Genomic DNA, 55265 nt, shown 5'->3' with positions numbered 1-55265 from the left:
CCCCCCGCCGATGACGCTGGTGGCGCTCTGCATCGCGCTCGCCTTCTGCTTCACCGGCGGGCTGCTCGCGATCGCGGCACAGATCACCGCGGCCGCGCTGATGATGGGCTATGCGCTGACCGGCTTTGCGGTGCTGCATACGCTCACGCTGACGCTGAAGAGCCGCACATTCTGGCTCGGCTCAACCTACGCCGTCGTGGTCGTGTTCGGATGGCCCGTGATCGCGATGGTGATCCTCGGACTTGCGGATGCCGTGTTCGGCTTCCGCGAACGCTTCCTGCGCAGCCGGCAACCGCCGCCGCTGCCGACCCCTTGAGTTCAACCCCGAAACCGAAACCGTACAGAGCACTTCAAAAGGAGAACGAATATGGAAGTCATTTTGCTGGAACGCGTCAACAAGCTCGGCCAGATGGGCGAAGTCGTGAAGGTTCGCGACGGCTATGCCCGCAATTTCCTGCTCAAGCGCGGCAAGGCGTTGCGCGCCACCGCCGACAACCGTGCCAAGTATGACGGCATGAAGGCCGAGCTCGAGGCCCGCAACCTCCAGAGCAAGGGCGAGGCGTCAAAGGTCGCCGAGAAGATCGCGGGCAAGAACATCATCGTGATCCGCCAGGCCTCGGAAGCCGGCCAGCTGTTCGGCTCGGTCAACGTGCGTGACATCGTCGTGGCGTTCGAAGCCGACGGCATCTCGCTGGCCCGCCCGCAGGTCCAGCTCGACGCGCCGATCAAGACCATCGGCAAGCGCTCCATCACCGTTGCCGTCCACCCCGAGGTCGAGGTCGAGATCACCGTCACGGTTGCACGCAGCCAGGACGAGGCCGAGCGCATCAACCGCGGCGAGGACATCTCGACCCGCAACGAGGACCGCGACGCGGCCGCCGAGGCGATCGCCGCCGCCGGCGAGTTCTTCGATCCGGAAGCCGAGCACGACGAAGCCGAGCCCGCACCGGCCGCGGAAGAGAAGTAAGCCTCGCATTCCTACGCGAAGCGAAGCCCGGTCGCCTCAGGCGGCCGGGCTTTTCGTTTTGACGGCGACGTCCTCGCTCAACATCGCGATCGAGGCCAGCGCCGTCGCCGTGTGCTTCTCGACACCGTCGCTGACGCAGAACACGTCGGCCGCGACCACCGACACCTGGCGGCCCGGCTTGATCACCCGGGCACGACAGATCAGCTTCTCACCGACCGCGGGCGACAACAGGTTGAGCTTGTATTCCGCCGTCAGCGCCGGCTGGCCGCGCGAGGTCGCGGCTGCGATCGTCGTGGCGTTGTCGACCAGGAAGGCGGTGACCCCGCCGTGGAAGAAGCCGTGCTGCTGCAGCAGCTCCGGCCGGCGATCCACAGCGATCGTGCAGGTGCCGCGCGACAATTCCGAGAGCTCGGCGCCGACCAGGTTCATGAAGCCTTGTCGGCCGACATTGGCGTGGATGCGTTCGGCCACAGTGGCGAATTCGGGATCTGCTGCGGCGCTCATGAGGCCTCTCCTTATGTCTTGTTGATGCGTTCGGGCGGCCTCAGCGCACGGCCGGCACAGGCGATCAACGTGTCGGCCTCGACGCGCGGATCGGCGCGGTCGCGTCCCGACAGGAAGGCGCGGCAGAAAATCTGCGCCGGCCCGATGAGCTGGCTGACGAACATCACCGGCGTCATCGGCAAGAGCTCACCGCTTGCAACGAGCGGCGCGCGCCAGCGCTCGATACCGTCGGCGAGCCGCGCATTTTGCGCGCGCTGGGCGTCGCGAACGTCCTCGCCCCACTCGCTCCGCGAAATCTCGAACAGGTAGCGCGCCTCGCGCCGGCTGGTCACGACCCAGTCGAGATGGGCCCGGATCAGCCGATCGATGCCCTGCTCCGCATCGGGCACGGGATCGAGCGCCGCCAGCACCGCGGCGTGATAGTGCCGCAAGACCTCCAGGAACAGCGCACCGGCGAGCTCCTTCTTCGAGCCGAAGGCGTGAAAGAAGCTGCCATTGGAGGCGCGGGCCCGGGTGCGGATCGCGGCCACCGTCGCGGCCTCGAATCCGACGCGGTCGAACACGATCAGCCCGGCTGCCAACAGGTCGTTCCGCACGCTCGCCGTCATGGACGCCTCCTAGAGTATTACTCTAGAGCAATACTCTAGACGCGGTCAATGCAATGCGGAGGCCGCGATGAAACGCGGCCTCCGCATGTCGATCAAAAATGTCGCTGGCTTAGCGCGAGATCGGCGGCGTTGGCGGACCGGACTGCTCGGCCGGCGCGGCGGGCGGGGCTGCAGCGGTCGCGGGTGGCGCCGGCTGCTGCGGCTTGGCCGCCGGCTCGGAGCTGGCCGCAGGCGCGGCCGGCTTGGGAGCCGCCTCTTCCGCCGGCTTGGGTGCGGCTGGCTCGGCAGGCTTCGCAGCCGGCGCTACCGCCGGGACTGGATCGGGCCGCAGCGCCGGAGCTTCGCTGCGGGGCTCGGCCTTGGCGCTGTCAGGCTTGGTCTCAACAGGCTTCTCGGACGCCTTGCCGCTGTCGGGCTTGGCCTCGTCGCGACCGGGCTCGACCTTGGCCGCGTCGGGCTTGGACTCAGGCTTGGATTCGGGCTTGGGCTCGCTCTTCTTCTCGTCAGTGGCTGGCGCGGCAGCGTCGACCTTTGGCGCCTCCTCGGTGCCGGGCTTGGCGCGGCGCTTGCCCTTGCGTCCCTCGGGCGCAGCCTGTCCCTCGGGCTTCGTGCCCTCCTCGACCGGCCGTGCGGCACGCTTCTGGCGCGCACCTTCCGCTGCGGGAGCAGCGGCCTCGCCGTCCGGCCTGGCCGCGTCCTGGGCGCGCGGGCGGCGGCCCTGATGCTCGGGATTGGTGCTCGCGTCCTTCTCCCTCGCGCCGTCCTTCTTGCCGTCCTTGGCCTGGTAGCGCGTGTCGGTGGCGCCGTTGGAGACGAGATAGGAGGCGAGGATGCCCGCCATGTCCGAGCTTGTGGTGTAGTGCTGGCGCAGGAAGCCCGGCAGCGAGCCCGGCGCGACGGACTTCAGAAGTCCGCGCGGGCTCTTGTGGCACGCATTGCAGGTCTGCGCGAAAAGCTGGGACGGGGTTTTGCCGGCCTCGAGGTTGGTCACCTGCGCAAAAACGGTATCGGCCGCGCCGAAGCCGATCAGAAGCAATACCGTCGCGAGGCTGAGCGCTCGGCTCGACATTCCCATCATCTCCATTGAATTCCGAGAGTTGCAGCCAGCGTGCGGCGCGGCAGCGGTCACCTTTTATCCGATTGAGCCACGAATGGAAGCAGGCACCACGCGCAAGGATGTGATTAAGCGGTTTGCGAATATCGGCTGTGAACTCAGCGCATTAGCGCAGCCGATCCTGCCTCCCTAAATTTGGATGCAAGCGCATAGGAACCGCCGCGTCACCTGGGCGTCAGAAGTGAAGGCCGGGTTAGTCGCATCCCTTCGGGTTCGCTCGAGAGGAAGGTGTCGATGGACCTCTTGTTGCGTAGATTTCTGTCTCAATTCATCCGCCGCGGCACGATGACGGTGACCGGCTCGAGCGGATCGAAGTTCACCGTTGGAGACGGCACTGGCGAACCGGTCGCGGTGCGCTTCGTCACCGCGGAGGCGGAGCGGAAGATTCTCGTCAATCCCGAGCTCGGGCTTGGCGAGGCCTATATGGACCGCGAGTTCATCGTCGAGCGCGGCACCATAGCTGATGCCCTCGCGATCCTGCTCGATCAACCCGACCTATTGCCGCAGTGGGCAAAACCCTGGTGGCGCCTGCGCTATCTGACGCGGCATCTGAAGCAGTTCAATCCGCGCTCGCGCTCCCGCCACAACGTCGCGCATCACTATGATCTCGATGCCCGGCTCTATTCGCTCTTCCTGGACGCCGACAAGCAATATAGCTGCGCCTATTTCGAGACGCAGGACGCGACGCTCGACGACGCGCAGATCGCCAAGAAACGGCACATCGCCGCAAAGCTGCTGGTCAGGCCCGGCCAGCGCGTCCTCGACATCGGCTCCGGCTGGGGCGGGCTCGGGCTCTACCTCGCCGAGATCGCCGCCGCCGACGTCACCGGCGTGACGCTGTCGAGCGAGCAGCTGCAGCTCGCCAACGCGCGCGCGGCCGAAAAGCGCCTGACCGGATCGGCCAGATTCCTGCTCCAGGACTATCGCGACATCGAGGGCCCGTTCGACCGTATCGTCTCCGTTGGCATGCTCGAGCACGTCGGCGCCCGCTTCTACGACACCTACTTCCAACGCTGCGCCGAGCTGTTGGGCGAGAACGGCATCATGCTGCTGCACGCGATCGGCCGTTCGCAGGGCCCGGACTCGACCAATCCCTGGATCGCCAAATACATCTTCCCCGGCGGCTACATCCCGGCGCTGTCGGAGGTGCTGCCGGCGATCGAGCGCGCCGGCCTCCTGGTCTGCGATATCGAGATCCTGCGCCTGCATTACGCGGAAACGCTGAAGGCCTGGCGGGAACGTTTCATGGCACGGCGCGAGGAGGCCGTGCAGCTCTACGACGAGCGCTTCGCGCTGATGTGGGAATTCTATCTGGCGGCCTGCGAGATGACGTTCCGCAAGCAAGCCATGATGAACTTCCAGATCCAGCTCACCCGGCGCCAGGGCGTGGTGCCGATCACCCGCGACTACATGCCGCGTGAAGAAGCCCGGCTGCGAGCTCGCGAACGCGCGAGCAAGCCCAGACTGAAATTGGCTGGTGAATAGGTCCTAGTCTGGTGAATAGATCCTAGTGACGCAGGGTCGACATCTGGGAGGAGCGGAAACTGGCCGTTAACGCCAGCTGCGCCCTCAGCGCGACCAGGATTTCCGGGGCGACAGGCTGGCGACGTATTTCGGGCCGTTCCGCGTGCTCCATGGCCGCAATCAGCCCCGAGAGCCAAAGCCGGCTACCCGCCTCGCTCCGCCAAATCTGGTGCTGCCGTTCTGGCCGCATCGCCTGCCTCGTTCCCTGTTGACGGATCGCGGGAGACAATTCCCTCCCCCGCCTGCCTGTTCCCGTCTTACCCCCGAAAGATTCCGGGGAGATGTGATCCAATTCACATAAGTCTGGTCGGGCCTGGCTTAGACCGTCGCCATGAGCAAAGAGACCCAAACCTCATTCGACGTGCAGGACGACCTCCGCACCGATTACGCCCTGATCGTTACCGGCGTCGGGGCGGCTCTGGTGGCGCTGGTCTACCTCCTGCTGGCCTGAAGGCGAGCCCAAAGCCGCCAGCGTGCGTCATTTCGCGCGCTTCTGGATTCGTCTGCGCGCCAATCCATTAGGTTCATGCCATAAGGTACATGGTTGCAGGATTTTTCCATGGCGCCGTCGCGGCCACTTCCTGGCCGGGCGAGTTCCGCAAAAATCCGTCAAGCGCGACGCGTGCTGCGAGCGCTAATCATCCACCATTTTAACTGAGCGGTTGATAGCGGTCAGCTTTCGCTTCCGCTTTGCACCGAGGCGGCGCTTTATCCCGGCCCCGCATCCGCCCAAGAAAATTGCTAAGCACGTCCGACCATGGCCCTGACTGATTCGAACGTCCTCAAACTCGCACCCGAGCCCGGCACTCCCGCCTACCGGAGCGCGCCGCATAATATCGAAGCGGAACAGAGCCTTCTGGGCGCGATCCTGGTCAACAATGATGCGTTCTACCGTGTCTCCGACTTCCTCGAGCCGAAGCATTATTTCGAGCCGCTGCACCAGACCATCTACGAGACCGCCGGCAGCCTGATCCGGATGGGCAAGATCGCCACGCCCGTGACGCTGAAGACGTTCCTGCCCGCCGACACCGACGTCGGCGGTATGACCATCGGGCAATATCTGGCGCGCCTCGCCGCCGAAGCGACCACCATCATCAACGCCCAGGACTACGGCCGCACCATCTATGACCTGGCGCTGCGTCGCGACCTCATCGGCATCGGCGAGGACATGGTCAATGTCGCCTATGACGCTCCGGTCGATTTCGCGCCGCGGGCGCAGATCGAGGACGCAGAGCGCCGCCTCTACGAACTCGCCGAGTCCGGCCGCTATGACGGCGGATTCCAGAAATTCTCGCAGGCGCTGGCGGTCGCGGTCGATCTCGCTGCAAAGGCGTTCCAGCGCGACGGCAAGCTGTCGGGCATCTCGACGGGCATGCGGGACCTCGACACCAAGATGGGTGGCCTGCAGCACTCCGACCTCATCATCGTCGCGGGCCGTCCCGGCATGGGCAAGACCTCGCTGGCCACCAACATCGCCTACAATGTCGCGCAAGCCTATGTTCCGGAACTCCAGGCCGACGGCACCACGAAGGCCGCCAATGGCGGCGTCATCGGCTTCTTCTCCTGCGAAATGTCGTCCGACCAGCTCGCCACGCGTATCGTGGCCGAGCGCACCGGCGTTCCCTCCTCCCACATCCGCCGCGGTGGCATCTCGGAAGCCGATTTCGAAAAGATCCGGGAGGTCTCGATCGAGCTGCAATCGCTGCCTTTCTATGTCGACGCGACCGGCGGCCTGTCGATCGCGCAGCTGATGGCCCGCGCCCGCCGGCTGAAGCGGCAGAAGGGCCTCGATCTGCTCGTGATCGACTACATCCAGCTGCTGTCGGGCTCGGGCAAGCGGAGCGATAATCGCGTGCAGGAAATCACGGAGATCACGACCAGCCTGAAGGCGCTCGCCAAGGAGCTCAACGTTCCGATCATCGCGCTGTCCCAGCTCTCACGCCAGGTCGAATCCCGCGACGACAAACGGCCGCAGCTCTCCGACTTGCGTGAATCCGGATCAATCGAGCAGGACGCCGACGTCGTGCTGTTCGTGTATCGCGAGGAATATTACCTCGCCATGAAGGAACCGCGCCCGGGCACGCCTGAACACGAGAAGTGGCAGCTCGACATGAGTCTTGCGCACGGCAAGGCCGAGGTCATCATCGGCAAGCAGCGCCACGGCCCGACAGGCACCGTTGACTTGGCCTTCGAGGCCTCGATCACGCGGTTCGGCGACCTCGCGCCTGACAGTCAGTTGCCGGCTCGCAGCGGCAACGACTACTGAGTTCCTTGAACAGGACCGGCCTCTTGCGTAAAACGACGCCATGACAATGGCGTCCGACCCGAAAACCATCTCACAATCCGGCCTTCTCTCCGCGGAGGCCAACCAGGCTGCCGCGCTCGCTGCCTATGGCGGCGTGCTGACCGTCGATCTCGACGCCATCATTGCCAATTGGCGCAAGCTCGAGAAGACGGCGGTGCCGGCTGAGTGTTCGGCGGTGATCAAGGCCGACGCCTATGGCTGCGGCGCCGCCGAGGTCGCGCGTGCGCTGAGCAAGGCCGGCTGCAAGACCTTTTTCGTCGCCACCATCGAGGAAGCGCGCAAGGTGCGCGCAGCCGTGCCGGAGCCCACGATCTACGTGCTCGGCGGCTATTTCCAGAATACCGGCGAGCACTACGCCAAGATCAATTGCCGTCCTGTCATCGGCGACCTCAACGAGCTCGCCGAGTGGGACGTGTTCTGCCGCCGCACCGGCTGGACCGGGGGCACGGCCGTTCACATCGACACCGGCATGAACCGGCTCGGCCTGACGTTATCGGAAGCGCAGGCCATCATCCCCCGCATCAATGCCGGCGATCACGGCATCACGCTGGTGATGAGCCATCTGGTCTCGGCCGAGCAGCTCAACAGCCCCGTGAACGCCAAGCAGCTCGCGGCCTTCCGCGGCATCGCCAGCGAATTCTCCGGCGTGCCGGCGGCGCTCGCCAATTCCTCCGGCATCTTCCTCGGCGCGCCCTTCCAGTTCGATATGGTGCGGCCGGGCGCTGCGCTCTACGGCGTCAACCCGACGCCGGAGGCCGACAATCCGATGCAGCCGGTGGTCGACCTCAAGGCGCGCATCGTGCAGATCCGCACTATCGAGCGCGGCGAGACCGTCGGCTATGGCGGCACCTGGACCGCGCGGCGGCCGACAAAGCTCGCGATCATCGCGGTCGGTTATGCCGACGGCTATTTCCGCGCCGCCAGCTCCAATGACGGCACCCGCGGCGCCGAGGTCATCGTCGCCGGCAAGCGCTGCCCCGTCGCCGGCCGCGTCTCCATGGATCTCATCGCGATCGACATCACCGATCTGCCGCCGAATGCAGCGCGGCGCGGCCACCTGGTGACGCTGCTCGGCGAGGGCATCACCGTCGACGAGCTCGCGCATCATTTCGGCACCATCGGCTACGAGGTGCTGACCAGCCTCGGCCACCGCTACGCCCGACTCTACAAAGGCGGCAATGTAGAGGAACCGCTGGTGAAGCCGGAGCCAGCGCAGGCCGCCGAGCAACCGCCCTCCCCGCCGCCAATCGAGCAGCCGGCAGCCCCGCCGCCGCTGCCGGGCTGAACTCTCGTGCCCCGGATGCGGCGCAGTGCGCTGCTGAGCCGGGGCCCATCTCTCTACAGCGCACCGTGTCGCTGTCTGGGTCCCGGCTCGCGCTACGCGCGTCCGGGACACGGAAGGGATCGCTTACTTCTTCTTCCTGTTGTCCAGCGCCGCCTTGCAGGTCGCGCTGAGCTGATCGCGCTTGTCGGTGAGGCAGGCGACGACGCGCCCTCCACCCGGCGCGATGCCGGCGCAGAATTTATCATAGTCTGCCTTGCACGCACCGCGCGGGTCGGACGATTGTGCCGACGCGGCCCCGGAGAACGCGAGGGCGACGACGATGGCGGCAAAGTTCAACTTGGACATTTTATCTCCGGGTACGGAAGGCAGGAGCCGGTAGCTCTACATGAAGATCGCGACATTCAACATCAACAACGTCAACCGCCGCCTGCCCAATCTGTTGGCATGGCTGCGCGCGGCAAAGCCCGATGTCGTCGCGCTTCAGGAATTGAAGGCAAGTGATGGCGAATTTCCGGCGGCCGCGATCGAAAAGGCCGGCTATGGCGCGGTGTGGCGCGGACAGAAGACCTGGAACGGTGTCGCGATCCTCGCCCGCAATGCAGAGCCCATTCTGACCCGCGACCGCTTGCCTGGAAAACCCAGCGATCTCGAAGCCCGCTATCTCGAAGCCGCCGTGCGCGGGATCATCGTCACCAGCATCTATCTGCCGAACGGCAATCCGCAACCGGGGCCGAAATTCGACTTCAAGCTCGACTGGTTCGCGCGCCTCAAGCGCCACGCCAAGAGCCTCATCAAGCAGGATCTGCCCGTCGTGCTCGCCGGCGACTACAACGTCGCGCCTGCAGAGATCGACATCTATCCGACGCGCTCATGGGACAAGGATGCGCTGATCCAGCCGAAGAGCCGGGCAGCCTTTGCTTCGCTCGTCGAGCAAGGCTGGTGCGATGCGATCCGCGAGCTGCATCCGGACCAGCGCATCTACACGTTCTGGGACTACAAGCGGAACCGCTGGCCGCGCGATGCGGGGCTGCGGCTCGATCATCTCCTGCTCAGCCCAGCCCTCGCCCCGCGCCTGGCCAAGGCCGGCGTCGACAAGAATATCCGCGGCGAGGATGGCGCCAGCGATCACGCGCCAGCATGGGTGGTGTTGAAATAGCAGAAGTGCCGTAGGTGGGCAAAGCGAAGCGTGCCCACCAAACTCGTTTACGGAGACAGACGGTGGGCACGGCGCAAGTGCGCCTTTGCCCACCCTGCGATCACCCGAGTTCAGCGCCCATAATAGTCCTGCACCGTGTCCCATGCCGCCTTTTGCAGAAGCTGCGCCGTCCCCGCATCCAGCCCCAAAGTGTAGGCATTGTCGACAGGCGAACGGCCTGTCAACGCGGCAAACGTCACGCATGCCGCAAGATAGGTGCCCGCCGGACTCGGATGCCGCTTGTCCAGCGCATACAGATTGAGCTCCGGCCGCAGCTTGCGCACCCGCGCGAAGGCAAGACCTGCAGGAATGACCAACGCATCGTTGGCATTGCCTGCGATCGTGTAGGCCTCGGCCAACGATTCCGTCATCTCCGGCTTGTCAGCATAGGCCCAGGACATGAACAGCACCGGCCGCATGCCGTGGACGCGAACGATCTCGCTGTCCTTCTTCGCGAAAGTCGCGAACGCGTCCTTCAATTGCGGATGGATCGGGCACTGGCTGCAATCCATCATCACGACGGCGTCGTACTGCCGGCCTGGCTTGTTGAAGATGACGTTGTTCTGCTCGTCGAAGGAATACGCGCCGAGGCCGCCCGGCCGCAGCAGATTGTCCATGTCGTGCCAATCGAGGCCGGAGCCGCCGATCGTCACCATGGTGTTGCGGTACACCGCCTTGTTCGCGGGATCCACAGCCCGCTCCATGAAGGTGAGATGCCCGGGCATGCCGTTGTTGTAGTAGAAGAAGCTGTTGCCGACGAACAGCGCTGCCTTGGGGAAGTCCGGTCCGAGCGAAGTCACCTTCGGCCTGGTCTGCGCCTGGACATTGAAGCCGGCTGCAACGGCGAGACACATTGCGAGCATGAGTCGCGCAAAAAGACGCATCATGGCTTCCTCCCCTTTTCTCCAGGGCCGGAACCAAATCAGCTTTTCAAAATGGCCTCAAGAGCGCGAACGTGCAGCGGACATCTGCGCGCATGCATGCTCACCACAAGTTCTTGCCGTCAATCATGTTGACCGGCACCGCCTCCAGATCGAAATCGTCGAACAGGCGCGCATTCACCGCGACCTTGGGATTATCGAAATCGGGCTTGCCGGTCGACCAGTCCGGCGACTCCGAATAGGTGCCGCAGCCGCAGCTTGCACAGAAATGATGTTTGACGGTGCGGCTACCCCAGAGATAGGTCGCGACATTGTCCGGCGGTGACAGCAGACGAAACTGCGCCGGCGTGTAATAGGCCCACAGCGCGCCGCGCTTGGCGCAGAGCGAGCAGGTGCAGCGCGTCACGCTCGAAGGCACCTCCGTCACCTCGAACACCGTCTCACCGCAATGACAACTTGCCTCGATCGGCATGACCCCTCCCGTTGTGTCAGAACTGGGGCATAGCCAGCCCCTGCTGCCAACATGCTGTCAGCAGCAGGACGCCTCAACCAAAATATGAAAAACAACCCCATGCACAGCAGCCGACCGCTGTCGGATCAATGAGTTACTGATTTCCGCAATTCGACCTGCCTGCCGTCGGGCAAAACACCGGCACGATGCCTCGGGGATTCAGATGGCCCCTTCGTCGGGAATATTGAGAACGGTGCCACAGGCCTTGCAATGCACGGCGTCGGCATCGTGCCTCTGGAGCCCGCAAGTCGGGCACGGAAATCGCACCTTGTGGGGACTGAGGAGCGCGCGTGCGAGATTGAAGAACAGCGTCACGCCGAAAATCATGATCACGACGGTGATCAAGCGACCGAGCGTGCCCGGCAGGGTAATGTCGCCAAAGCCGGTCGTTGTCAGCGCCGTGACGGTGAAATACAGGGCATCGGCATAGTTCCGGATCTCATCGTTGCGAAACTTCTGGGTCTCGTAAACGATCCCGGTCATGACGAAGATGAAGACGGCCAGGTTCGTGACGGCGAAGATGACGTCTTCGTTGCGACGGAAGAAGGGAGAATCCATGCGCAACCTCACCAGCATCTGGTAGTCGCGAAGCAGGCCCAACGTTCGCAAGATCCGGAAAAAGCCGCCCGCCTCGCCGGCAAGCGGTGCCAGGAACGATACGATCGCAACCATGTCAGCCCAAGTCGCGAGTTGACTGAATTTTCGAAACGGATGCCGATCGACCAGAAGCCGCGCCGAGAAGTCGGCGAGTAACGTGACGCCGAACAGGACATCGAGCGTCTCGATGATCTCACTGGGAGGCAGGAACGAGGTTGCAATGATGAACAGCACCGTCACGATATCGAAGGCAAGCAGCGCGTAGCGGAAGCGCACGCCGCTCGGCGTTGCGCCCTCGTAAAGGCGACGGACATTGCTTCTGAGAGAATTGAGAGTCACGGCATCATGATCGCGGTTCGCACGGATGATGGCAACTCGGAGAGCGCGCCGCAAGATCGAACCCGATCGCTGCCATCTTTGGCCGAACAGGAGAAGGGTTGCCAACCCTGAGCGACTGGACGGTGTCCGACACGAAAGCCATGGTTGCGCCAGTTTCGCGATAATTTCTTAGCCCACCTGATCTATTCCGAGATTATTCGCGGTGCGAATTATTCTGATCGCTGCGATGTCGCTCGCCTGCATTGGTGCCGCACAGGCGCAGAACGTGACGTTCAAGCGTTTCCGAAACTCCGACCCGCAATGGGTGTCAGTATCGCTGCGAGGATCGTCCGCTGAGTTGAAGCCGACGCGATCGACATTGTTGCGGATGTCGGATCGGTAACTCGTCGTTGTCGAGAATGAACGTCTTCGTCGAATAGGTTCTGCCAAGGTCGATGTGGAGATAGTCGAGCTTCGCCGTCCAGTTTGCCGCGAGCGCCGCCTCGATGCCGCCCCGACGACCCGATCACGGACTGGGCGATGTCGACATCGACGGCCAAAAGCGGCTCCCGGTGGACTAAGGCCGGAACCGAGGCCGGCTTGAGAGCCGAGCCTCTTGACCTCAGCCCCTTGGTCAGCATACTGGTCTGACCAAGATCAGACCAGCGGGACGGGAATGGAGCTCAAGCGGGCCACCGAAGGCGAAAAAGGGTTCGAGAAGGTGTTCGCCTTCCTGCGCGAACGCCTGCTCGCCGGCTCGCTCAAGCCCGGCGACCGCCTCATCTCGGAACGCGAGCTGGCAACTCTCCTCGGCGTCAGCCGGCCGATCGTCCGCGAGGCACTGCGTGCCCTCACCGTGCTCGGCATCGTCGAGATCCGCGATCGCATCGGCACCGTGGTGACCCGGCCGGACGTGTCGGTGCTGAACGACTTCTTCACCTTCGCGCTCGCCCAGCAGGCGGACATGCTCGACGACGTCATGCAGGCGCGCGTCGCGATCGAATGCCAGGCGATCCGCCTCGCCTGCGAGCGTGCCAACATTGCAGATTTCGAGCGCCTGCAGCGCGCGCTCGCGAAGATCGGCGAGACGATCGACGAGGCCGATGCCGGCGGCATGGCCGATTTCGACTTCCACCGTGCCATCGTCGTCGCCTCGCATTCGGAGACACTGACGGTCCTGCATGGTTCGTTGGCCGGCCTCTTGACCCATTCGCATCGCAGCCGCCGTGAGCTGGTGCAGGCCTTCCCGTCGATGAAGACCTATCTGATCGACGATCACCGCCGCATCTTCGAGGCCGTGATTGCGCGCGACCCGGAGCGGGCGGACGCGACGCTGCGCAAGCATTTCGCCATCGGCGACGAGTACCGGCGGCGCGCCATCGTCGGCGACATCGACAAGACCAGCGCCTCGGGATGATCGCGGCAGCGCGGTCAACCAAGAAGCCAATCAACCAAGAAACGGACTGATTACATGGGACGGAACGACAAGGGCAATGTCGGCTTCATCGGCATCGGCACGATGGGCCGAGAGATGGTGCGCAACTTGCTGATGGCCGGCCACGCAGTTCGCGTGTTCGATCTCGACGAGGCGGCACTGGCCGACAGCGCCAGGGAAGGCGCTGCTCGTGCCAAGAGTCCAGCCGATGCCGCGCAAGGCGCCGACATCGTCATCACCATGCTGCCCGACACGCCCCATGTCGAGGCGACCATTTACGGCGAGCACGGCCTGCTGAAGTCGCCGCCATCAGGCAAGCTCGTCGTCGACATGAGCACGATTTCGCCAGTCGCCGTCCGCCGCATCCATGCCGACCTGCAAAAGATCGGCGTCGGCTTCATCGACGCGCCGGTCTCCGGCGGGCCGGTTGGCGCCAAGAATGCCGCGCTCTCGATCATGGCCGGCGGCGATGCGGACGCCTTTGCGCAGGCCGAGCCGTTCTTCCGTGCGATGGGCACCACCATCACGCATGTCGGCGCGTCCGGCGCCGGCCAGACCGTCAAGCTCTGCAACCAGCTGATCTGCGGCATCAACATCCAGGCGATTTGCGAGGCGCTGGCGCTTGGGCGCGCTTCGGGCCTCGATCTCAATCTGCTGCGCCGGGTTCTGCTCGGTGGCTCCGCGGCCTCCTGGATGCTCGACAAGCTCGGCCCCCAGATGATCGCAGGCGACGTCTCCGCCGGCTTCCGGATCGATCTCCAGCTCAAGGACCTCCGCCTGGTCCAGGAGCACGCGCAGGCGCTCAGCGTGCCGCTCCCCGGCACCGCGCTCGTGACCAGCCAGTATGTCGATGCGCGCGCGCACGGCGAAGGAAGCAACGGCAACCAGGCGCTGTTCCGCGTCTACGACCGCATGACCAACCAGACAACCGGCTGAACGGGTGGCGATGAGCCTTCAACTCGACTTCCCCGCAGTGCTGGAGCGTTGGCCGAGCTTTCTCGCCGGCGCCGTCCTCACGCTGGAGCTTGCCGCCTTCGCGACGGTGCTCGGCGCCCTCCTCGGCACGCTCGCGGCGGTCGGGCGCGGAACGCACAACGCGCTGATATCAGGCGCCTGCAAGGCCTATGTCGAGACCATCCGCAACACGCCGCTCTTGGTTCAGATCTTCCTGGTCTATTTCGGCCTGGCCAGTCTGGGGCTGAAATTCTCCGCTTTCACGGTGGCCGTGGCCGCGCTGACGATCAACGTCGGCGCCTACACCGCCGAGATCATGCGCGCCGGCTTCGAGGCGATCCCGCGGGGACAGATCGAGGCGGCCGAGGGCCTGGCGCTGTCGCGCCTCCAGATCTACTGGCACATCATCCTGCTGCCGGCGATCGAGAAGGTCTATCCGGCGTTGACCAGCCAGTTCGTGCTGCTGATGCTGGCCTCTTCGGTCTGCTCGCAGATCTCGGCCGAGGAGCTCACCGCCGTCGCCAACTACATCCAGTCGGATACGTATCGCGCGTTCGAGACCTACATCATCGTCGCCGTGCTCTACGTCATCCTGTCGCTGGTGATGCGCGCCGGCTTCTGGGGCCTCGGCCTCGTGCTGTTTCCGCGCCGTCGCCGGCTCGGCACGCCGTTGTGAGATGATCATGGGCGGACATCTCAACATCAATCATCTGATGTTCCTCGGCCAGGGCGCGCTGTGGACCATTGGCTTGTCGGTGATCGCGCTGATCGGCGGCGGCATCGTCGGTTTCGTGATCGCGCTCGCGCGGATATCGCCGCTGAAATCGGTGCGGATTGCCAGCGCCGTCTATGTCCAGCTCATCCAGGGCACGCCGCTACTCGTCATCCTGTTCCTCGGCTATTTCGGTCTCGCCGCGATCGGCCTCAAGGTCTCGCCGCTCGCTGCTGCCGGCGCCTCGCTGACGCTGTACGTCGCCGCCTATCTCGGCGAGATCTGGCGCGGCTGCATCCAGTCCGTGCCGAAGCCGCAATGGGAGGCCGCCGAAGGCCTGGCGCTGAGCCGGACCCAGCGCATGATGAAAGTTATCCTGCCGCAGGCCATTCGCATCGCGACGCCGCCCACCGTCGGCTTCATGGTGCAGATCGTCAAGAACACCTCGCTCGCCTCCGTCGTCGGCTTCGTCGAGCTGATGCGCTCGGGGCAGATCGTCAACAACTCGCTGTTCGAGCCCTTCGCCATCTACGCCATCATCGCCGTCATCTATTTCGCCATGTGCTATCCGCTGTCGCTGTTCAGCCAGAGGCTGGAACGGCGGATGGGGCGTGGCAGATCCAACCTCGCGCCGGCCTGACATGCAACAGAACCCCTCCTCCGACTCAATCGTGTCGCTCCGCGACGTGCAAAAGAGCTTTGGCTCGCTCCGGGTCCTCGATGGCGTCAGCTTCGCAGTCGAGCGCGGCGAAGTGCTGGCGCTGATCGGCCGCTCAGGCTCCGGCAAGAGCACGGCGCTGCGCTGCATCGACCGTTTCGAGAAGGTCGACGGCGGCGAGATCGTCGTTTGCGGGCATCGGGTCGACCGTCCCGACGTCGATCTGCGCGCGCTGCGCCAGGACGTCGGTATCGTGTTCCAGAGCTATAATCTGTTTCCACACCTGACGATCGAGCAGAACATCACGCTGGCGCCCTGCGCCGTAAAGGGCCTGGCGAATTCGCAGGCCAAGGACCTCGCGCGAAAGGTGCTGGCGCAGGTCGGGCTCGAAGAGAAGCTGCACGCCTATCCCGAGCAATTGTCGGGCGGCCAGCAGCAGCGCGCCGCGATCGCGCGCTCGCTCGCCATGCAGCCGAAGGTGATGCTGTTCGACGAGGTCACCTCTGCGCTCGACCCCGAACTCACCGCCGAAGTACTGAAGGTGATCGAGCAGCTGGCGGCGGACGGCATGACCATGGTGATGGTCACGCACGAGATGGGCTTTGCCAAAGGCATCGCCGACCGGATCGTGTTCATGCATCGCGGCAAGGTTCACGAGACCGGCCCCGCCTCGATCCTGACATCGCCGACGACGCCGGAGCTCACGCAATTCGTGGGCACCGGAAATCTAAAATCATAACAGGGAGAGGAGAACTAGGGATGACCAACAAGACACTGCTGGGGACCGCCGCCGCGCTGCTCGGCCTCGTCATTTTATCCGCCACGCCGGCATCGGCCGACCTGCTCGACGACGTGATGAAGGCCAAGAAGATTCGCATTTCAACCGATCTTGCGATTCCGCCCTCGGGCATGATGGATTCCAGCATGAAGCCGACCGGCTCCGACGTCGAGGTGGCTCAGTTGCTCGCCAAGGACTGGGGCCTCGAGCTCGAATTCATCCAGACCACCGGCGCGACCCGCATCCCGAACGTCTTGACCGGCAAGGCCGACATCATCATCTCGACCCTGTCGGTGACGCCCGAGCGCGCCAAGGTCATCGACTTCACCAAGCGCTATGCGACGCTGCAGTCCGACGTCGGCTGCCTCAAGTCGATGAACGTCAAGGACTGGCCCGACCTGAAAGGCAAGACCATCGGCGTCTCGCGCGGGACCACGCAGGATACCACCCTGTCCAACATGAAGGACAAGGAGCTGACGATCGCCCGCTATGACGACGACGCCACGGAAGTCACCGCGGCCGTCTCCGGTCAGGTCGATTGCGTCGGCACGTCGGCCACGATCATCAACCAGATCGGCGTCAAGAATCCCGCCCGCATCTTCGAGTCGAAGATTCCGCTCGCAACCTTCGACCTCGCCATCGGCCTGAAGAAAGGCGAGCAGCGCCTGATGGACAAGCTCAACGGCTGGATCACCGAGAACGTCAAGAACGGCAAGCTCAACGCGATCTACAAGAAATTCCACGGGGTCGAGCTGCCGCCCGACATGCGTAGCTGAACGAAAGAGAAGCCGTGACAGCCGCTTTCCGGTTGTCACGGTCAATGAAAAATCAAGAAGGACACCACATGCGTCTCGTCATCGGATCCGACCACGCCGGCTGGCCGCTCAAGCAGACCGTTATCGACCACATCCGCAAGCTCGGCCACGACATCGTCGATGTCGGCTCCCATGACGACAAGCCGGTGGACTTCCCCGACATCGCGCGGGCCGTGGCGCAGAAGGTGACGTCGGGCGAAGCCGCACGCGGCATCATGGTGTGCGGCACCGGCGTCGGCGCCTCGATCGCGGCCAACAAGATGAAGGGCATCCGCGCCGCGGTCTGTCACGACGTTCATTCCGCCCATCAGAGCGTCGAGCACGACGACGTCAACGTCATGTGCATCGGCGCGCAGATCGTCGGCGCCTGGCTCGCCGTGGATCTCGTCTCGTCCTACCTCTCCGCGGAGTTCTCGACCGACGAGGATTTCCGCCGTCGGGTCGAGAAACTGCGCGTCATGGACGAGCAAGGCTGAGGGCCTCTCCACCATGATCCTGGTGTTCGGGTCGCTCAACATCGACCTCGTCGCGAAGGTCCCGATCATTCCAGGCCCCGGCCGGACGGTGCTCGCGCCGTCCTACCAGACGCATTTCGGCGGCAAGGGCGCCAACCAGGCCGTTGCCGCCGCGCGGATCGCGGGACCGGGACAAGTCCGGATGGCGGGCCGCGTCGGCCGGGACGGGTTTGGCAACAGCGCGATCGAGAACCTCCGGGCCAACGAAGTCGACACCGGCCTCGTCGTCGGGGCCGACGAGCCGACCGGCTGCGCCTTTATCACGGTCGACCAGGCCGGCGAGAATGCGATCACGGTCGCAAGCGGCGCCAACATGGCCGCGAATGCCGGGGATCTCCCGGCCAGGCTGTTTGGTCCCGACACGGTGCTGGTGCTTCAGATGGAAGTGCCCTTCGCGCAGGCGCTCGAGGCTGCGCGCAGGACGACATTGGCCGCCGGCACCGTCGTCTGGAATCTCGCGCCCGTCCCGGAGAGGATGACCCGCGAGATGGTGACAAAGCTTCTTGCCGTGACCGACCATCTCCTCGTCAACGAGCACGAGGCGCTGGACGCCGCCGGCGCCATCGACCTCGCTACGTCCAGTTACGAGGCCGCTGCCGCGGACCTCGCCAGGGCCGGCGACCTGACCTGCATCGTGACCGCCGGCGCGCAAGGCGCGCTGGCGGTGACGGCCGACGGCTCCCGCTTCCGCGCGGCTGCTCCACGGATCACGCCGGTGGACACGACCGGCGCTGGCGACACCTTTGTCGGCGCGTTCGCGGCCATGCTGAGCGAAGGCGTGTCGCTGCAGATTGCGCTCGATGTGAGCTGCGAAGCCGCCGCATTGAAATGCCTCAAAGCCGGCGCCCAGACCGGCATGCCGATGCGTAGCGCAATAGGTTCCCTCGCCTAGCACGAATCGCCCATATCGCTGCCCGCGGCTAAACTCTCCCGATTCGTGGAGAGCGTTTTGGCCTTCCTCTTCGTCCTCATCGTCGGCCTCGTCGCCGGCACCATTTCAGGCATCGTGGGCACCGGCTCGTCGATCATGCTGATGCCGGTGCTGGTCTATGCCTATGGGCCGAAGGAAGCGGTGCCGATCATGGCGGTCGCGTCCGTGATGGCGAACTTTTCGCGGATCCTGGCCTGGTGGCGAGAGGTCGACTGGCGGGCCTGCGCGGCCTATTCGGTCACGGGCATTCCGGCCGCCGTGCTCGGCGCACGGACGCTGCTGGCGCTGCCTTCTCATGCGGTGGACCTCGCCATCGGCATATTCCTGATCGCGATGGTGCCGGTGCGGCACTGGCTGGCGCGGCACGACCTCAAGGCCAATCTCTGGCATCTGGCGATCGGCGGCGCCGTGATCGGCTATCTCACCGGCATCGTGGTCTCGACCGGCCCGCTCAGCGTGCCGCTGTTCCTGTTCTACGGACTCAGCAAGGGCGCTTTCCTCGCCACCGAGGCGGCCTCCTCGCTCGGCCTCTACTTCGCGAAATCGGTGACCTTCGAGCGTTTCGGCGCGCTGACCGGCGATGTCTTCATGAAGGGCCTGATCGCGGGTGCCTCGCTGATGTCGGGCGCCTTCATCGCAAAACGCTTCGTGCTGCACCTGAAGCCGGACGTGTTCCGCCTGCTGATGGACGCGATCATGGTCGCGGCCGGGCTCTCCATGCTATGGAACGCGACGCAATCTCCCTGAGCACGATTGACGCCCCATGGCCAAGAACACGCTTTCCTTCGTCTGCCAGAACTGCGGCGCGGCCTATAACCGCTGGCAGGGCAAGTGCGAATCCTGCGGCGAGTGGAATACGCTTGCCGAGGAGGACACCAGCGGCAGCATCCCCGTCTCGATCCGCTCCAAGCGTAAGGGACGGACGTTTGCGCTGGAGAGCCTGTCGGGGAAAACCCAGGATGCGCCGCGCCTGTCCTCAGGGATGACCGAGCTCGACCGCGTCACCGGCGGCGGCTTCGTGCGCGGCTCGGTGCTGCTGGTCGGCGGCGATCCCGGCATCGGCAAGTCGACATTGCTGACGCAGGCCACCAGCATGATGGCACGCGCCGGCCACCGCATCGTCTACATCTCCGGCGAAGAAGCCGTCGCGCAGGTGCGCCTGCGCGCCGAACGGCTCGGGCTGTCCGATGCGCCGGTGCAGCTCGCCGCCGAGACCTCGGTCGAGGACATCGTCTCGACGCTGTCCGAGGGCGCGGTCCCGCGGTTGATCGTGATCGATTCGATCCAGACGATGTGGACCGACACGGTGGAATCCGCGCCGGGTACGGTGACCCAGGTGCGCGCCTCGGCGCAGGCGCTGATCCGCTTTGCGAAGAAAACCGGTGCGGCCATCATCCTGGTCGGCCATGTCACCAAGGACGGCCAGATTGCCGGCCCCCGCGTGGTCGAGCACATGGTCGACGCCGTGCTGTCGTTCGAGGGCGAAGGCTCGCAGCAGTTCCGCATCCTGCGCGCCGTGAAGAACCGTTTCGGCCCGACCGACGAGATCGGCGTGTTCGAAATGACGGGCCTTGGCCTGCGCGAGGTCACCAATCCCTCCGAGCTGTTCCTGTCCGAGCGTGATCTCGGCACGCCCGGCACCGCAGTGTTCGCGGGCATCGAGGGCACGCGGCCCGTCCTGGTCGAATTGCAGGCGCTGGTGGCGCCGACCTCGCTCGGCACCCCGCGACGGGCCGTGGTGGGCTGGGATCAGAGTCGGCTCTCGATGGTGCTGGCGGTGCTGGAGGCCCATTGCGGGGTCAAGCTGTCGGGCCACGACGTCTATCTGAACGTGGCGGGAGGCTTGCGCATCCACGAGCCCGCGGCCGACATGGCCGCCGCGGCCGCGCTGGTGTCCTCCCTGGTTAACGCGCAGTTACCCACCGACGCGGTCTATTTCGGCGAGATTTCGCTCTCTGGCGTGATCCGGCCGGTGGCGCAGACCCCGGCCCGGCTCAAGGAGGCGGTTAAGCTGGGCTTCAAGCGCGCCGTGCTGCCCGAATCGGCCCGAGGCGGGGATGCCGGCGGTGACGCCGGACTGTCCCTGAACGCGGTCAACAGCCTGACGACATTGGTCGCAGAGATTGCCGCCAAGGGCTCGCGCCGGGGCGAATCGAACGCGCCGGCAGAGAAAAATGCCACACCGGCAAGATTCCGCCGTGGAGAGGGTTAGGTGGAGGTGACGCCGGAGGCCCCCGCCGCTATACAGCCGTCACAAAAGCAGCATGGGATTGCGTGGTTGCGGCCTTGCCGGGAACGCCGTCTGCCCCTCTTTTAGGGCAGCGGCCAAACACCGATTCGCTAGAGCACCTTCGACGTACGAGCGGACCAGACCAGCCGATGCCAGTAACACTCCTCGACCTGATCCTGCTCGGTGTGATGCTGATCTCGGGCCTGCTCGCGATGGTCCGCGGCTTCATGCGCGAAATCCTGTCGATCGCGGCCTGGGGCGCCGCGGCGATCGTGACGCTGTACTCCTTCTCAAAGCTGCTGCCGACCGCCAAGAGCTATTTCAACAACGATACCGTCGCGAGCGTGGTCGTCGTCGCCGGCGTTTTCGTCGGCACCCTGGTCGTGGTCTCCGTGATCACGGTCCGGATCTCCGACATGATCCTGGATTCCAGGATCGGCGCGCTGGACCGCACCCTCGGCTTCCTGTTTGGCCTGGCTCGCGGGCTTTTGATCGTCGTGGTCGCCTTCCTGTTCTTCACCTGGCTGGTTCCGGACAAGCAGCGCCCGGACTGGGTGACGGGGGCCAAATCCCGCGTTGTGCTCCAGGGAACCGGGGATTGGCTAATGGCCCTCTTGCCTGACGACCCCGAGAACACCATCTTGAAGAGATTCAAGAAAAACAAACCAGATGATGATCAAGCTGAATCCGAGCAGCAGCCTTCGGGCAGTGGCGACGGATACAGTAAACCTGCTCGTGACAGTTTGAAGAAACTGATCGAGAAACCTGCGGCGCGTTGATTGCCCTTAAAGAGAGGCGCGGACGAGATGCGACACCCTGACCAGGACGCCCAACTTGATCTCGATCCAAACGCCGGCCCAAGCCCGGCCGCTCTAGAGGTTCAGGACGACCTGGAAGGAGATACGCTGCGCGAGGAATGCGGCGTCTTCGGCATCTATGGTCACCCGGACGCCGCCGCCATCACCGCGCTTGGTCTGCACGCCCTTCAGCACCGCGGCCAGGAAGCCGCCGGCATCGTCTCCTACGACGGCAGCCGCTTCCACAGTGAACGCCGCCTCGGCCTCGTCGGCGACACCTTCTCCCGCCGCGAAGTGATCGACCGCCTCCCCGGCAATATGGCCGTCGGCCATGTCCGCTACTCCACCACCGGCGCCACCATCCTGCGCAACGTGCAGCCGCTGTTCGCCGAGCTCAATGCCGGCGGTCTGGCGGTCGCCCATAACGGCAACCTCACCAACGGCCTGACGCTGCGCCGCGAGCTGGTGCGCCACGGCGCCATGATGCAGTCGACCACCGACACCGAGGTGATCCTGCATCTGGTCGCGCGCTCCAGGCGCAGCCGCTTCATCGAGCGCTACATCGACGCGCTGCGCGAGATCGAGGGTGCCTATGCGCTGGTCTCGCTGACCAACAAGAAGCTGGTCGGCGCGCGCGATCCGCGTGGCATCCGCCCGCTGGTGCTCGGCGAGCTCGACGGCTGCCCGATCCTGACCTCGGAGACCTGCGCGCTCGACATCATCGGCGCGCGCTTCATCCGCGACATCGAGCCGGGCGAAGTCATCGTGTTCGACGAGAACGGCCAGGACATCCACAAGCCGTTCCCGCCGATGGCGCCGCGTCCCTGCATCTTCGAATACATTTATTTCGCCCGTCCGGATTCCATCGTCCACGGCCGCTCGGTCTACGAGGTCCGCAAGGCCTTCGGTGCGCAGCTCGCGCGCGAGAGCCACGTGCCGATCGACGTCGTCGTGCCGGTGCCGGATTCCGGCGTGCCCGCCGCGGTCGGCTACAGCCAGCATTCGGGCGTGCCGTTCGAGCTCGGCATCATCCGCAACCACTATGTCGGCCGCACCTTCATCCAGCCGACGCAGGCGATCCGCGAATCCGGCGTGCGCATGAAGCATTCGGCCAACCGCGCCGCGATCGAAGGCAAGCGCATCATCCTGATCGACGACTCGCTGGTGCGCGGCACCACCTCGAAGAAGATCGTGCGCATGATGCGCGATGCCGGCGCCAAGGAAGTGCACTTCCGCCTCGCTTCGCCGCCGATCCTCTATCCCGATTATTACGGCATCGACCTGCCCGACCGCGGCGGCCTCCTGGCCGCGACGCATTCGCTGGAGGAGATGCGCGAGATCATCGGCGCCGACTCGCTCGCCTTCCTGTCGATCGACGGCATGTACCGCGCCATGGGCGAGCCCGGCCGCGATCCGGCCAATCCGAAGTTCTCGGATCATTGTTTTACCGGCGCCTATCCGACCCACCTCACCGACCAGACCCAGACCGAGCAGCAGCCGCGGCAATTGTCGCTGCTGGCGGAAGCGAGCTGACGGCGTAGTCGTCATCCCGGGGCGATGCGAAGCATCGAGCCCGGGATCTCGAGATTCCCCGATGCGCGATTGCGCATCTGAGGTCTGGTGCTTCGCACCATCCCGGAAATGACAGATGCGGATGGGGGCTTGTCCCGGCCATCCACGCCTGTAAAACCCCGCCATGACAAAACTCCTCGCTGATCGCATTGCTCTCGTCACCGGCGCCTCGCGCGGCATCGGCCATGCCGCCGCGATCGCGCTCGCCAAAGCCGGCGCGCATATCGTGGCGGTGGCGCGCACGCAAGGCGGGCTCGAGGAGCTCGATGACGAGATCCGGAAGATCGGCGGCAGCGCCACCCTGGTGCCGCTCAACCTCACCGATTCCGACGGCATCGCGCGGCTCGGCGCCGGCCTGCACGAGCGCTATGGCAAGCTCGACATCCTCGTCGGCAATGCCGGCGTGCTCGGTCCCTCCTCGCCGATCGGCCATATCGAGCTGAAGACCTTCACCGACGTGATGGCCGTGAACGTCTCCGCCAACTTCCAGCTGATCCGCTGCATGGAGCCGCTGCTGAAGCAGTCGGATGCGGGCCGCGCCGTGTTCATCACCTCGGGCGTCGCCAACAAGGCGACCGCCTATGTCAGCCCCTACGCAGCGTCCAAGGCCGCGCTGGAGACGCTGGCGCGCGCCTGGGCGCAGGAGACCGCGAACACGAAGCTCCGCGTCAACCTGTTCAACCCCGGCCCGGTCCGCACCCGCATGCGCGCCACGCTGATGCCGGGCGAAGACCCCGCGACGCTCGACACGCCCGAGCAGGTCGCCGAATTCATCGTGCCGATGTGCGCGCCTGACTGGACCGAGACCGGCAAGTTCTACGACTACAAGACGCGCAGCCTGATGAGCTTCCGCTCGCCTGCGTAATTTCCTTGCCTGATTGACTCGCCTGCCTCCCCGCGATTGACTGCCCGCGCGCAAGCGGCAGCAAGCCGCACGCCAAAAAAGGGAGGTTGCCATGGCGCCATGGCATGATCGCGCAGGCTTTGCGTCTGCGCTCGCACGTCACGCACTCTCCATTCTGATCGCAGCCGTCGCGCTCGCGTCTCCGGTTGCATCGAATGCCGGCGACGTCCCGACCTTCGCGGTCGATCCCTCCTGGCCGAAGCAGCTGCCCAACAACTGGATCCTCGGCCAGGTCGGCGGCATCACGGTCGACTGGCAGGGCCATATCTGGGTGATCCATCGCCCGCGCTCGCTCACCGACGACGAGAAAGGCGCAAGCCTCACTCCGCCGCGCTCGAAATGCTGCGTGTCGGCGCCGCCCGTGCTCGAGTTCGACGCCGACGGCAATCTGCTGCGGTCCTGGGGCGGTCCCGGCCAGGGCTATGAATGGGTCGGCCGCGAGCACGGCATCGAGGTCGACGAGCGCGGCTTCGTCTGGGTCGGCGGCAATGCCGACAACGACAACGCCATTTTGAAGTTCACGCTCGACGGCAAGTTCGTCGCCCAGATCGGCAAGTTCGCCCCGAGCCTCGGCAGCAACGACACGACGCAGCTCGGCAAGCCCGCCGAGACCGCACTCGACAAGGAGGCGAACGAAATCTACGTCGCCGACGGCTACGGCAACCGCCGTGTCATCGTGTTCGATGCGACGACGCTGGCCTACAAGCGACACTGGGGGGCCTACGGCAACAAGCCCGACGACGCCAAGCAGGCGCCCTACGATCCCAAGGCGCAGGTCGCGCAGCAATTCGGCAACCCGGTCCACTGCGTGAAGCTTGCCAATGACGGCCTCGTCTATGTCTGCGACCGCATCAACAACCGCATCCAGGTGTTCAGGAAGGACGGCAGCTTCGTGAAGGAGTTCTTCTTCGAGAAGAACACACTCGGCAACGGCGCGGTGTGGGACGTCGCGATCTGGCCCGATCCGAAGCAGACCTATCTGCTCAGCGCCGATGGCGAGAACAACGAGATCAGGGTCATCAAGCGCGAAGATGGTAGCGTGGTCGGCAGCTTCGGGCACAACGGCCGCAACGCCGGTCAATTCCACTGGGTGCATGCCATGGCGATCGACGCGAGGGGTAACGTCTATACCGCCGAGGTCGATACCGGAAAGCGCATCCAGAAATTCAAGCTGACATCGGACGCGCTCAAATAGCGTCTCAACGCATTTTGCCCAAAAGTTAACCGAAGGATGACGCTACGACGCAGCGTCATCCGGCTTTAGGCGCATTGCCGCCGGCCCTGGGAAAGGCTAGAGCCAATCAGCCGGAACAAGGCTCCGCAAGAGAGCCGTCCGCATATTTGACAAGGGAGGAAACCTTTTATGACGACGACGTTCGCGCGCCGCTCCGCGGCCCTTCTGGCCTGTGCCGCCTTCGGTTTTGCAACATCCGCCTACGCGCAGGACAAGACCGTCAAGATCGGCGTGCTCAACGACATGTCGAGCCTCTATGCCGACATCGGCGGCCCCAACTCCGTGGTTGCGATCAAGATGGCGGTCGAGGATTCCGGCCTGCTCAAGAAGGGCTGGAAGATCGACGTCATCAGCGGCGATCACCAGAACAAGCCCGACGTCGGCGTCAACATCGCCCGGCAGTGGATCGACAACGAGAAGGTCGACGCGATCGCCGACACGCCGAACTCCGGTGTCGCCCTGGCGGTCAGCAACCTTGTCAAGGAAAAGAATGCGGTGCTGCTGAATTCCGGCGCCGCCTCCGCCGACCTCACCGGCAAGGCCTGCACGCCGAACACGATCTCCTACACCTATGACACCTACATGCTGGCCAACGGCACCGGCAAGGCGCTGACCAAGGCCGGCGGCGACAGCTGGTTCTTCCTGACTGCGGATTATGCCTTCGGCCACGCGCTCGAACGCGACACCACGGCGGTCGTGACCGCGAACGGCGGCAAGGTGCTCGGCAGCGTCAAGCATCCGATCAATACCGCGGACTTCTCATCCTTCCTGCTGCAGGCGCAATCCTCCAAGTCCAAGGTGGTAGGCCTTGCCAACGCCGGCGGCGACACCACGAACTCGATCAAGCAGGCGGCCGAATTCGGCATCGTCTCCGCCGGCCAGAAGCTCGCGGCCCTGCTGCTGTTCATCAACGACGTGCATTCGCTGGGCCTCAAGACCGCCCAGGGCCTGACCTTCACCGAATCGTTCTACTGGGACCTGAACGACAAGACCCGCGAATGGTCCAAGCGCTTCTCTGCGCTCGCCAGCAAGAACGCGATGCCCTCGATGACGCAGGCCGGCAACTACGCGATGGTGCTGCACTATCTGAAGGCGATGGACGCACTCGGCGGCAATCCGCATGACGGCGCCAAGGTCGTCGCCAAGATGAAGGAGCTGCCGACCGACGATCCGCTGTTCGGCAACGGTCCGCTGCGCCAGGACGGCCGCCGCCTCATCCCCGCTTACCTGTTCGAGGTGAAGAAGCCCGAGGAGTCGAAGGGGCCGTGGGACTATTACAAGCAGATCGCCACGATCTCGGCGGAAGACGCGGCCAAGCCGCTCAAGGACAGCGACTGCCCGCTGGTAAAGAAGTGACCGCATAGCGGTCATCCCGGGGCGATGCGAAGCATCGAACCCGGGATCTCGCGCGGCATTCTCCACTGCCGTAGGGTGGGCAAAGCGACTTGTCCGCCATAGCTCGAAGAGCGGCGGCGGAAGCGTGCCCACGACTTCTTGCTATCATGAACAGATGGTGGGCACGGCGCGGCGCGCCTTTGCCCACCCTACGATCCTGCCTTCGCCGCCCCCAGCGTCCGCACCGCGATCGCCACGCAGACCACCATCAGCGCTGCCGCGAGCAGGAACGGTGCGCCGGGCAGATGCAGCGGCGCGCCCGCGCTGATGAAATAGGAAAAGGTCAGCGTGAACAGGAACGGGCCGACGAGCTGCGAGACGCTCTGCACGCTCGCGGTCGCGCCCTGGAGCTGGCCCTGCTGCTCGGCCGCGACCAGCCGCGTCATCAATGCCTGCGACGCGGCACCCGAGATGCCCCACAGCGCCAGAATGGGAATCCCGATCCAGGACAGCGGCCCGGTCGGCGCAGCGCCCAGGACGACGAAGCCGAGCGCGCCACAACACAGGCCCAGCAACAGCGCGTTCCGCTCGCCGAGCACGCGCACGATCGGGCCGATCGCAAGCCCCTGCACCACCATGGCGCAGATGCCGACCATCGCCAGCGTCAATCCCACGGTCTTGGAATCCCAACCGTAGCGATAGGTCGCATAGAGCACGAAGGTCGAGGGCAGCACGACATGTGCGACCTGCGCGATGAAATTGACGACGGACAACGCAGCGAGCACTGCATTGGAGCGCAATAGGCGGAGCGCCCCGACCGGACTGGCGCTCCGCCAGCGGAACGGCGCGCGCTTGTCGGGCGCGAGCGATTCCGGCAGGACGAATAGCCCATAGAGCGCATTGGCGAAGCTGAGGGCTGCCGACGCCCAGAACGGCAAGCGCGGATCGATATCGCCGAGCAGGCCGCCGAGCGCTGGCCCAAGAATGAATCCGGCGCCGAACGCCGCGCCAATCCGGCCGAAGACCGCCGCGCGCCGCTCCGGCGGCGTGATGTCGGCGATATAGGCAAAGGCCGTCGAGATGCTGGCCGAGGTGATGCCGGAGATGACGCGGCCGACGAACAACCACACCAGGGACGGCGCCAGCGCCATCAGCACGTAGTCGGCGGCAAGGCCGAAATTCGACAGCAACACCACCGGCCGCCGCCCGAAACGGTCCGACAGCGCGCCGAGCAACGGCGAGAACACGAACTGCATCAGCGCCCAGGCGGTGCCGAACAGGCCGAAGATGCGGGCGGCGTGGGCGGTATCGTTGTCGACGAAGCTCTCGATCAGCTTCGGCAGGATCGGCATGATCACGCCGAGCGCGAGCATGTCCAAGAGGATGGTGACGAAGATGAAGGCGACCGCGCCGCGCCTCGCCGGCACGGCGCCTTGCGCCGTCGCCTCGCCGGCGCCGTCACTCACGACGGGCGCTTGCGCTTGTGCGCAAAGGGATTGGCCTTTTCACGGAGAGTAATGCGCACCGGCGTGCCCGGCAGTTCGAAAGTCTCGCGCATGGAATTGATGAGGTAGCGCAGATAGGACTGCGGCACCGCGTCCGCGCGCGAGCAGAACAGTACAAAGCTCGGCGGGCGCGCCTTGGTCTGCGTGATGTAATTGAGCTTGAGCCGTCGGCCGGACACGGCGGGCGGCGGATTGGCCTGGACAGCCTGCTCGAACCAGCGGTTCAACGCCGAAGTCGACACGCGCCGGTTCCAGAGCGCGTAGGCGTCCTGGATTGCCTGCATCAGCCGATCGATGCCCTCGCCCATCAGGCCCGAGACCGCGACGATCGGCACGCCCTTGATCTGCGGCAGCCAATGGTCGGCATCGCGGCGCAGGCCCGAGATCGCGCCGCCCCCCTTGCTCTCCATCAGGTCCCATTTGTTGACGGCGAGCACGACCGCGCGGCCCTCGCGTTCGATCAGATCGGCGATGCGCAAATCCTGCTCCTCGAAGCGGTTCTGCGAATCCATCATCATCACGACGACTTCGGCAAAACGGACCGCACGCAGGGCGTCGGCGACCGAGAGCTTTTCCAGCTTCTCCTCGATGCGGGAGCGCCGGCGGAGACCGGCGGTATCGAACACGCGAAACTCGCGGCCCTTCCAGTTGATCTCGACCGCGATGGAATCGCGCGTGGTGCCGGCCTCCGGGCTCGTCAGCAGGCGTTCCTCGCCGAGCAGATGGTTGATCAGCGTCGACTTGCCGGCATTGGGCCGGCCGACGATGGCGACCCGGATCGGGCGCGTCGCGGCCTCTTCCTCGGTGAGCGGCTCGTCGTCCTCGGTCTCGTCGTCGTCGACGGGCTCCGGCATCAGCTTGGCGAGTTCATCGTAGAGCTCGCCCATGCCTTCGCCATGCTCGGCCGAGATCTGGATGGGATCGCCGAGGCCGAGTGCAAAGGATTCCATCGCGCCGGCATCGCCGTGCTTGCCCTCGCTCTTGTTGGCAACCAGCAGCACGGGCTTGTTGGCCTTGCGGGCGAAATCGGCGAAGGCGCGGTCGGTGGGCGTGAGGCCGACGCGGGCATCGATGACGAAGAACAGCGCGTCGGCCTGCGCGATCGCGGTCTCGGTCTGCTCCTGCATGCGCGCGGTCAGCGAGCCCTTGGCGCCCTCGTCGAGGCCGGCGGTATCGATGATGGTGAATTCGAGATCGCCGAGCCTCGCCTCGCCCTCGCGGCGGTCGCGGGTGACGCCCGGCAGGTCGTCGACGAGCGCGAGCTTCTGTCCGACCAGGCGGTTGAACAGCGTCGATTTGCCGACATTGGGCCGGCCGATAATGGCAATCGTGAAGGACATCGGTCATTCGTGCGCTGCCGGGGCTGCGCCTGTCAATGCAGGTGGAATTATTAGCGCGAGAAGCTGCCGCTCGGCAGCGGCGCCGGGAAGCCGCCCTGCGTCTGCTGCTGCGTGGTCTGGGTCGGTTGCGCCTGCTGGACCGGCTGATCTGGCGGCGGTGCGGTGGTGCGCTTGCGGACGATCTTGTGCTTGGGCGGCGGAGCGGCCGTGGCCGGCGCCGCCTCCGGCTGGGCCTCGCCGTCAACTTCGCCGGCGGGCGCCTCCGCGGGCGCGACGGCTGCGGCGGCCGGCTGCCTTGTCTTCTTTGCGTGGGCTCCCTTCGCCGGCTTGGCCTCGGGCGGCGGCTCGGCGGGCAAAGCCGCGACGGCAGGTGCGTTCGGATCGGGCTGCTGCTGCGCGCCCTTGTACATGTCCTTCGGGACGCCCTGCTCGAGGCCCGGCACGCCCTCCGGGAAGACCGGCTTGCGGTCGCCCGGCAGCTTCTTCTTGGTGTCGAGGAAGTCGAGCATGTCGCTTGGATCGAAGCTGGAGCAGCCGCCCAGGACACCCGTGAAGGCGATCAGGACGGCGGCTGCGATCAAGCGTGGCGTACGGCGCATCTTGTGTGTCTCGTTTACGTCAGAGGGCCCGTCGTCAGCTCTTTTTGCTCAGCTCTTGGCGACGGGCGGAAGCAGGGCCTGGAGCGCCTCGGCGCGCGAGCGCAGGCCGGGCGGCGTTTCGCCGTCCTCGCTAATCGCGTCGAGCCATTTGCGGGCCGCGGTCATGTCGTTGTTGCGCCAGGCCGACAGCGCCAGCATCTCGCGGGCACTGTGGCGGAAGGTCGATTTGGGCGCTGCGGAAGGCTCGAGCCGCTGCTGCATGTCGGCATAGGACGCGCTGTCGAGCAGCAGGCCGGCGGCGCGGACCTTGGCCAGATCCTGCCACTCACCGCCGACGCTGCGGTCGGCAGCGATGTCGTCATACATCTTGGCGGCAGCCTTGGCGTCGCGGGGCGCCGCCTCGGCCGCGGCACGCAGCCGCGCCAGGGTGCGATAGCCCGACGGCGCCTTGGCGGCGAGTTCGGTGAAGGCGGCCTCGGCCTCGGCATGCTTGTCCTGGTCGGACAGCTCGGCGGCCCTCTCGAAGGCGGCGCCGGCCTCGGCGGCCTTCCTGGCCTCCAGATACTGATACCCGCGCCAGCCGCCGACGCCGGCCACAACCAGCACCATCAGGGCGATGAAGTAGATCGAATATCTATCCCACAGCTTCTTGAGCTGTTCGCGACGTACTTCCTCGTCGACTTCGTTAAATAATTCAGACACTTATGCTAATCCCATGCCCATCCGGGTACGCGCGCGGAAGCGTTCGCGTCAGGAATCCCGTCCCCCACGTGGCGGCGAGGTACCCTAACGATATGGCGCTGGCAAGGCAAAGCGAGCCCGATCAAGGCGTTAACCACCCGGGAGAGCCCGGATGGCGCCTGCCCGGCTCAAGCGCCCAGGAGCTCCCGGAGCTGCCGCTTCAGCACCTTGCCGTTGGCATTGCGCGGCAGCGGGTCCGGCGTGATCGCCATGGTCTCGGGAACCTTGTAGTCGGACAGACGCTCGGCGCACCAAGCCCGTAAGTCGCTGTCGGCGACCGGGCTGCGTGTCACCACCACGGCGTGGACACGCTCGCCCAGCACCGGGCAGGCCTTGGCGATGATCGCGCTCTCGATCACCGCGGGATGGCCGGCCAGCACGGATTCGACCTCGGCCGAATAGATCTTCAGGCCGCCGCGATTGATCATGTCCTTCTGCCGGTCGAACACGCGGACGAACCCTTCCGCATCGACCGAGCCGAGATCGCCGGAGTGCCAGAATCCGCTGGTGAAGCTTTCGGCGGTGGCCTTCGGGTTGTTCCAATAGCCCTTGATGACGGAGGCGCTCTGGATCCAGAGCTCGCCGATCTCGCCATGGGGCAGCTCGCGCCCATCCGGATCCATCGCGACGATGCGCGCGCCGGGACACGGCAGGCCGACGCTGTCGATGTGGCTCTCGGTCAACTCGCCCGGCATGATCGTCGAAGGCGACGTCGTCTCGGTCGAACCGTAGCAGTTCATCAGCTTCAGTCCGGGAATCGTCGCCTTGAGCTTCTCGATGGTCGCGACCGGCATCGGCGCGCCGCCGAAGCCGCCGATGCGCCAGCTCGACAGATCGTAGCCGTCGAAATCGGGCTGCAGCAGGCAGAGATTGTACATCGCCGGCACCATCACCGTGTAGGTGACCCGCTCGCGCGCGGCGAGTTTGAGGTAATCGGCGGCCTTGAACTCCGGCATGATGATCAGCGCTCCGCCACAGCGGATCATGGTCGTGATGTTGGCGACGACGCCGGTGACATGGCCGAGAGGTACTGCCGCGATCGAGCGATCCGCCTGCGTCAATTGCAGGCAGGACGCGAACACCATCGAGGAATGGACGATGTTGCAATGGGCCAGCATCGCGCCCTTCGGCTTGCCTGTGGTGCCCGAGGTGTAGAGGATCATCGCCGTGTCCTCTTCGCTCACCTCGACCGGCGCTGGCGCCGGCGGATTGTCGGCGAGCGCGGCGAAGCGCGAGCGAGCCGGATCGTCGTCGACGGCGATGCGATGGATCACATCGGGCACCTCCTGCGCATCGGGCAGCCGCTCTGCGAGCCCTGCTTCGTGGATCAGGATCCTGGCGCCGCAATCGGCGAGGACATAGGCGATCTCCGGCTTCTGCTGGCGCGTGCTGAGCAGCACCGTGACCAGCCCCTCATGCGCGGCGGCAAACAGCAGCAGCGGAAATGCGATGCGGTTGCCGAGCAGGATCGCGACGCGGTCGCCGCGCTGCAGGCCAAGCTTGCGGAAGCCCGCGGCGATCTGCGCTGCCTGCTCCACGGCCTGCCGCCAGCTCAGCCGGACATTGCCTGCGATCAGCGCCTCGCCATCGGCATTGCGGGCGCGGGCTTGCGCGATCATCTCCCACACGCTCGCCGGCCGGTCGCAAAAGGCCGGCACCACCCGATCGCCAAAGCGCGCCTCGAACCGCATCGGCGGGATCTGAGATTGCGACCAGTCCATCGAAGGGCCCTCGGCTTGTTGCTCTTATTGCCTTCCGCGCATGGACATCGGGTTTCGTCTTGTGCTGACCGGCTAGACCCCGATCACGGGAACACCGATCACGACCGGATGGAACGCGAAGGCCAGCGCGAGATAGGCGACGACGCCGACGACGATCGCAATCAGATCATTGCTGACGCCGCCCACCGGGATCGGCGGGCCACCGCTATCGGTGCGATGCTTGAGCGAAATGCGGTCGTATACCGCCCAGCCCAGGAACGAGCCGAACAGGATGATGGAGCCGAGATCGCCGTTGGCGAGCAGATGCGCCGCCGCCCACAGCTTGATGCCGGCCAGCATCGGATGCTTCAGCGTCGCGTAGATGCGGCCGCGCAGGTAAGAGGCGACCACCAGGATGACCGCGGGCAGCATCAGCGCGAGCGTGATGTGCTTCATCGCCTTCGGCGGATACCAGACGTCGATCCAGCCGGAGCTGCGGTAGTGGGCAAAACCCCAGATGATCAACGCGAGCCCCGCGAGCGAGACCACGGCATAGAGAATCTTGTAGGTCCCCTCGCCCAGCCTTGCGATTGCCTGCGCGCGCGCCTCACGTTTGGTGGTGAACACATGGGTCGCAAAAAACAGCGCAAGCCCCAGGATCATGACCAGCAGACCCACGACATCCTCCCCCGTAAAGCAGCCCCCGCCAATGGCGTATCATCGATTGGCCGCGGGTCGCAACTCGCGCGCTACTGAGCGACCTGCCGATTGTCGACATACCGGATCGCGATCGGCCGTCCGGCCAGGGCGCCGGCGAGCCCGCCAGTGAATTTCAGCGGCAGGCAGGCATTCAGCGATGCGTTGATCGCCTTCAGATAGGTCGTGCGGGTGTCGGCGGGGACGCCGGCGGTCGCGAATGTGAGGCGCGGCGGGCCGATCAGGCCTCCGGCCCTGTTGAAGCTGAAACGCACCGACATCTGCATGCCCGCGCGCGCATTGTCCGATGGCGGCGACCAGCAGCTACGCAACTCGGCGAAGAGGTCGCCGATCGTGTCGAGATCGTGATCGGGCTTTTGGTATTTGGCGCGATCGGCCTCTGATGGGACGCTTTGGATGGTGAGCTGGAGATTCTGGCCGTAGGGATAGTCGATCTCGGGAATGCAGGGACCGGGCTCGAGCGGGCTGCAATAGGACGGCGTGCAGGGGCGGCCGTCGAGCACGCTGCAGGGCTCGTGCGCGAACGGGATCGGATTGATCTGCCGCGGCCTCGCGTCGGCAGCGATCGTAGAGATCGCCAATAGGATGAAAACGAGGATGCCGCGCCACATGATGCGAGTTCGCGATGTCACTTCGACAAAAGTGGCATCGTCCATGCACGCGTCAAGCCCGCGCGGGTTCACATGCTCGCGCGCAAGATGAGGCGCCGCCCTACCCCTTCTTCTTGACGTCCTTGACGTTGGTGAACTCGATGCCCTCGGCGCGCTCCTTGGTGTAGCCGAGATAGAATTCGTTCCTCGCCAGATACACGGGATCGCCGTCGACGTCGTCGGCGATGCTGGAGGTATTGGCGGCGATAAAGGTGTCGAGCTTCTTGCGGTCCTCCGAGGAGACCCAGCGCGCGAGCTGGAATTCGCTGACCTCGAACTCGACCGGCAATGAATACTCGGCCTCCAGCCGCGCCTTCAGCACGTCGAGCTGGAGCGCGCCGACGACACCCACCAGCGCCGGCGCTCCGTCGCGCGGGCGGAACACCTGCACCACGCCCTCTTCCGACATCTGCTGAAGCGCTTCCTTCAGCTTCTTAGCCTTCATCGCGTCGGTGAGACGGACGCGGCGAACGATTTCCGGCGCAAAGCTCGGCACCCCGACGAAGTTGAAATCCTCGCCTTCGGTCAGCGTGTCGCCGATGCGCAGCGTGCCGTGATTGGGAATGCCGACGACGTCGCCGGCGAAGGCTTCATCCGCGACCGAACGGTCCTGCGCGAAGAAGAATTGCGGGCTCGACAGCGGCATGCTCTTGCCGGTGCGCACCAGCTTGGCCTTCATGCCGCGGCTGAGCTTGCCCGAGCAGAGGCGCGCAAAGGCGATGCGGTCGCGGTGGTTCGGATCCATATTGGCCTGGATCTTGAACACGAAGGCGCTCATGCGCGGATCGGTGGCCTCGACCTTGCGCTGGTCGCTGTCCTGCGCGCGCGGCTCGGGCGCGAACTTGCCAAGGCCTTCCAGGAGATCGCCGACGCCGAAATTGCGCAGCGCGCTGCCGAAATAGACCGGCGTCAGGTGGCCCTCGCGGAACGCGTCGAGCTCGAACGGTTTTGACGCTTCGGTGACGAGCTCGAGCTCGTCCTTGACCGCGGAGACGTCGAGATTGGCGTTGAGCTTGGCGAGCTCGGCGATCTCGATCTGCTGCGCCGCGCCGGTCTTGGCGCCGCCGCCTTCGAGCAGGCGCACGCCGCCATTGACGACGTCGTAGGTGCCGAGGAAGTCGCGGCCGCGTCCGACCGGCCAAGTCATCGGCGTGGTGTCGAGCGCCAGCGTCTTCTCGATCTCGTCGAGCAGCTCGAACACGTCGCGGCTCTCGCGATCCATCTTGTTGATGAAGGTGATGATCGGGATATCCCGAAGACGACACACCTCGAACAGCTTTCGGGTGCGCGCCTCGATGCCCTTGGCGGCGTCGATCACCATCACGGCGGAATCGACCGCCGTGAGGGTGCGATAGGTATCTTCCGAAAAGTCCTCGTGGCCCGGCGTGTCCAGGAGGTTGAACACGAGGCCCTCGAACTCGAAGGTCATCACCGAGGTCACGACCGAGATGCCGCGCTCGCGCTCGATCTTCATCCAGTCCGATCGCGTGTTGCGCCGCTCGCCCTTGGCCTTGACCTGGCCGGCGAGATTGATGGCGCCGCCGAACAGCAGCAGCTTTTCGGTCAGCGTGGTCTTGCCGGCGTCGGGATGGGAGATGATCGCAAACGTGCGCCGCCGCGCCACTTCGGCGGCAAGCGGGGAACGGGCCGGCGATTCGGCTGTGGTGATGGCGATGTCGGACATGGCGGGAGCGTGTGGCAGGGAAAACGGGCCTGATCAAGCCTCATTTGGTGATTGCGGAGCCCCCCGGCCAGCCCCATATCGGCCTTGGCCATACTGGCCTTGGGGGAGGACGGCCTCCCCAGCCCATCAGCACGTTAGCCGCGGGGACGACCCTGCCTTGAATGGAGGGTCGTCATGGCCTGGAGCATCCTGTTCGTCGCGGGCCTTCTCGAGATCACCTGGGCGATCGGCCTGAAATACACCGAGGGCTTTACCAGGCTTGTTCCGTCCGTCGTCACGCTCGTGGCCATGGCCGGCAGCGTCATCCTGCTCGGGCTCGCGCTCAAATCCCTGCCCGTTGGAACCGCCTATGCGGTCTGGACCGGCATCGGCGCGGTCGGCACCGCAACACTGGGCATCATCCTGTTCGGCGAGCCGGCCACGGCCCTCCGTCTTGCCAGCATCGGGCTGATCGTCGCCGGGATCGTCGGGCTGAAGCTCGTTACTTGACGAAGATCTTGACCGCCCACCAGGTCAGCGCCGCCACGATGGCCGAGGCCGGGATCGTGATCACCCAGGCGTAGACGATCGAGCTGGCAACGTTCCAGCGCACCGCCGAGACGCGGCGGGCGGCACCGACGCCGACGATGGCGCCGGTGATGGTGTGCGTGGTGGAGACGGGAACCCCGAGATAGGTTGCCATGAACAAAGTCGCGGCCCCGCCGGTCTCGGCGCAAAAGCCCTGCATCGGGGTCAATTTGGTGATGCGCAGGCCCATGGTGCGGACGATGCGCCAGCCGCCCATCAGGGTGCCCAGCGCCATCGCCGCCTGGCAGGACAGCACCACCCAGAACGGCACCGAGAAGTCGCTGCCCAGATGGCCCTGCGAATAGAGCAGCACCGCGATGATGCCCATGGTCTTCTGCGCATCGTTACCGCCATGGCCGAGCGAATAGAGCGAGGCGGAGGCGAATTGCAGGATACGGAAGGCGCGATCGACCGCGAAAGGCGTCGAGCGCACCGAGGCCCAGGACACGATCGCCACCAGCATCATCGCGAGCAGGAAGCCGATCAGCGGCGACAGCACGATCGCCAGCACCGTCTTGGTCAATCCGCTCCACACCGCAGCCGAGATCCCGGCCTTGGCCATGCCGCCGCCGACGAGCCCGCCGATCAGCGCATGCGACGACGAGGACGGGATGCCGAGCGCCCAGGTCACGAGGTTCCAGACGATGGCGCCGACCAGGGCCGCGAAGATCACCTGGGCATCGACGATCGAGGGATCGATGATGCCGGTGCCGATGGTCTGGGCAACGTGCAGGCCGAACACCATGAAGGCGACGAAATTGAAGAACGCGGCCCAGAATACCGCGAATTGCGGTCGCAGCACGCGGGTCGAGACAATGGTCGCGATCGAATTGGCGGCATCGTGCAGGCCGTTCAGGAAATCGAACAGCAGCGCGACGGCGATCAAGCCGACCAGGAGGGGAAGACCCAACGCGGCATCCACAGCGGCCTGTCCTAAACTTGCTCGATGACGATGCTGTTGATCTCGTTCGCAACGTCGTCGAAGCGATCCGCCACCTTCTCGAGGTGGTCGTAGATCTCGACGCCGACGATGAAGTCCATCGCATTGCCGTCGCGATGCTTGAGGAACAGCTCCTTCAAGCCGATGTCGTGGAGATCGTCGACGCGGCCCTCGAGCTTGCCGAGCTCCTCCGTGATCGCGGTCAGCATGGCGACATTCGGGCCGATCGACTGCATCAGCGGCAGCGCGCGGCCGACCAGATTGGCGCATTCGATCAGAAGCCCGCCGATCTCGCGCATGGGCGGCTCGAAGGTGCGGACCTCGAACAGCATCACCGCCTTGGCCGTCTGCTGCATCTGGTCGATGGCGTCGTCCATCGACGTGATCAGGTTCTTGATGTCGCCGCGGTCGAACGGGGTGATGAAGGTGCGGCGCACCGCCGTCAGCACCTCTCGGGTGATGTTGTCGGCATCATTCTCGAACTGGTTGACGCGCTGGCAATAGACCGGCGTCTCCTCGCCCCCGTTCAGCATACCCTGGAGCGCGATGGAGCCCTGGATCACCGTCTGGGCATGCCGGTCGAACAGGTCAAAGAACCGTTCTTCCTTGGGAAGGAAAGCACGAAACCATCGCATCATGGGGGTAGGCTACCGGTTGGAAATGGCCCGGCCCTGTCGGGCCGTCATGAAACTGTCATAGACCATTTTCGATCCGCGCGCGTGTCATCTCACGCCCGCGGAGCCGGATCATCCACCGCTTTCAGGCGGGCAGTAAAACACTTTTGAATCAGCTACTTAGAGCGATCGCCGGAAGTAATGCGCGATTTCGCCGATGACGCCGCGGCGGAAGGTGAGCACGCAGATTACGAAGATCGAGCCCTGGATTACCGTCACCCACTGGCCGAAGCCGGCGAGATATTGCTGCATGGCGATGATCGCGAACGCACCGACCACGGGGCCGAAGATGGTTCCAAGGCCGCCAACCAGCGTCATCAGCACGACCTCGCCCGACATCGACCAATGGACGTCGGTGAGCGAGGCGTTCTGCGCCACGAACACCTTCAGCGCACCGGCAAAACCGGCTAGGGTTCCCGACAGCACGAAGGCCAGGAACTTGTACTGGTCGGTCCGGTAGCCGAGCGAAATCGCCCGCGGTTCATTCTCCCGGATCGCCTTCAGCACCTCGCCGAACGGCGAGTTGATGACACGGAAGATCAGCAGGAAGCCGGCGAGGAACCCCACCAGCACGACGTAATAGAGCACCGTCGGCTTGGACAGATCGAACACGCCGAACATGTGTCCCTGCGGGATGCCCTGGATGCCGTCCTCACCGTGGGTGAACGGGGCCTGGAGGTAGATGAAGTACAGCAGCTGCGACAGCGCCAGCGTGATCATCGAGAAATAGATGCCCTGGCGGCGGATCGAGATGTAGCCGGTGATGAGCGAGAGCACGAAAGCCGCGGCGATGCCGACGAGGATGCCGAGCTCGGGCGGCAGCGCCCACACTTTCAGCGCATGCGCGCAGCAATAGCCGGCGGTCCCCAGGAACATGGCGTGGCCGAACGACAACAGGCCGCCATAGCCGATCAGCAGATTGAAGGCGCAGGCGAGCAGCGCAAAGCACAGCGCCTGCATCACGAAGAACGGGTAGACGCCCGTGAATGGCACCGACGCCAGCAGCAGCGCCATCACGACGAAAGCGATCATCTCGTCGCGCATCGCGCGAGGGGTCACCGGCAGCGTGTCGTCCGTCAGGGTTGTCATATCAGGCCGCCCTTCCCGTCAATCCCGTTGGCTTCACCAAGAGCACCAGCACCATCAGCACGAACACGACGGTGTTGGAGGCCTCGGGATAGAAATACTTGGTCAGACCCTCGATCACGCCCAGCGCGAAGCCGGTGATGATGGAGCCCATGATCGAACCCATGCCGCCGATCACGACCACCGCGAACACGACGATGATGAGGTCGGCGCCCATCAGCGGCCGCACCTGGTTGATCGGCGCCGAGAGCACGCCCGCGAGCGCGGCAAGGCCGACGCCGAGACCATAGGTCAGCGTGATCATGCGCGGCACGTTGATGCCGAAGGCGCGCACCAACGTCGGATTTTCGGTGGCGGCGCGCAGGTAAGCGCCGAGCTGGGTCTTCTCGATCAGGAACCAGGTCGCCAGACACACGACCAGCGAGAACACGACCACCCAGCCGCGATAGATCGGCAAGAACATGAAGCCCAGATTCATGCCGCCCTTGAGCTGGTCCGGAATGGCGTAAGGCAGACCGGAGGAGCCGAAATAGTTCTGGAACACGCCCTGCACGATCAGCGCGATGCCGAAGGTCAGGAGCAGGCCGTAGAGATGGTCGAGCCCGGTCAGCCATTGCAGCATGGTCCTTTCCAGGATCATGCCGAAGATGCCGACGATCACGGGTGCGATCAGCAGCGCCCACCAGTAGTTGATGCCGCCGAGGCTCAACAGGAAATAAGCAACGAAGGCGCCCATCATGTAGAGCGCGCCATGGGCGAAATTGATGATGTTGAGCATGCCGAAAATCACGGCAAGCCCGAGACTGAGCAGCGCGTAGAACGAGCCGTTGATCAGTCCCACCAGTAGCTGAGCGTATAGAGCCTGCATCGATCCCGCACCCGGTCCCTTCGGCGTTCCCTGAAAGTCGCCCGCGGGCCTGATGGCCTGCGGGCGGTTATCTTACTTCTTCAAGAGCGCGCACTTGCTCTCGGACAGCGGCGTGAAAGCCTGATCGCCCGGCACCGTGCCGACCAGCTTGTAGAAGTCCCACGGCCCCTTGGATTCGGAGGGCTTCTTCACCTCGAACAGATAGGCGTTGTGGATGGTGCGGCCGTTGGGCTGGATCTCGCCCTTGCCGAACAGATCGTCCTCCGTCGGCATCGACTTCATCTTCTCGACGACCTTGACGCCGTCATGGGGATTGCCGCCGAGCGCTTCCAGCGCCTTGAGATAGTGACGCACGCCCGAATAGACGCCGGCCTGCACCATGGTGGGCGGTGCGTTGTTCTTCATCCTGTCAGCGAAGCGCTTCGAGAACGCCCGGGTCTGGTCGTTCATGTCCCAGTAGAAAGTCTCGGTGAAGTTGAGGCCCTGCGCCGTCTCCAGCCCGATCGCCTTGACGTCGGTGAGGAAGAGCAGCAGCGCCGCGAGCTTCTGGCCGCCCTTGCCGATGCCGAACTCGGCAGCCTGCTTGATCGTGTTGGTGGTGTCGCCGCCGGCATTGGCAAGACCGATGATCTTTGCCTTGGATGACTGCGCCTGGAGCAGGAATGACGAGAAGTCGGGCGTGTTCAGCGGATGCTTGACGCCGCCGACCACCTTGCCGCCGTTGGCGGTGACGACCGCCGTGGTGTCGCGCTCGAGCGCCGCACCAAAGGCATAGTCGGCGGTCAGGAAGAACCAGGTGTCGCCGCCGGCCTTCACCAGCGCCTGGCCGGTGGTATGGGCCAGCATGTAGGTATCGTAGGTCCAATGCACGGTGTTGGGGGAGCACTGCGCGTTGCTGAGATCCGAGGTCGCCGCGCCCGAATTGATGTAGACGCCGTTCTTTTCCTTGATGACGTTGTTGACGGCGAGCGCCACGCCGGAATTCGGCACGTCCACGATGATGTCGACCTTGTCGACATCGAACCACTGCCGCGCGATCGCGGTGCCGATGTCGGGTTTGTTCTGGTGATCGCCGGAGATGATGTCGATCTTCCAGCCCTTCGCCGCCAGGCCGGAATCCTCAACGGCCATCTGTGCGGCAAGCGTCGAGCCGGGACCGCCGAGGTCGGCGTAGAGGCCGGACTGATCGGACAGCGCGCCGATCTTGACGGTCTTGTCCTGCGCGGAGGCGACGCCTGTTACGGCGAAGGTGAGCGCGGTGGTCAGCAGCAATGATGCAATCGACTTCGTCTTCATGCAACTTTCCTTTTTGAATTTTCTCGTTGGCAGTTCTAGACACCCAAATAGGTGTGGAGCTTGTCCATGTTCGCGGCAAGATCCGCATTGGAAAATCCGTCAATGATCTTGCCGTGCTCGACCACGTAGTAGCGGTCGGCGACGGTGGATGCGAAGCGGAAATTCTGCTCGACCAGGAGGATCGTGAACCCCTCCTTCTTGAGCCGCGCGATGGTGTGGCCGATCTGCTGGATGATGACCGGCGCCAGGCCCTCGGTCGGCTCGTCCAGCATCAGGAAGCTCGCGCCGGTGCGCAGGATGCGCGCGATCGCGAGCATCTGCTGCTCGCCACCGGACAGCTTGGTGCCCTGGCTGTTGAGCCGCTCCTTCAGGTTCGGGAACAGATCGAAGATCTGATCGAGCGGCAGCCCGCCTGCGCGGACCACCGGCGGCAGCATCAAATTCTCCCGCACATCGAGACTGGAGAATATGCCCCGCTCTTCCGGGCAGAATGCGATGCCCATGCGCGCGATCTTGTCGGAGGTCGCGCGGATGATCTCCTGGTTGTTGAACTTCACCGAGCCGGTACGCTTGCCGATGATGCCCATGATCGACTTCAGCGTGGTCGTCTTACCGGCGCCGTTACGCCCGAGCAGGGTGACGACCTCGCCCGCGTTCACGTCGAAGTTGATCCCGTGCAGGATGTGAGACTCGCCGTACCAGGCTTCCAGGTTGCGGATTTGAAGGATGTTTCCGCCGGTCGCAGCCTTGGCCGGAGCCTCGGCGATCGCAGTGTCAGGCATGACCGGCTCCCAGATAGGCTTCCTTGACGCGCTCGTCCTTGGTGAGCTCCGAGTAATGGCCCTGCGCGAGCACCTGGCCGCGCGTCAGCACGGTGATGATGTCGGACAGGTTGGCCACGACGCTTAAGTTATGCTCCACCATCAGGATGGTGTATTTCGCCGAGATGCGCTTGATCAGCGCCGCGATCTTGTCGATGTCCTCGTGGCCCATGCCCGCCATCGGCTCGTCCAGCAGCATCATCTCCGGGTCGAGCGCGAGCGTGGTTGCGATCTCCAGTGCACGCTTGCGTCCATAGGGCATCTCGACCGCGGGAGTGTTGGCAAACTCGTTCAGGCCGACATCGTTCAACAATTCGCGCGCGCGATCGTTGAAGCGGTTGAGCACCGACTTGGAGCGCCAGAAATCGAACGAAGAGCCGTGCTGACGCTGAAGCGCGACACGGACGTTCTCCAGCGCCGTGAGATGCGGAAACACCGCCGAAATCTGGAACGAACGGACCAGCCCCATGCGGGCCACGTCGGCCGGCGCCATCGCGGTGATGTCCTGCCCCTTGTAGAGGATTTTTCCTGCGGACGGTTTCAGGAACTTGGTCAGAAGATTGAAGCAGGTCGTCTTGCCGGCCCCGTTCGGGCCGATCAACGCATGAATGCTCCCACGGCGAACCCTGAGCGCAACGTCACGGACGGCGAAGAAGCCCGCGAACTCCTTGGTCAAGCCTTCCGTTTCGAGAATAAACTCATCGGCCAAACAGATTTCCCCCTGCCCGCGCGAGCCGCGTGGCTATCCTTGTTGCTTCGGCTTTCCGGGGGCCTTGGAGCCTATCCTTGGAGCCCATCCGGAACGCCGTCTCCGGGCGCGGAATATGCCGGAGGTGACGGGGGTTAGGCAAGGCGGAAAGCTGAGCAGATCAGGTCTCCGGCTGGGATACAAATGCTCCCTTAGTCGGAGATGTTTTGATGTCGTGCCTGCCCGGCCTCCCGGTTCGCAAGACACCGGTCATCAAGCCGTCGTTAACGGTCTTTCGTCCGGCGCGCCAGCCTTCATAGAAAATTTTCCCGCAGGAGACATCATGTGCTGGTTTTGACGTTCCGGGATTATTGTTTTGGATTTCGCAAGCGCCGCTCCGTCCGTCGTCAAGTCGATCAGGCAGCGTGATCTCCTGAACACGTGGCTGCGACTTTATGCGCGCCAGCAGATCGCGCCGGCGGTCTGGGAATATCAGCCTGCGCGGCTCGAGGAAGAGCTGTCCGATCTCATCTATTATACGGTGGACGTTTCGACGCCGGCGCCGCGCCTCACCATCCAGAGCGAAAACACGCGCATCTCCCGCGCCTATGGACATACCGGCAAGGGCGTTCTGCTCGACGATTATCTCGGGCCGCGGCTCGCCCCCTTCGTGATGCCGGTTTACTATGAATGCGTGGCACGCGGGCTGCCCGTCTACAGCGTTGCCGATGTCGACGACATCTACGGACGCATCGTCGCGTATGAACGGCTGCTGCTACCTTTCCAGACGGGCGGCCAAGTCTGCCACGTCATCGCCTCGGTCAAGACCTTCTGCGAGGACGGCGGCTTCGAGATCAAGAATCTGATGCGCGGAAATGACGCGCTGCCGCGCCCGAAACTGCGCGCCGTGATCGATCGCGATCTCTTCCATCGCGCGCCTGGCCGCATCGCAACGGCCGACGTCGTCGAGTTCGCGGACCAGCCGGCTCCCGCGTCACCAACGAGATCATCGAGCTGAACTAGACTCTAACGCGTCCTGGCTCCGACTTCCTTGGCATAGATGTCCGGCTTGAAGCCGACCAGCAGCTTGCCGCCGATCTCGAGCACCGGCCGCTTGATCATCGATGGTTGCGCTAGCATCAGCGCCAGCGCCTTCTTCTCGGTGACGCCATCCTTGTCGGAATCGGGCAGCTTCCTGAACGTCGTGCCGGCGCGATTGAGCAGAGTCTCCCAGCCGACCTTGTCGCTCCAGTGCTTGAGCTTGTCCTTGTCCACGCCCGCTGTCTTGTAGTCGTGAAATTCATATGCGACGCCATGGGAGTCGAGCCAGGCGCGCGCCTTCTTCATGGTGTCGCAGTTCTTGATGCCGTAGATGGTGTTGGGCAAGATGTTCCTCGCGCATGGCGTACGTGATGTTCGCAGCGTTGTACGAAACTCCGCCTCGCGCGACAATATTGCGAACGACGCCAACTCGCCGAACGGACATCCCATGCACGTCACCCACGATCCCGCAGCCGCCGCCACGCCGACCATCGACTTCAACAGCTTCCTCGCGGTCGATATACGCGTCGGCACCATCGTCGATGCGAAACCGTTTCCAGAGGCGCGCAAGCCGGCCTTTCGGCTGTGGATCGACTTCGGCCCGGTGATCGGCGTGCGCAAGAGCTCGGCGCAGATCACCGAGAACCATCCGCTCGAGACGCTGGTGGGACAACAGGTCGCGGCCGTCGTCAATTTCCCGCCGCGCCAGATCGGACCCGTCATCTCCGAGGTGCTGACGCTCGGCTTCCCCGATGCCGACGGCAAGGTCGTGCTGGTGCAGCCCAGCAGGCCGGTGCCGAACGGCGGACGGCTGTTCTAGCCGCGCGCGATCGAGTGCAGCGTCGCCTCTGTCGACGCATTCGCAACGACATCATCCTTCTCCTGCCAGGCCCCCAGACCAGCCAGACTTGACCAAAATCCTCTTCTGCATTAAAAATGACTGACTGATCGTTTTTTATTACGGTCCACTTATGTTCTGCCCAATTGGGATCAACGGTAAAACGATCGACCTGTCAGTTATTTAAGGACGGCGAGATGCCCAAGATCAGCGACAAGCAGCGCGAAAGTCGGCGGCAGCAAATTCTCGAAGCTGCCCTCGCCTGCTTCTCCGAAGACGGTTTTCACCAGACCGGCATGGCCGACATCGTGAAACGCTCCGGACTGAGCCACGGCGCGGTTTATCTCTACTTCCAGAGCAAGGACGATCTGATCGAGGCACTCGCCGACGACCGGCATCGGCGCGAAGCCGTGCTCAATTCGGTCGCGCAAGGATCCGGCGATCCGATCGAAGGGCTTCACGCGCTGATCCGCGTCTACGCGCAATGGCTGACCGACCCCGCCGGCGAACCGCGCCGCCGTGTCGGCATCCACGGCTGGGCCGAAGCCCTGCGCAACCGCCGCGTCCGCACCAGCGTCGTCGAAGGCATCGACATGCCGCGCGCGCTGATCGTGGCGCTGGTCGAGCGCGGCCAGCATGACGGCCTGATCAGGCGCGACCTCGGTGCCGAAGCGATCGCACGCGTGCTGATCGCGATCTTCCAGGGTTTTGTGCTGCAAAAATGCTGGGGCGAGGATTTCGACGTCGAGGCCTGCATGGCGGCGGTGGCCGGGGTGATCGACGGCTGTCGCACGACCAGGCCTGACATCAAGCGGCGAACCAGGACGTAAGCGATGTCAGGAATCCACGACCTGCTCGCTGGCGCCGGCGTCGGCCTGGTCAGCGGATTGACGTCGGGCTTGATGGGAACGAGCCCGGGTGGCGGGCTCGTGATCTTCAGCGTGCTGCTGTTTGGGGCCGAACAACACGTCGCGCAGGGCACCTCGCTGATCACCCAGATTCCGCCGACGGGCCTCGCCGGCGCGCGCCGCTATTGGCGGAGCGGCAATCGCAGCCCCTGGCCGTGGATCGTCTGGATCGGCATCGGATTTCTCGTCGGCGGTGCCGGCGGCGGTTACGCCGCGGCGGCGGTTTCCGACCGGGTCTTGCAATGGACTTATGTCATCTATCTCGCCGCGCTGATCGCCCTGCTGATCCTGCGCCGCGATCGCAAGGACGGCGGCCGTGAGGCCGACGACCAGGACCAGCAGCCCCGGCTACCCCTGCTGCTCATCGGCCTGCTCGCCGGATTTTCCTCCGGCTTCATGGGCATCGGCGGGGGCCTGGCCATCACGGTCGGCCTTGCTGCGGGCCTGCGCGTGCCGCAGCATCAGGCGCAGCTCGTCAGCCTCGTTTTCTCGGTCATCCCGACCAACCTGCCGGCGGCCTGGATCTACTGGAGCAAGGGCCTGATGGTCGGCTGGCCGGCCATCACAGGTATTCTGGCCGGCCTCTGGATCGGCACGGATCTCGGCGCACGCATGGCCAACGGCGTCAGCAGATCGGTGCTGCGCCGGGTCATGATCGCCTTCGTCTCGCTGATGGCGCTCTACATGACGTACAAGGCGCTGACCTGATCTTACGGCCGCTGCGGAATGTTCAGCCCCCGCTGCACCGCCGGACGCGCGAGGCCCCGTTCGAGCCAGGCACCGACCGATTTGAACTGGGTGAATTCGACGAGCTCGCCGGCACCGTAGAAGCCGATGAGATTGCGCACCCAGCCGAGCATGGAGATGTCGGCAATGGTGTAGTCGTCATCCATGAACCATTGCCGTCCCGAAAGATGCGTCTCCATCACGCCGAGCAGGCGCTTGGCTTCGGCGACGTATCGGTCACGGGGCCGCTTGTCCTCAAAATCCTTGCCGGCGAATTTGTGGAAGAAGCCGACCTGGCCGAACATCGGCCCGATGCCGCCCATCTGGAAGTGCACCCACTGGATGGTCTGGTAGCGGCGCGCGGCATCCTCCGGCAGAAGCTTGCCGGTCTTCTCGGCGAGGTATTGCAGGATCGCCCCGGACTCGAACAGCGGCAGCGGCCTGCCTCCGGGACCGTTGGGGTCGAGGATCGCCGGGATCTTGCCATTCGGATTGAGCGAGAGAAATTCAGTCGTCTTCTGGTCGTCCTTGCCGAAATCGACGAGATGGACCTCGTACGGAAGTCCGATCTCCTCCAGCATGATCGAGACCTTGACGCCGTTCGGCGTCGGCAGCGAATAGAGCTGGAGCAACTCGGGATGTTTGGCCGGCCAGCGTCTGCTGATGGGAAAGGCGGACAGATCAGACATCGGGACTCCAGCTTCGTTCATGCGATGCCGCCTAATCTAGGCGAGCAGACGAACGACGCAAGGTCGAGCGGTCACATCATTTCCCGCACGGGGATGAGATCACAAGGGCCGCAGCAAATGACTGGTGGCGTAAATCACATCGCGCTGTGCGCGCTGCTTGATGAAGAGCTGTCCGGTGACGAGCAACGCGCTGGTGAAGACGAGCGCAAGCATTGCGGTCGCGAATTGACTGACATCCCTCATCGCACGAGCTTCTCTGTCATCGGTCCACACGGGGAACGCGGACCCGCCATCGACAGTTCCCGCATAGGTCAAATAAATTGCCACTTTTTCCCGATTTCCATATCATGGGCTGGCAGCCTCAATAATTGATCTCCATACGCAGTCCGCGCGGATCGGTCTCCTCCCCGCCGACACGTTGCGTGCTGTCGCGCGCCGCGATGGCGCAGGCACAGGCGTCGATGAGATCGTCGCGGCCGATGCCGGTGCCATGTCGCTGCGTCAGCCATTTCGGCAAGCGCGTAAAGCCGCGTTGCGCCAGCAGCGCGACGCGCTGCTTGCGGCCGAGCGCGGATGCCTTCTTCGCAAGCCGGACTCGCCCTGCGAGATTCCAGAACACCAATTCCGGATGCGCTTCGCCGGTCGTTGCCTGCCGCGCCGGAGTCATGATCTCGTCGACCTCCCTGATCTTGTCCCTGATATTCCAGAGCTGCGCTGACACGCCCCTGCCCTTGCCTTCATGCGCCCAGTAGTAACGGTTGGCCTCGGCCATGTCGGTGAACGTCCAGAGATCGCGGCGCGCACCGAGAAACACGGCGGGGCCAATCAGCTCGCGCGCTCGCAGGTCGCACAGGCGATAGCCGGCCGGATTCAATCCGATCGGCATGTCGATCATCGCACGCACATGCGGCAACGCGAGCAAACGCGTCAGGCCCGGCGAATAGTCGAAGCCATGATCGCCGCGCTCGCCGATCCAGGCCGCGACCCAGCCGAAACGAAATCCGTCGATGCCGAGATAGTTATTCACGCGCGCGACGCCGCCGCTGCCGAAGTTCGTTCACCCCAAGCTGCCACCTCGATGTTGCAGGAACGGCGCTCACGTTTCATCTCGTCAGATATTCGCGCATCAGGGCGCGAGCGCGGTGCAGCCGGGCCTTTACGGTCTGCCGGGACGCGCCGAGCGCGACGGCGATTTCCTCGATGGTCATTTCCTTGACGTCGCGCATCAGCGCGACGTCGCGATAATGCGGCGGCAGTGCCTCGAAGGCCGCAGCCACGTCGAGTCGCAGATCGGCTTCAGGGCGCGTCAGCAGCAGCGCTTCCGCCTCGCTCTCATCGATAGGCCGCGCGAGGCCTGCTTTGCGCGCCAACCGCAGGCATTCGCGGCGGACCACGCTGAACAGCCAGGCCGAAAACGCCAGCAGCGAGCGGATGGTGCCGACATGGCGGAACAGGATCCATAGCGCCTCCTGCGCCGCATCCTCGGCATCCGCCGAGCTGCGGCAGGTCGCGCGGGCGTAGCGGCGGATATCCGGCTGCGCCGTCTCGAGCAGCGAGGCGATCGCGTGGGGATCGCCGAGCCGCGCCGCTTCGAACAGGTTCGGCGAGATCGCCGCCGCACTCACGACACCCCTCCTCTCCCGATCCCCGCCATCGCGCACATCGGGCAATAGCCGACAAGGCCGGTCAGCGCGAAGCCGGCGCCACCCAGCGCGACCAGCCACGCCGTCGGGCCGGCCAGATAAACGGATGCCGCAACCACCACCGCGACTCCCGAGGCGATCCGCACTGCCTGGTGCAAGCCGCCGATGTTCTTCCTGTAAAATGCCATCGCATCCTCCGAGTTGAGCCGAGGCAAATTGCCTCGACCATCAAGAGGGCGCGCCGGCCGGAAAGGATTCGCGGGGCGCGTAATTTTTTTCGCGGGTCAGCCTCCGACGGCCTGATAGGCCAGGCGCTTGAACTCGAAGAAGAACGGATTCCAGAAGCCCATGTAACGTTGGGCCATCAGGACCCCCGCGGTATTGGCCTGCGGACAGATCCACCAATGCGTGCCGGCAAGCCCGCCCCACTGGAATTCCCCGGTCGAGTTCCGCGGATCAAACGGCGTCGGCGCGAAGGTAACCGCGCCGCCGAGGCCAAAGCCCTTGCCGGGGATCGGGCCGAGATTGGCGAAGCGGATGGTCTGCCCTGCCGGGAGCTGGTTCGTCATCATCTGCCGCAGCGTCTCCGGCTTCAGCAGCGCATCCGAACCGGGCAGCAGCGCGCGGACCAGCGCGAGCATGTCGGGCAGGGTCGAGACCAGACCGCCGCCGCCCGAGAGCCGCGGGAACGGCCGTCGATAGGCTTGCGGAAACGGCAGATTGTCGGCGCGCGTGAGCCCGGGCTTCATGGGGTCGAGCACGTCGGCGCCATTGTAGAGCGCAACCAGCCTGCCCTGCTGCGCATCCGGAACATGGAAGCCGGTATCGGTCATGCCGAGCGGGTCGAAGATGCGCGCCTTCAGAAAAGCGTCGAGCGGCTTACCGGAGACGACCTCCACGACACGGCCGAGCACGTCGGTGGCGACCGAATATTCCCAGCTCGTGCCGGGATGATAAGACAGCGGCAGATCGGCGAGTTGGTCGATCATGTCGGCGAGTGGTGTCAGCGGATTGAGTACGCGCGCCTCGTTGTAGGCCTTGAACAGCACCGTGCCGGGATCGAAGATGCCGTAGCTGAGGCCGGAGGTGTGGGTCAGGAGCTGGCGGATCGTGATCGAATTCTTCGCCGGCTCGACATCGGCAAGGCTCGAGGCGCCCGGCTTCAGCACCTTGCGACCGGCGAGCTGCGGCAGGAATGTCTCGATCGGGTCATCTAGGCCGATGCGGCCTTCCTCAACCAGCAGCATGATCGCGCAAGTGACGAAGATCTTGGTGTTGGAGAACGCGCGGTAGATATGGTCGGGACGAAGCGCGGTCTTAGCTTCGCGGTCAGCAAAACCGACGCATTGCTGGTCGACCACCTCGCCCCCGCGCAGCACGGCCCAGGATGCGCCCGGAATGATCTCCTGATCGACGTAGCGCTGCATCGCCGTCCGTGCGGCGGAAAAATCGGTCGTTCTGGCGTCCATTTACTTCCCCCAAATTGTGGTTGGGACGGATATAGCGAAAATCGGGAGGAAATGAAGGGCGCCCCCGAGGGCGCCTATTCTTCCCTCATGAACGCTGTGACGTGCAGGCAACGGCGGATGCGCATGCCCTGTCGCTGGTACAGCGCGATCGCCGACGCGTTGCTCGAAAACACGTGGAGGAACGGAATTTCCCCGCGCGCCTCGATCCCGCGCGCGACGGCCGCAAGCAGCGCTTGCGCATAGCCGCGGCCGCGATAGTCGGGATGCACGCACACGGCCGTCACCTCGGTGAACTTGCCCGGCTTCATGCGCTCGCCGGTCATCGCGACCAATTGTCCCCCGGCGCGAATGCCGAGGAACGTACCAAGCTCGTGGGTGCGCCGCGCGAACGGACCGGGCTTCGTCAGCTCCGTCAATGCCATCATGGCAGGGACGTCGTCGGCCCCCAGAGTGACGATCTCGGCATCGCGGAGCGGACTGACCGCGGGCGAGCCGATCATCTGCTCGCAAGGCCCGGCGATCACGACCTTGAAACCGGCGGGGACGTCAACCGGATCCGGCGTGAACAATGCTGCGACCTGCGAACCCGACAGCAGATCACCGAGCGCGGCAAAGCTTGCCGCGGACATGTCGACCATGTCGGCAAACGGCGTCATGTCGACGGGATAGCGCAGCGCCCGCGGCCCGCCCTCGGCCAGATGCTTGTGGCTGGTCGTCAGCGCGCTCCAGATCGGACGATCGAGCAGCGCCTCATCGCTGTCGGACACCGGTCTAGTCCTTGTCGAAGCTGACGATGACAGCTGCATTGGCGATGAGGATGGGATCGTTGGCCACTTCGGTCGCCGAGGGAATCTCCAGCCCGCCCTTGACCGCGGTGACGGTCACGGTGCCGTAAGGAAGCTCCTTGGCCACAGCCTCCTTGTCGACGGCTTCCGGATTGGGTACCGCGATCGTGACGTCGACGAACATGTCGTTCGCGGTCTTGCCGATCATCCGGAAGAAGCCGAGGCTCGAGTGCCTGATGGCATCCGACACCGCGCGCTTGGCCGCCTTGGTGGCGTCCCTGCCGTGGACATCGACGCCCATACCCATCTCGGTGACGCAGCGAACACGAGTCATTTTGTTGTCCTGTGCTTGTTCGGTATTTGGGAGTGTGGGTGATCGAGTCTCTCCAGACAAGCCCCTCTCGTGTCCCGGAAGCGCTGCAACGCTTTTGCGCTGCTGCGCAGAGCCGGGACCCAGGAGGCGGCGAAGGTGGCTGACGCATGGGCCCCGGCTCTGCAGCGCAACGCTGAAGAAGCGCTGCGCTGCGTCCGGGGCACGAGACCAAACATCACCCCTTTGCCTTCTCACGGGCCCGCAGCTCGTCCACGAGCACCCGCACGTTCTCCGAATAGTCGATCGGGATCACGACCAGATGCACGCCGCCCTCTTTGAAAGCGGCATCCAGCGTCGGGCCAAAGCTGTCGATGCTCTCGACCCGATGCCCCTTCGCTCCATAAGCCTTCGCGTAGAGGACAAAATCGGGATTGCCGAAGGTCATGCCGTAATCGGCGAAATGATCGACGGCCTGCTTCCAGCGGATCATGCCGTAGGCGTTATCCTCCAGCACCAGCACGACGAGGTTGAGCTTGAGGCGAACGGCGGTCTCCATCTCCTGGCTGTTCATCATGAAGCCGCCGTCGCCCGCGACCGCGAGCACGCGGCGATCGGGATAGAGCATCGCGGCCATCATCGCCGACGGCAGACCTGCGCCCATGGTCGCCAGCGCATTGTCGAGCAGCAGCGTGTTGGCGACGCGGGTGCGGTAGTTGCGCGCGAACCAGATCTTGTACATGCCGTTGTCGAGCGCGACGATGCCGTTCTCCGGGATCACCTGCCGGATGTCGTGCACGATCCGCTGCGGCGTCGGCGGCCAGCGCGCCTCGGTGGCGCGGTCGGCGATGTGGCCGAGAATCTTCTCGCGCAGCGGCAGCAGCGACGCGGCTTGCGGCAGCTTGCCTTCGAGCCGGTCGGCGAGCAGCTCCAGGCTGGGGCCGACGTCGCCAATGACCTCCGCGTCGGGAAAATAGACCAGCTCCACACTGGCCGACGTGTAGCTGACGTGAATGACCTTCGGGCCTGACGGCCCCATGATGAAGGGCGGCTTCTCGATCGGGTCGTGACCGATCGCAATGATCAGGTCGGCGGCATCGATCGCGTCATGAACGTAGTCGCGTTCGGACAGCGCGGCGGTCCCCATGTAGAGATTGGTACCGCCGGGCACGGTGCCCTTGCCCATCTGCGTGGTGAAGAACGGAATGCCGGTCCGCCGCACGAAGCTGGCGATACCGTGGGTCGCGCGCGGCCGGCTGGTCGCGGCGCCCATCATGACCAGCGGATGTCTCGCCGACAGAATCATCTCGGCGGCGCGGTCGAGCGCGGTGCGATGAGCGACCGGGATTTCGATCGGATGGACCGGGATCACGGGAACATCAGGCACTTCGTCACCCGCGATGTCCTCGGGCAATTCGAGATGCACCGGCCCCGGCCGCTCCTCCATGGCGACGCGAAAGGCATCGCGCACCACGGTCGGAATGCTGGAGGCGCTGACGATCTGCCGCGACAGCTTCGTCAATGGCTTCATGGTCGCGACCACGTCCACGATCTGGAAGCGCGCTTGTCGGCTGCTCATGATCGGCTTCTGGCCGGTGATCAGGATCATCGGCATCGCGCCGAGATGCGCATAGGCGGCCCCCGTTGACAGATTGAGCGCGCCGGGCCCGAGCGTCGAGAGGCAAACGCCGGGCTTGCCGGTCAACCGCCCATGCGTGGCGGCCATGAAGGCGGCGGCCTGCTCGTGACGGGTCAGGACCAGCTCGATCTTGGAGGTGCGGAGCGATTCCACGAGATCGAGATTCTCTTCGCCGGGAACGCCGAAGATGCGATCGACACCTTCGTTCTCGAGCGCCGCGACAAACAGGTCCGATCCCTTCACCTTGCGCTCCTGTCCGCTCATGTCGCCTCCGCTTGTGCTCGCTGCCGTGTTCCACGGCAGTTGGCACATGGTAGCGGCCTGCGGCGCCGGCACAACTCACAAAGGGCGGCACACGGCATCAACTTCGCCCTTGCCGTGCGAACCAAGCGAAACAATCGAGCGTCTCTCCGCGAGGCCGTCAGCATGCACGTTGCAAGCCGCGCGCAACCTGCTATCGCTCCGGCAATGACACCCAAATCCTTCGAAACCCGCTGCCTGGGCCTGCCCGCCGTCACCAAGGTGGTGCAATGGGAGGGCACCTCCGTCTTCAAGGTCGGCGGCAAGATGTTCGCGCTCGGCGGCGGCTTTGCCGCGCGCTCCGGCGGCTACATGTTCAAGACCGCGAACATGGCCTACGCCATGCTGATCGAGCACGGCCTGGCCCGGCCTGCGCCGTATTTGGCGCGCGCCAAATGGGTGCAACTCGTCAGCAACAACGCCTTACCCGATGCCGAGCTCATCCTGTATCTGGCGCAGGCGCACGCGCTGATCGCGGCAAAGCTGACGCGGAAGACACGCAAGGAACTCGGGCTCGCCTCACCGGAGCGATCATGACCATTCCCGCGTGCAGCACAGGGATCGCTCGCGGCGACATTGAGCTTTCATTGTTCCCCGTTATACTGCCGCTTCTGGATTCGATTTAGGGCATCGGCGTGGCGATTGATCTGAAGGCGGTCGAGCAACTCGCTACCGATCAATCCTCACTCAAGGCCGCCGCCGGCCTCGCCAAGCCCGCCAAATGGTCCGGTGTCGGCATGAGCCGTGATGCCGCGCTGATCTGGGGCGAATGCGCGGGCTCCGGCGCTAATCCGTACCGCGTGATGGCCGATCTGCGCGACCTCGGCAACAAGTGCACCTGCCCCTCGCGCAAATTCCCCTGCAAGCATGTGCTCGGCCTGTTGTGGCTGAATGCAGAAGCGGTGGTGCCGTTCACGCCCGCCGACACGCCGGCCTGGGTCAGCGATTGGCTCGGCCGCAGGCGCGGCCCGTCCGCGGCAAAGCCTGCAACCAATGCGCCGCCCGGCGGCGACAAGGATCTGGGTGCCGCGCGCGCCGCCGAGCCTGAGGTCGCAGACGACCCGAAGGACGTGGCGCGGCGCGAGGCCCAGTTAGCCAAACGTAACGAAGAGACCGAGCGCGCCATTTTCGATGCGCTGGATGCGCTCGATCAATGGATCGGCGACCAGCTTCGCATGGGATTGTCAGGCTTCATCGATGATGCCACGGCGCGATGCCGGCGGATCGCGGCGCGGCTTGTCGATGGCAAGGCCGCGGTGCTCGCCGGCCGGATCGACGAGCTGCCGTCCCGCCTCCTCGCGCTCTCCGCAGGCGACCGTCCGCGCGGTTCCGTGGTCGAGCTCGGCAAGCTCGTTCTGCTCGCGCGCGCCTTCCGCGCCACCCCGCGCAATACCGCGATCCGGCGCGCGGTCGCCGCATCGGAGACGCGCGAGACGGTGCTGGCCGATCCAGATGCGCTACGGGTCGATGCGGATTGGGAGGTGCTTGCCGAGCAGGTGCAGACGCGCCGTGACGGGTTGGTGTCACAGACGACATGGCTGCTCAACCTCGCCGCGGCCGGCCCACGCTTCGCAATGCTGCTCGATTTTTTCCCGGCAAGCGCGGGAAGGCGCGGTTCGGTCTTCACGCCCGGCGAGCGCTTTCATGGCGAGCTCGTCTTCTATCCGTCGGCGCAGCCGCTTCGCGCCCTGCTCGTCCGGCGCGACGCCACGCACGAGATGCCGCCGCCGGCATGGCCCGCGCCGGATGGCACACTCTCCGAGGCGTTGACGCGACCGTTGCTGGCAGAGCCCTGGGTGATCGACATTCCGCTGCTGCTGCCGCACGGGCGCATCGCGCGCGACGCTGCCGGACACACATGGTGGCGATCGGCCGATGGCCTCGCGACGCTGCCGGTGGCCTCCGAGGTCAATGGCATTCTGTGCGGCACCGATCTCGCGCGCACCGCCGCGATCTGGTCGGGCAATCGGCTCGCGATCCTCGCCGCGCAGACCCCTTGGGGGCGGATCGGCGGCCATGACTGAGGCAACCAGGGCCGAGACGATCCTTGATGCGATGGGCGCGGTCCTCACGCGCTGGACCATGGGATCCGCGGCCGCGCCCGCAGCCACGTTCTGGCGTACCGAACTCGGCGAGGATCCCGCCGAAGCGGAATTGCGGCTGCTTGCGCTTTCCGGCCAGTTTCTCGGCACCTCGGTGACGATGGAGCCGGCTTCAGTGCTCCGCGTCCTGCCCGATATCCCGACGCTTGCACTGCCGACGGTGCCCGAAGATCTGCGTCCGCTCGTGCGCCGGATCCTCGCGGCGAAGAAACAGGCGCAGGCGGCAACCGAACTCGTCCACTTCCTCGCGGCGCGCGGCT

The 55265-nt window shown here is 64.8% G+C and carries 57 protein-coding genes and 4 pseudogenes; 29 read left to right on the top strand and 32 right to left on the bottom strand.

The annotated features are described in order from the left end of the window. Positions 1-316: pseudogene (locus tag IC66_RS0102100) on the top strand (hypothetical protein); the annotation flags it as partial. A gap of 51 nt (positions 317-367) precedes the next feature. Then, positions 368-967 (top strand): 50S ribosomal protein L9, encoded by a 600-nt coding sequence (rplI, locus tag IC66_RS0102095; RefSeq protein WP_038946503.1) that lies wholly within the window; start codon positions 368-370, stop codon positions 965-967. 36 nt (positions 968-1003) lie between these two features. On the opposite strand, the gene IC66_RS0102090 is transcribed toward rplI, so the two are convergent. From IC66_RS0102090 to IC66_RS0102080, 3 genes are all read right to left on the bottom strand, one after another. Beyond that, a complete protein-coding gene (locus tag IC66_RS0102090) occupies positions 1004-1471 on the bottom strand; it encodes a PaaI family thioesterase (RefSeq protein WP_038946502.1) in 468 nt (155 codons plus the stop codon). Positions 1472-1482: 11 nt separating this feature from the next. Next, positions 1483-2079 (bottom strand): TetR/AcrR family transcriptional regulator, encoded by a 597-nt coding sequence (locus tag IC66_RS0102085; protein ID WP_038946501.1) that lies wholly within the window; start codon positions 2077-2079, stop codon positions 1483-1485. A gap of 109 nt (positions 2080-2188) precedes the next feature. Next, complete coding sequence (locus IC66_RS0102080) at positions 2189-3148, bottom strand: hypothetical protein (protein ID WP_038946500.1); 960 nt, start codon at positions 3146-3148, stop codon at positions 2189-2191. A 279-nt stretch (positions 3149-3427) separates the two neighbouring features. On the opposite strand from IC66_RS0102080, the gene IC66_RS0102075 reads away from it, so the two are divergent. The 3 genes from IC66_RS0102075 to alr all read left to right on the top strand — a co-directional run bounded on the left by IC66_RS0102075 (position 3428) and on the right by alr (position 8307). Beyond that, positions 3428-4678 (top strand): SAM-dependent methyltransferase, encoded by a 1251-nt coding sequence (locus IC66_RS0102075; protein WP_028145033.1) that lies wholly within the window; start codon positions 3428-3430, stop codon positions 4676-4678. A gap of 796 nt (positions 4679-5474) precedes the next feature. Continuing rightward, complete coding sequence (locus tag IC66_RS0102060) at positions 5475-6983, top strand: replicative DNA helicase (RefSeq protein ID WP_028145035.1); 1509 nt, start codon at positions 5475-5477, stop codon at positions 6981-6983. 40 nt (positions 6984-7023) lie between these two features. Next, positions 7024-8307 (top strand): alanine racemase, encoded by a 1284-nt coding sequence (alr, locus tag IC66_RS0102055; RefSeq protein WP_085971605.1) that lies wholly within the window; start codon positions 7024-7026, stop codon positions 8305-8307. 123 nt (positions 8308-8430) lie between these two features. Here alr and IC66_RS0102050 read toward each other — a convergent pair whose 3' ends face one another. Beyond that, entirely contained in the window at positions 8431-8652 is a 222-nt protein-coding gene (locus tag IC66_RS0102050) for a cysteine rich repeat-containing protein (RefSeq protein WP_028145037.1), read from the bottom strand. Positions 8653-8692: 40 nt separating this feature from the next. On the opposite strand from IC66_RS0102050, the gene IC66_RS0102045 reads away from it, so the two are divergent. Beyond that, positions 8693-9463, top strand: a complete 771-nt coding sequence (locus tag IC66_RS0102045; RefSeq protein WP_038946496.1) for an exodeoxyribonuclease III — start codon at positions 8693-8695, stop codon at positions 9461-9463. A 110-nt stretch (positions 9464-9573) separates the two neighbouring features. On the opposite strand, the gene IC66_RS0102040 is transcribed toward IC66_RS0102045, so the two are convergent. The 3 genes from IC66_RS0102040 to IC66_RS0102030 all read right to left on the bottom strand — a co-directional run bounded on the left by IC66_RS0102040 (position 9574) and on the right by IC66_RS0102030 (position 11830). Beyond that, positions 9574-10389, bottom strand: a complete 816-nt coding sequence (locus IC66_RS0102040) for a DUF4886 domain-containing protein (RefSeq protein ID WP_038946493.1) — start codon at positions 10387-10389, stop codon at positions 9574-9576. A gap of 97 nt (positions 10390-10486) precedes the next feature. After that, complete coding sequence (locus IC66_RS0102035) at positions 10487-10855, bottom strand: GFA family protein (protein ID WP_038946492.1); 369 nt, start codon at positions 10853-10855, stop codon at positions 10487-10489. A 198-nt stretch (positions 10856-11053) separates the two neighbouring features. Beyond that, on the bottom strand, positions 11054-11830 hold the full coding sequence (locus IC66_RS0102030; protein ID WP_038946491.1) for a potassium channel family protein: 777 nt from the start codon (positions 11828-11830) through the stop codon (positions 11054-11056). A gap of 655 nt (positions 11831-12485) precedes the next feature. Between IC66_RS0102030 and IC66_RS0102025 the strand changes: the two genes are divergently transcribed. The 15 genes and pseudogenes from IC66_RS0102025 to IC66_RS0101955 all read left to right on the top strand — a co-directional run bounded on the left by IC66_RS0102025 (position 12486) and on the right by IC66_RS0101955 (position 26700). Then, positions 12486-13226, top strand: coding sequence for a FadR/GntR family transcriptional regulator (locus IC66_RS0102025; protein ID WP_018317590.1), 741 nt, complete (start codon positions 12486-12488; stop codon positions 13224-13226). A 48-nt stretch (positions 13227-13274) separates the two neighbouring features. After that, a pseudogene (locus IC66_RS0102020) lies at positions 13275-14180 on the top strand (NAD(P)-dependent oxidoreductase); the annotation flags it as partial. A gap of 10 nt (positions 14181-14190) precedes the next feature. Next, positions 14191-14874 (top strand): amino acid ABC transporter permease, encoded by a 684-nt coding sequence (locus IC66_RS0102015; protein WP_028145043.1) that lies wholly within the window; start codon positions 14191-14193, stop codon positions 14872-14874. A gap of 7 nt (positions 14875-14881) precedes the next feature. After that, positions 14882-15550, top strand: a complete 669-nt coding sequence (locus IC66_RS0102010; protein WP_026201880.1) for an amino acid ABC transporter permease — start codon at positions 14882-14884, stop codon at positions 15548-15550. Position 15551: 1 nt separating this feature from the next. Next, positions 15552-16307, top strand: a complete 756-nt coding sequence (locus IC66_RS0102005) for an amino acid ABC transporter ATP-binding protein (RefSeq protein WP_028145044.1) — start codon at positions 15552-15554, stop codon at positions 16305-16307. Between the two features lie 20 nt (positions 16308-16327). Then, complete coding sequence (locus IC66_RS0102000; protein WP_028145045.1) at positions 16328-17122, top strand: transporter substrate-binding domain-containing protein; 795 nt, start codon at positions 16328-16330, stop codon at positions 17120-17122. A gap of 68 nt (positions 17123-17190) precedes the next feature. Then, positions 17191-17637, top strand: coding sequence for a ribose 5-phosphate isomerase B (rpiB, locus tag IC66_RS0101995; protein WP_018317596.1), 447 nt, complete (start codon positions 17191-17193; stop codon positions 17635-17637). A 13-nt stretch (positions 17638-17650) separates the two neighbouring features. Next, positions 17651-18568, top strand: coding sequence for a ribokinase (locus IC66_RS0101990; protein WP_028145046.1), 918 nt, complete (start codon positions 17651-17653; stop codon positions 18566-18568). Positions 18569-18625: 57 nt separating this feature from the next. Then, positions 18626-19354, top strand: coding sequence for a sulfite exporter TauE/SafE family protein (locus IC66_RS0101985; RefSeq protein ID WP_028145047.1), 729 nt, complete (start codon positions 18626-18628; stop codon positions 19352-19354). 16 nt (positions 19355-19370) lie between these two features. Further along, positions 19371-20819 carry a DNA repair protein RadA gene (gene radA / locus IC66_RS0101980; RefSeq protein WP_038946489.1) on the top strand — a complete coding sequence of 483 codons (1449 nt, stop codon included), beginning with the start codon at positions 19371-19373 and terminating at the stop codon, positions 20817-20819. Positions 20820-20986: 167 nt separating this feature from the next. Continuing rightward, complete coding sequence (locus tag IC66_RS0101975) at positions 20987-21616, top strand: CvpA family protein (protein WP_028145049.1); 630 nt, start codon at positions 20987-20989, stop codon at positions 21614-21616. A 27-nt stretch (positions 21617-21643) separates the two neighbouring features. Next, complete coding sequence (gene purF, locus IC66_RS0101970; protein WP_028145050.1) at positions 21644-23167, top strand: amidophosphoribosyltransferase; 1524 nt, start codon at positions 21644-21646, stop codon at positions 23165-23167. A 163-nt stretch (positions 23168-23330) separates the two neighbouring features. Beyond that, positions 23331-24071 carry an SDR family NAD(P)-dependent oxidoreductase gene (locus IC66_RS0101965; RefSeq protein ID WP_038946488.1) on the top strand — a complete coding sequence of 247 codons (741 nt, stop codon included), beginning with the start codon at positions 23331-23333 and terminating at the stop codon, positions 24069-24071. Between the two features lie 91 nt (positions 24072-24162). Next, positions 24163-25305: a hypothetical protein gene (locus tag IC66_RS0101960; protein WP_038946487.1), complete on the top strand. Its 1143-nt coding sequence runs from the start codon at positions 24163-24165 to the stop codon at positions 25303-25305. Positions 25306-25473: 168 nt separating this feature from the next. Beyond that, entirely contained in the window at positions 25474-26700 is a 1227-nt protein-coding gene (locus IC66_RS0101955; protein ID WP_028145053.1) for an ABC transporter substrate-binding protein, read from the top strand. A 188-nt stretch (positions 26701-26888) separates the two neighbouring features. Here the strand turns inward: IC66_RS0101955 and IC66_RS0101950 are convergent, their stop codons facing one another. The 8 genes from IC66_RS0101950 to IC66_RS0101915 form a co-directional block, all read right to left on the bottom strand. After that, positions 26889-28145 (bottom strand): TCR/Tet family MFS transporter, encoded by a 1257-nt coding sequence (locus tag IC66_RS0101950; protein WP_028145054.1) that lies wholly within the window; start codon positions 28143-28145, stop codon positions 26889-26891. Then, on the bottom strand, positions 28142-29524 hold the full coding sequence (gene der, locus IC66_RS0101945) for a ribosome biogenesis GTPase Der (protein WP_018317605.1): 1383 nt from the start codon (positions 29522-29524) through the stop codon (positions 28142-28144). The genes IC66_RS0101950 and der overlap by 4 nt, the downstream gene beginning before the upstream one ends. Positions 29525-29574: 50 nt before the next feature. Continuing rightward, on the bottom strand, positions 29575-30123 hold the full coding sequence (locus IC66_RS0101940) for a hypothetical protein (protein WP_028145056.1): 549 nt from the start codon (positions 30121-30123) through the stop codon (positions 29575-29577). Positions 30124-30171: 48 nt separating this feature from the next. Continuing rightward, a complete protein-coding gene (locus IC66_RS0101935; protein ID WP_028145057.1) occupies positions 30172-30825 on the bottom strand; it encodes a tetratricopeptide repeat protein in 654 nt (217 codons plus the stop codon). Between the two features lie 167 nt (positions 30826-30992). Next, a complete protein-coding gene (locus tag IC66_RS0101930; RefSeq protein ID WP_028145058.1) occupies positions 30993-32585 on the bottom strand; it encodes a class I adenylate-forming enzyme family protein in 1593 nt (530 codons plus the stop codon). Between the two features lie 72 nt (positions 32586-32657). After that, positions 32658-33242, bottom strand: coding sequence for an NnrU family protein (locus IC66_RS0101925; RefSeq protein ID WP_028145059.1), 585 nt, complete (start codon positions 33240-33242; stop codon positions 32658-32660). Positions 33243-33313: 71 nt separating this feature from the next. After that, entirely contained in the window at positions 33314-33892 is a 579-nt protein-coding gene (locus IC66_RS0101920; protein ID WP_028145060.1) for a hypothetical protein, read from the bottom strand. 100 nt (positions 33893-33992) lie between these two features. Then, positions 33993-35615 (bottom strand): peptide chain release factor 3, encoded by a 1623-nt coding sequence (locus IC66_RS0101915; RefSeq protein ID WP_038946486.1) that lies wholly within the window; start codon positions 35613-35615, stop codon positions 33993-33995. 174 nt (positions 35616-35789) lie between these two features. Here IC66_RS0101915 and sugE point away from each other — a divergent pair, with 174 nt between their 5' ends. Beyond that, on the top strand, positions 35790-36104 hold the full coding sequence (gene sugE / locus IC66_RS0101910) for a quaternary ammonium compound efflux SMR transporter SugE (RefSeq protein ID WP_028145062.1): 315 nt from the start codon (positions 35790-35792) through the stop codon (positions 36102-36104). Here sugE and IC66_RS0101905 read toward each other — a convergent pair. From IC66_RS0101905 to IC66_RS0101875, 7 genes are all read right to left on the bottom strand, one after another. Next, entirely contained in the window at positions 36097-37104 is a 1008-nt protein-coding gene (locus tag IC66_RS0101905; protein ID WP_038946485.1) for an inorganic phosphate transporter, read from the bottom strand. The two genes, sugE and IC66_RS0101905, sit on opposite strands and share 8 nt — an antisense overlap. Before the next feature lie 11 nt (positions 37105-37115). Continuing rightward, entirely contained in the window at positions 37116-37760 is a 645-nt protein-coding gene (locus IC66_RS0101900; protein WP_018317614.1) for a DUF47 domain-containing protein, read from the bottom strand. 156 nt (positions 37761-37916) lie between these two features. Further along, entirely contained in the window at positions 37917-38885 is a 969-nt protein-coding gene (locus tag IC66_RS0101895) for a branched-chain amino acid ABC transporter permease (RefSeq protein ID WP_028145064.1), read from the bottom strand. A gap of 1 nt (position 38886) precedes the next feature. Continuing rightward, positions 38887-39750: a branched-chain amino acid ABC transporter permease gene (locus tag IC66_RS0101890; RefSeq protein ID WP_018317616.1), complete on the bottom strand. Its 864-nt coding sequence runs from the start codon at positions 39748-39750 to the stop codon at positions 38887-38889. A 72-nt stretch (positions 39751-39822) separates the two neighbouring features. Further along, complete coding sequence (locus IC66_RS0101885; RefSeq protein WP_028145065.1) at positions 39823-41046, bottom strand: ABC transporter substrate-binding protein; 1224 nt, start codon at positions 41044-41046, stop codon at positions 39823-39825. Positions 41047-41081: 35 nt separating this feature from the next. Next, entirely contained in the window at positions 41082-41828 is a 747-nt protein-coding gene (locus IC66_RS0101880) for an ABC transporter ATP-binding protein (RefSeq protein WP_038946483.1), read from the bottom strand. Beyond that, entirely contained in the window at positions 41821-42576 is a 756-nt protein-coding gene (locus IC66_RS0101875) for an ABC transporter ATP-binding protein (RefSeq protein WP_038946482.1), read from the bottom strand. Before IC66_RS0101875 ends, IC66_RS0101880 begins: the two co-directional genes overlap by 8 nt. A gap of 355 nt (positions 42577-42931) precedes the next feature. Here IC66_RS0101875 and IC66_RS0101870 point away from each other — a divergent pair. Further along, a pseudogene (locus IC66_RS0101870) lies at positions 42932-43578 on the top strand (hypothetical protein). Between the two features lie 3 nt (positions 43579-43581). Here IC66_RS0101870 and IC66_RS0101865 read toward each other — a convergent pair. Then, entirely contained in the window at positions 43582-43941 is a 360-nt protein-coding gene (locus IC66_RS0101865; RefSeq protein ID WP_038946481.1) for an ArsC family reductase, read from the bottom strand. Positions 43942-44044: 103 nt separating this feature from the next. On the opposite strand from IC66_RS0101865, the gene IC66_RS0101860 reads away from it, so the two are divergent. The 3 genes from IC66_RS0101860 (at position 44045) to IC66_RS0101850 (ending at position 46050) form a co-directional block, all read left to right on the top strand. Beyond that, entirely contained in the window at positions 44045-44416 is a 372-nt protein-coding gene (locus IC66_RS0101860) for a tRNA-binding protein (RefSeq protein ID WP_038946480.1), read from the top strand. 215 nt (positions 44417-44631) lie between these two features. Continuing rightward, the gene (locus IC66_RS0101855) at positions 44632-45264 is read left to right on the top strand and encodes a TetR/AcrR family transcriptional regulator (RefSeq protein WP_028145070.1); all 633 of its coding nucleotides are present in this window, start codon (positions 44632-44634) and stop codon (positions 45262-45264) included. A gap of 3 nt (positions 45265-45267) precedes the next feature. Beyond that, on the top strand, positions 45268-46050 hold the full coding sequence (locus IC66_RS0101850; protein WP_028145071.1) for a sulfite exporter TauE/SafE family protein: 783 nt from the start codon (positions 45268-45270) through the stop codon (positions 46048-46050). Positions 46051-46052: 2 nt separating this feature from the next. Here the strand turns inward: IC66_RS0101850 and IC66_RS0101845 are convergent, their stop codons facing one another. The 9 genes from IC66_RS0101845 to IC66_RS0101805 all read right to left on the bottom strand — a co-directional run bounded on the left by IC66_RS0101845 (position 46053) and on the right by IC66_RS0101805 (position 52867). Continuing rightward, entirely contained in the window at positions 46053-46757 is a 705-nt protein-coding gene (locus tag IC66_RS0101845) for a glutathione S-transferase family protein (RefSeq protein ID WP_038946479.1), read from the bottom strand. A 99-nt stretch (positions 46758-46856) separates the two neighbouring features. Continuing rightward, complete coding sequence (locus IC66_RS42440; RefSeq protein WP_049801662.1) at positions 46857-47084, bottom strand: hypothetical protein; 228 nt, start codon at positions 47082-47084, stop codon at positions 46857-46859. A gap of 34 nt (positions 47085-47118) precedes the next feature. Further along, the gene (locus tag IC66_RS0101835) at positions 47119-47784 is read right to left on the bottom strand and encodes a DUF429 domain-containing protein (RefSeq protein ID WP_038946478.1); all 666 of its coding nucleotides are present in this window, start codon (positions 47782-47784) and stop codon (positions 47119-47121) included. A 76-nt stretch (positions 47785-47860) separates the two neighbouring features. Next, the gene (locus IC66_RS0101830) at positions 47861-48382 is read right to left on the bottom strand and encodes an RNA polymerase sigma factor (protein WP_028145074.1); all 522 of its coding nucleotides are present in this window, start codon (positions 48380-48382) and stop codon (positions 47861-47863) included. Next, positions 48379-48588 (bottom strand): YgaP family membrane protein, encoded by a 210-nt coding sequence (locus tag IC66_RS0101825; RefSeq protein WP_028145075.1) that lies wholly within the window; start codon positions 48586-48588, stop codon positions 48379-48381. The genes IC66_RS0101830 and IC66_RS0101825 overlap by 4 nt, the downstream gene beginning before the upstream one ends. Before the next feature lie 96 nt (positions 48589-48684). Beyond that, on the bottom strand, positions 48685-49869 hold the full coding sequence (locus tag IC66_RS0101820; protein ID WP_038946477.1) for a serine hydrolase domain-containing protein: 1185 nt from the start codon (positions 49867-49869) through the stop codon (positions 48685-48687). A gap of 74 nt (positions 49870-49943) precedes the next feature. After that, entirely contained in the window at positions 49944-50636 is a 693-nt protein-coding gene (locus IC66_RS0101815) for a GNAT family N-acetyltransferase (RefSeq protein ID WP_038946476.1), read from the bottom strand. A gap of 4 nt (positions 50637-50640) precedes the next feature. Next, positions 50641-50988, bottom strand: a complete 348-nt coding sequence (locus IC66_RS0101810; protein WP_026201886.1) for a Lin0512 family protein — start codon at positions 50986-50988, stop codon at positions 50641-50643. Between the two features lie 214 nt (positions 50989-51202). Beyond that, complete coding sequence (locus IC66_RS0101805; protein WP_038946475.1) at positions 51203-52867, bottom strand: acetolactate synthase large subunit; 1665 nt, start codon at positions 52865-52867, stop codon at positions 51203-51205. A gap of 204 nt (positions 52868-53071) precedes the next feature. Between IC66_RS0101805 and IC66_RS0101800 the strand changes: the two genes are divergently transcribed. From IC66_RS0101800 to IC66_RS0101790, 3 genes and pseudogenes are all read left to right on the top strand, one after another. Beyond that, complete coding sequence (locus IC66_RS0101800; protein ID WP_028145079.1) at positions 53072-53440, top strand: MmcQ/YjbR family DNA-binding protein; 369 nt, start codon at positions 53072-53074, stop codon at positions 53438-53440. A gap of 266 nt (positions 53441-53706) precedes the next feature. Further along, positions 53707-54927 (top strand): SWIM zinc finger family protein, encoded by a 1221-nt coding sequence (locus tag IC66_RS0101795; protein ID WP_244429073.1) that lies wholly within the window; start codon positions 53707-53709, stop codon positions 54925-54927. Further along, positions 54920-55265 (top strand): annotated as a pseudogene (locus tag IC66_RS0101790) (DUF5691 domain-containing protein); the annotation flags it as partial. The gene IC66_RS0101795 and the pseudogene IC66_RS0101790, both read left to right, overlap by 8 nt.

This window comes from Bradyrhizobium genomosp. III, from assembly GCF_000261705.1.
Classification (GTDB): Bacteria; Pseudomonadota; Alphaproteobacteria; order Rhizobiales; family Xanthobacteraceae; genus Bradyrhizobium; species Bradyrhizobium ottawaense.
Note: the sequence above shows the minus strand (reverse complement) of the source record. Positions and strands in the feature narration are given on the sequence as shown.

What these genes read in the sequence shown, in the direction of transcription:
- rplI (WP_038946503.1), top strand. Translation starts at nt 368, where the DNA reads ATGGAAGTCATTTTGCTGGAACGCGTCAACAAGCTCGGCCAGATGGGC.
- IC66_RS0102090 (WP_038946502.1), bottom strand. Translation starts at nt 1,471, where the DNA reads ATGAGCGCCGCAGCAGATCCCGAATTCGCCACTGTGGCCGAACGCATC.
- IC66_RS0102085 (WP_038946501.1), bottom strand. Translation starts at nt 2,079, where the DNA reads ATGACGGCGAGCGTGCGGAACGACCTGTTGGCAGCCGGGCTGATCGTG.
- IC66_RS0102080 (WP_038946500.1), bottom strand. Translation starts at nt 3,148, where the DNA reads ATGTCGAGCCGAGCGCTCAGCCTCGCGACGGTATTGCTTCTGATCGGC.
- IC66_RS0102075 (WP_028145033.1), top strand. Translation starts at nt 3,428, where the DNA reads ATGGACCTCTTGTTGCGTAGATTTCTGTCTCAATTCATCCGCCGCGGC.
- IC66_RS0102060 (WP_028145035.1), top strand. Translation starts at nt 5,475, where the DNA reads ATGGCCCTGACTGATTCGAACGTCCTCAAACTCGCACCCGAGCCCGGC.
- alr (WP_085971605.1), top strand. Translation starts at nt 7,024, where the DNA reads ATGACAATGGCGTCCGACCCGAAAACCATCTCACAATCCGGCCTTCTC.
- IC66_RS0102050 (WP_028145037.1), bottom strand. Translation starts at nt 8,652, where the DNA reads ATGTCCAAGTTGAACTTTGCCGCCATCGTCGTCGCCCTCGCGTTCTCC.
- IC66_RS0102045 (WP_038946496.1), top strand. Translation starts at nt 8,693, where the DNA reads ATGAAGATCGCGACATTCAACATCAACAACGTCAACCGCCGCCTGCCC.
- IC66_RS0102040 (WP_038946493.1), bottom strand. Translation starts at nt 10,389, where the DNA reads ATGATGCGTCTTTTTGCGCGACTCATGCTCGCAATGTGTCTCGCCGTT.
- IC66_RS0102035 (WP_038946492.1), bottom strand. Translation starts at nt 10,855, where the DNA reads ATGCCGATCGAGGCAAGTTGTCATTGCGGTGAGACGGTGTTCGAGGTG.
- IC66_RS0102025 (WP_018317590.1), top strand. Translation starts at nt 12,486, where the DNA reads ATGGAGCTCAAGCGGGCCACCGAAGGCGAAAAAGGGTTCGAGAAGGTG.
- IC66_RS0102015 (WP_028145043.1), top strand. Translation starts at nt 14,191, where the DNA reads ATGAGCCTTCAACTCGACTTCCCCGCAGTGCTGGAGCGTTGGCCGAGC.
- IC66_RS0102010 (WP_026201880.1), top strand. Translation starts at nt 14,882, where the DNA reads ATGGGCGGACATCTCAACATCAATCATCTGATGTTCCTCGGCCAGGGC.
- IC66_RS0102005 (WP_028145044.1), top strand. Translation starts at nt 15,552, where the DNA reads ATGCAACAGAACCCCTCCTCCGACTCAATCGTGTCGCTCCGCGACGTG.
- IC66_RS0102000 (WP_028145045.1), top strand. Translation starts at nt 16,328, where the DNA reads ATGACCAACAAGACACTGCTGGGGACCGCCGCCGCGCTGCTCGGCCTC.
- rpiB (WP_018317596.1), top strand. Translation starts at nt 17,191, where the DNA reads ATGCGTCTCGTCATCGGATCCGACCACGCCGGCTGGCCGCTCAAGCAG.
- IC66_RS0101990 (WP_028145046.1), top strand. Translation starts at nt 17,651, where the DNA reads ATGATCCTGGTGTTCGGGTCGCTCAACATCGACCTCGTCGCGAAGGTC.
- radA (WP_038946489.1), top strand. Translation starts at nt 19,371, where the DNA reads ATGGCCAAGAACACGCTTTCCTTCGTCTGCCAGAACTGCGGCGCGGCC.
- IC66_RS0101975 (WP_028145049.1), top strand. Translation starts at nt 20,987, where the DNA reads ATGCCAGTAACACTCCTCGACCTGATCCTGCTCGGTGTGATGCTGATC.
- purF (WP_028145050.1), top strand. Translation starts at nt 21,644, where the DNA reads ATGCGACACCCTGACCAGGACGCCCAACTTGATCTCGATCCAAACGCC.
- IC66_RS0101965 (WP_038946488.1), top strand. Translation starts at nt 23,331, where the DNA reads ATGACAAAACTCCTCGCTGATCGCATTGCTCTCGTCACCGGCGCCTCG.
- IC66_RS0101960 (WP_038946487.1), top strand. Translation starts at nt 24,163, where the DNA reads ATGGCGCCATGGCATGATCGCGCAGGCTTTGCGTCTGCGCTCGCACGT.
- IC66_RS0101955 (WP_028145053.1), top strand. Translation starts at nt 25,474, where the DNA reads ATGACGACGACGTTCGCGCGCCGCTCCGCGGCCCTTCTGGCCTGTGCC.
- der (WP_018317605.1), bottom strand. Translation starts at nt 29,524, where the DNA reads ATGTCCTTCACGATTGCCATTATCGGCCGGCCCAATGTCGGCAAATCG.
- IC66_RS0101940 (WP_028145056.1), bottom strand. Translation starts at nt 30,123, where the DNA reads ATGCGCCGTACGCCACGCTTGATCGCAGCCGCCGTCCTGATCGCCTTC.
- IC66_RS0101930 (WP_028145058.1), bottom strand. Translation starts at nt 32,585, where the DNA reads ATGGACTGGTCGCAATCTCAGATCCCGCCGATGCGGTTCGAGGCGCGC.
- IC66_RS0101920 (WP_028145060.1), bottom strand. Translation starts at nt 33,892, where the DNA reads ATGTGGCGCGGCATCCTCGTTTTCATCCTATTGGCGATCTCTACGATC.
- IC66_RS0101915 (WP_038946486.1), bottom strand. Translation starts at nt 35,615, where the DNA reads ATGTCCGACATCGCCATCACCACAGCCGAATCGCCGGCCCGTTCCCCG.
- sugE (WP_028145062.1), top strand. Translation starts at nt 35,790, where the DNA reads ATGGCCTGGAGCATCCTGTTCGTCGCGGGCCTTCTCGAGATCACCTGG.
- IC66_RS0101900 (WP_018317614.1), bottom strand. Translation starts at nt 37,760, where the DNA reads ATGATGCGATGGTTTCGTGCTTTCCTTCCCAAGGAAGAACGGTTCTTT.
- IC66_RS0101895 (WP_028145064.1), bottom strand. Translation starts at nt 38,885, where the DNA reads ATGACAACCCTGACGGACGACACGCTGCCGGTGACCCCTCGCGCGATG.
- IC66_RS0101890 (WP_018317616.1), bottom strand. Translation starts at nt 39,750, where the DNA reads ATGCAGGCTCTATACGCTCAGCTACTGGTGGGACTGATCAACGGCTCG.
- IC66_RS0101885 (WP_028145065.1), bottom strand. Translation starts at nt 41,046, where the DNA reads ATGAAGACGAAGTCGATTGCATCATTGCTGCTGACCACCGCGCTCACC.
- IC66_RS0101880 (WP_038946483.1), bottom strand. Translation starts at nt 41,828, where the DNA reads ATGCCTGACACTGCGATCGCCGAGGCTCCGGCCAAGGCTGCGACCGGC.
- IC66_RS0101860 (WP_038946480.1), top strand. Translation starts at nt 44,045, where the DNA reads ATGCACGTCACCCACGATCCCGCAGCCGCCGCCACGCCGACCATCGAC.
- IC66_RS0101855 (WP_028145070.1), top strand. Translation starts at nt 44,632, where the DNA reads ATGCCCAAGATCAGCGACAAGCAGCGCGAAAGTCGGCGGCAGCAAATT.
- IC66_RS0101850 (WP_028145071.1), top strand. Translation starts at nt 45,268, where the DNA reads ATGTCAGGAATCCACGACCTGCTCGCTGGCGCCGGCGTCGGCCTGGTC.
- IC66_RS0101845 (WP_038946479.1), bottom strand. Translation starts at nt 46,757, where the DNA reads ATGTCTGATCTGTCCGCCTTTCCCATCAGCAGACGCTGGCCGGCCAAA.
- IC66_RS0101825 (WP_028145075.1), bottom strand. Translation starts at nt 48,588, where the DNA reads ATGGCATTTTACAGGAAGAACATCGGCGGCTTGCACCAGGCAGTGCGG.
- IC66_RS0101820 (WP_038946477.1), bottom strand. Translation starts at nt 49,869, where the DNA reads ATGGACGCCAGAACGACCGATTTTTCCGCCGCACGGACGGCGATGCAG.
- IC66_RS0101810 (WP_026201886.1), bottom strand. Translation starts at nt 50,988, where the DNA reads ATGACTCGTGTTCGCTGCGTCACCGAGATGGGTATGGGCGTCGATGTC.
- IC66_RS0101805 (WP_038946475.1), bottom strand. Translation starts at nt 52,867, where the DNA reads ATGAGCGGACAGGAGCGCAAGGTGAAGGGATCGGACCTGTTTGTCGCG.
- IC66_RS0101800 (WP_028145079.1), top strand. Translation starts at nt 53,072, where the DNA reads ATGACACCCAAATCCTTCGAAACCCGCTGCCTGGGCCTGCCCGCCGTC.
- IC66_RS0101795 (WP_244429073.1), top strand. Translation starts at nt 53,707, where the DNA reads ATGGCCGATCTGCGCGACCTCGGCAACAAGTGCACCTGCCCCTCGCGC.